The 55,752-nt window shown below is 63.9% G+C and carries 54 protein-coding genes (2 of these 54 running past the window's edge); 39 read left to right on the top strand and 15 right to left on the bottom strand.

Annotation, left to right across the window (positions count from 1 at the left end; translation table 11 throughout):
* On the top strand, positions 1-551 hold the end of the coding sequence (gene guaB, locus ACN6NG_RS24010; RefSeq protein WP_016501267.1) for an IMP dehydrogenase. Its footprint begins 919 nt before the window's first position; the window shows 551 of its 1,470 coding nt (coding positions 920-1,470); its start codon lies beyond the left edge, outside the window; the stop codon is at positions 549-551.
* Between the two features lie 78 nt (positions 552-629).
* Complete coding sequence (gene guaA, locus ACN6NG_RS24005; RefSeq protein ID WP_016501266.1) at positions 630-2,207, top strand: glutamine-hydrolyzing GMP synthase; 1,578 nt, start codon at positions 630-632, stop codon at positions 2,205-2,207.
* Positions 2,208-2,271: 64 nt separating this feature from the next.
* Here guaA and ACN6NG_RS24000 read toward each other — a convergent pair whose 3' ends face one another.
* Entirely contained in the window at positions 2,272-5,340 is a 3,069-nt protein-coding gene (locus ACN6NG_RS24000) for a membrane-targeted effector domain-containing toxin (protein WP_474316595.1), read from the bottom strand.
* 137 nt (positions 5,341-5,477) lie between these two features.
* Between ACN6NG_RS24000 and ACN6NG_RS23995 the strand changes: the two genes are divergently transcribed.
* Both ACN6NG_RS23995 and tadA read left to right on the top strand, forming a co-directional pair.
* The gene (locus ACN6NG_RS23995; RefSeq protein WP_474316593.1) at positions 5,478-6,860 is read left to right on the top strand and encodes a multicopper oxidase family protein; all 1,383 of its coding nucleotides are present in this window, start codon (positions 5,478-5,480) and stop codon (positions 6,858-6,860) included.
* Entirely contained in the window at positions 6,860-7,339 is a 480-nt protein-coding gene (gene tadA, locus ACN6NG_RS23990) for a tRNA adenosine(34) deaminase TadA (protein ID WP_353455772.1), read from the top strand. The genes ACN6NG_RS23995 and tadA overlap by 1 nt, the downstream gene beginning before the upstream one ends.
* A gap of 109 nt (positions 7,340-7,448) precedes the next feature.
* Here the strand turns inward: tadA and mltF are convergent, their stop codons facing one another.
* Positions 7,449-8,906, bottom strand: coding sequence for a membrane-bound lytic murein transglycosylase MltF (gene mltF / locus ACN6NG_RS23985; RefSeq protein ID WP_063426464.1), 1,458 nt, complete (start codon positions 8,904-8,906; stop codon positions 7,449-7,451).
* A gap of 525 nt (positions 8,907-9,431) precedes the next feature.
* On the opposite strand from mltF, the gene purL reads away from it, so the two are divergent.
* Together purL and ACN6NG_RS23975 are read left to right on the top strand one after the other, a co-directional pair.
* Positions 9,432-13,331, top strand: a complete 3,900-nt coding sequence (gene purL / locus ACN6NG_RS23980; protein WP_474316588.1) for a phosphoribosylformylglycinamidine synthase — start codon at positions 9,432-9,434, stop codon at positions 13,329-13,331.
* A gap of 3 nt (positions 13,332-13,334) precedes the next feature.
* On the top strand, positions 13,335-13,646 hold the full coding sequence (locus ACN6NG_RS23975) for a YqfO family protein (RefSeq protein ID WP_063426468.1): 312 nt from the start codon (positions 13,335-13,337) through the stop codon (positions 13,644-13,646).
* 6 nt (positions 13,647-13,652) lie between these two features.
* Here ACN6NG_RS23975 and tatC read toward each other — a convergent pair whose 3' ends face one another.
* Genes tatC through tatA form a run of 3 tightly spaced genes read right to left on the bottom strand, consistent with a single transcriptional unit; the run spans position 13,653 to position 14,898 of the window.
* Positions 13,653-14,378 carry a twin-arginine translocase subunit TatC gene (tatC, locus tag ACN6NG_RS23970; protein ID WP_474316586.1) on the bottom strand — a complete coding sequence of 242 codons (726 nt, stop codon included), beginning with the start codon at positions 14,376-14,378 and terminating at the stop codon, positions 13,653-13,655.
* A complete protein-coding gene (gene tatB, locus ACN6NG_RS23965) occupies positions 14,375-14,665 on the bottom strand; it encodes a Sec-independent protein translocase protein TatB (protein ID WP_049276340.1) in 291 nt (96 codons plus the stop codon). The genes tatC and tatB overlap by 4 nt, the downstream gene beginning before the upstream one ends.
* Entirely contained in the window at positions 14,665-14,898 is a 234-nt protein-coding gene (tatA, locus tag ACN6NG_RS23960; RefSeq protein WP_016501257.1) for a twin-arginine translocase TatA/TatE family subunit, read from the bottom strand. Before tatA ends, tatB begins: the two co-directional genes overlap by 1 nt.
* A gap of 145 nt (positions 14,899-15,043) precedes the next feature.
* Between tatA and gspK the strand changes: the two genes are divergently transcribed.
* Positions 15,044-16,009, top strand: a complete 966-nt coding sequence (gspK, locus tag ACN6NG_RS23955) for a type II secretion system minor pseudopilin GspK (RefSeq protein WP_474316583.1) — start codon at positions 15,044-15,046, stop codon at positions 16,007-16,009.
* 367 nt (positions 16,010-16,376) lie between these two features.
* Here the strand turns inward: gspK and ACN6NG_RS23950 are convergent, their stop codons facing one another.
* Positions 16,377-18,452, bottom strand: coding sequence for a PhoX family protein (locus ACN6NG_RS23950; RefSeq protein WP_474316580.1), 2,076 nt, complete (start codon positions 18,450-18,452; stop codon positions 16,377-16,379).
* A gap of 224 nt (positions 18,453-18,676) precedes the next feature.
* Between ACN6NG_RS23950 and ACN6NG_RS23945 the strand changes: the two genes are divergently transcribed.
* The 12 genes from ACN6NG_RS23945 (at position 18,677) to ACN6NG_RS23890 (ending at position 29,280) form a co-directional block, all read left to right on the top strand.
* A complete protein-coding gene (locus tag ACN6NG_RS23945; protein WP_474316578.1) occupies positions 18,677-20,317 on the top strand; it encodes a bifunctional UDP-sugar hydrolase/5'-nucleotidase in 1,641 nt (546 codons plus the stop codon).
* On the top strand, positions 20,314-20,739 hold the full coding sequence (locus tag ACN6NG_RS23940; protein WP_016501253.1) for a type II secretion system protein XcpP: 426 nt from the start codon (positions 20,314-20,316) through the stop codon (positions 20,737-20,739). Before ACN6NG_RS23945 ends, ACN6NG_RS23940 begins: the two co-directional genes overlap by 4 nt.
* Before the next feature lie 3 nt (positions 20,740-20,742).
* Positions 20,743-22,509: a type II secretion system secretin GspD gene (gene gspD, locus ACN6NG_RS23935; protein WP_474316574.1), complete on the top strand. Its 1,767-nt coding sequence runs from the start codon at positions 20,743-20,745 to the stop codon at positions 22,507-22,509.
* Complete coding sequence (locus ACN6NG_RS23930) at positions 22,509-23,957, top strand: GspE/PulE family protein (RefSeq protein WP_474316571.1); 1,449 nt, start codon at positions 22,509-22,511, stop codon at positions 23,955-23,957. The genes gspD and ACN6NG_RS23930 overlap by 1 nt, the downstream gene beginning before the upstream one ends.
* A 3-nt stretch (positions 23,958-23,960) precedes the next feature.
* Positions 23,961-25,163, top strand: coding sequence for a type II secretion system inner membrane protein GspF (gspF, locus tag ACN6NG_RS23925; protein ID WP_474316570.1), 1,203 nt, complete (start codon positions 23,961-23,963; stop codon positions 25,161-25,163).
* A gap of 17 nt (positions 25,164-25,180) precedes the next feature.
* Positions 25,181-25,615: a type II secretion system major pseudopilin GspG gene (gspG, locus tag ACN6NG_RS23920; protein WP_016501249.1), complete on the top strand. Its 435-nt coding sequence runs from the start codon at positions 25,181-25,183 to the stop codon at positions 25,613-25,615.
* Between the two features lie 2 nt (positions 25,616-25,617).
* Entirely contained in the window at positions 25,618-26,055 is a 438-nt protein-coding gene (gene gspH, locus ACN6NG_RS23915; protein ID WP_063426485.1) for a type II secretion system minor pseudopilin GspH, read from the top strand.
* Positions 26,052-26,420: a type II secretion system protein GspI gene (locus tag ACN6NG_RS23910; RefSeq protein WP_353455762.1), complete on the top strand. Its 369-nt coding sequence runs from the start codon at positions 26,052-26,054 to the stop codon at positions 26,418-26,420. Before gspH ends, ACN6NG_RS23910 begins: the two co-directional genes overlap by 4 nt.
* 157 nt (positions 26,421-26,577) lie before the next feature.
* Positions 26,578-27,168: a prepilin-type N-terminal cleavage/methylation domain-containing protein gene (locus ACN6NG_RS23905; RefSeq protein WP_049275605.1), complete on the top strand. Its 591-nt coding sequence runs from the start codon at positions 26,578-26,580 to the stop codon at positions 27,166-27,168.
* Positions 27,165-28,241, top strand: coding sequence for a type II secretion system protein GspL (gene gspL, locus ACN6NG_RS23900; protein ID WP_353455760.1), 1,077 nt, complete (start codon positions 27,165-27,167; stop codon positions 28,239-28,241). Before ACN6NG_RS23905 ends, gspL begins: the two co-directional genes overlap by 4 nt.
* Complete coding sequence (gspM, locus tag ACN6NG_RS23895) at positions 28,238-28,624, top strand: type II secretion system protein GspM (protein ID WP_016501244.1); 387 nt, start codon at positions 28,238-28,240, stop codon at positions 28,622-28,624. The genes gspL and gspM overlap by 4 nt, the downstream gene beginning before the upstream one ends.
* Entirely contained in the window at positions 28,621-29,280 is a 660-nt protein-coding gene (locus tag ACN6NG_RS23890) for a hypothetical protein (RefSeq protein WP_474316565.1), read from the top strand. Before gspM ends, ACN6NG_RS23890 begins: the two co-directional genes overlap by 4 nt.
* Before the next feature lie 42 nt (positions 29,281-29,322).
* Here the strand turns inward: ACN6NG_RS23890 and ACN6NG_RS23885 are convergent, their stop codons facing one another.
* Positions 29,323-29,877, bottom strand: a complete 555-nt coding sequence (locus ACN6NG_RS23885; RefSeq protein WP_016501242.1) for a L,D-transpeptidase family protein — start codon at positions 29,875-29,877, stop codon at positions 29,323-29,325.
* A 25-nt stretch (positions 29,878-29,902) separates the two neighbouring features.
* Positions 29,903-30,460, bottom strand: a complete 558-nt coding sequence (locus tag ACN6NG_RS23880) for an NUDIX hydrolase (RefSeq protein WP_016501241.1) — start codon at positions 30,458-30,460, stop codon at positions 29,903-29,905.
* Positions 30,461-30,584: 124 nt separating this feature from the next.
* Here ACN6NG_RS23880 and ACN6NG_RS23875 point away from each other — a divergent pair, with 124 nt between their 5' ends.
* From ACN6NG_RS23875 to purT, 5 genes are all read left to right on the top strand, one after another.
* Positions 30,585-31,184, top strand: coding sequence for a CoA pyrophosphatase (locus ACN6NG_RS23875; protein WP_019470343.1), 600 nt, complete (start codon positions 30,585-30,587; stop codon positions 31,182-31,184).
* Positions 31,185-31,228: 44 nt separating this feature from the next.
* Positions 31,229-31,753, top strand: coding sequence for a gamma carbonic anhydrase family protein (locus ACN6NG_RS23870; RefSeq protein WP_016501239.1), 525 nt, complete (start codon positions 31,229-31,231; stop codon positions 31,751-31,753).
* Positions 31,743-31,940 (top strand): DUF1289 domain-containing protein, encoded by a 198-nt coding sequence (locus ACN6NG_RS23865; RefSeq protein WP_016501238.1) that lies wholly within the window; start codon positions 31,743-31,745, stop codon positions 31,938-31,940. Before ACN6NG_RS23870 ends, ACN6NG_RS23865 begins: the two co-directional genes overlap by 11 nt.
* 64 nt (positions 31,941-32,004) lie before the next feature.
* Positions 32,005-32,472, top strand: a complete 468-nt coding sequence (locus tag ACN6NG_RS23860; protein WP_474316559.1) for a VUT family protein — start codon at positions 32,005-32,007, stop codon at positions 32,470-32,472.
* A gap of 76 nt (positions 32,473-32,548) precedes the next feature.
* A complete protein-coding gene (purT, locus tag ACN6NG_RS23855; RefSeq protein ID WP_474316557.1) occupies positions 32,549-33,730 on the top strand; it encodes a formate-dependent phosphoribosylglycinamide formyltransferase in 1,182 nt (393 codons plus the stop codon).
* A 38-nt stretch (positions 33,731-33,768) separates the two neighbouring features.
* Here the strand turns inward: purT and ACN6NG_RS23850 are convergent, their stop codons facing one another.
* The 3 genes from ACN6NG_RS23850 to ACN6NG_RS23840 all read right to left on the bottom strand — a co-directional run bounded on the left by ACN6NG_RS23850 (position 33,769) and on the right by ACN6NG_RS23840 (position 37,366).
* The gene (locus ACN6NG_RS23850) at positions 33,769-35,067 is read right to left on the bottom strand and encodes an MFS transporter (protein WP_016501236.1); all 1,299 of its coding nucleotides are present in this window, start codon (positions 35,065-35,067) and stop codon (positions 33,769-33,771) included.
* A gap of 274 nt (positions 35,068-35,341) precedes the next feature.
* Positions 35,342-36,547: a transporter associated domain-containing protein gene (locus ACN6NG_RS23845; RefSeq protein ID WP_063426495.1), complete on the bottom strand. Its 1,206-nt coding sequence runs from the start codon at positions 36,545-36,547 to the stop codon at positions 35,342-35,344.
* 9 nt (positions 36,548-36,556) lie between these two features.
* Positions 36,557-37,366 (bottom strand): cytochrome C assembly family protein, encoded by an 810-nt coding sequence (locus ACN6NG_RS23840; RefSeq protein WP_063426497.1) that lies wholly within the window; start codon positions 37,364-37,366, stop codon positions 36,557-36,559.
* A gap of 313 nt (positions 37,367-37,679) precedes the next feature.
* Between ACN6NG_RS23840 and ffh the strand changes: the two genes are divergently transcribed.
* From ffh to ACN6NG_RS23780, 12 genes are all read left to right on the top strand, one after another.
* On the top strand, positions 37,680-39,056 hold the full coding sequence (ffh, locus tag ACN6NG_RS23835; protein WP_016501233.1) for a signal recognition particle protein: 1,377 nt from the start codon (positions 37,680-37,682) through the stop codon (positions 39,054-39,056).
* Between the two features lie 235 nt (positions 39,057-39,291).
* Positions 39,292-39,543: a 30S ribosomal protein S16 gene (rpsP, locus tag ACN6NG_RS23830; RefSeq protein WP_016501232.1), complete on the top strand. Its 252-nt coding sequence runs from the start codon at positions 39,292-39,294 to the stop codon at positions 39,541-39,543.
* A gap of 5 nt (positions 39,544-39,548) precedes the next feature.
* Positions 39,549-40,085, top strand: coding sequence for a ribosome maturation factor RimM (rimM, locus tag ACN6NG_RS23825; protein WP_016501231.1), 537 nt, complete (start codon positions 39,549-39,551; stop codon positions 40,083-40,085).
* A gap of 3 nt (positions 40,086-40,088) precedes the next feature.
* Positions 40,089-40,841 (top strand): tRNA (guanosine(37)-N1)-methyltransferase TrmD, encoded by a 753-nt coding sequence (trmD, locus tag ACN6NG_RS23820; RefSeq protein ID WP_049275611.1) that lies wholly within the window; start codon positions 40,089-40,091, stop codon positions 40,839-40,841.
* Positions 40,842-40,884: 43 nt separating this feature from the next.
* Positions 40,885-41,235 carry a 50S ribosomal protein L19 gene (rplS, locus tag ACN6NG_RS23815; protein ID WP_003252148.1) on the top strand — a complete coding sequence of 117 codons (351 nt, stop codon included), beginning with the start codon at positions 40,885-40,887 and terminating at the stop codon, positions 41,233-41,235.
* Positions 41,236-41,329: 94 nt separating this feature from the next.
* On the top strand, positions 41,330-41,737 hold the full coding sequence (locus ACN6NG_RS23810; RefSeq protein ID WP_019470347.1) for an acyl-CoA thioesterase: 408 nt from the start codon (positions 41,330-41,332) through the stop codon (positions 41,735-41,737).
* A 171-nt stretch (positions 41,738-41,908) separates the two neighbouring features.
* A complete protein-coding gene (xerD, locus tag ACN6NG_RS23805; protein WP_016501227.1) occupies positions 41,909-42,805 on the top strand; it encodes a site-specific tyrosine recombinase XerD in 897 nt (298 codons plus the stop codon).
* A gap of 153 nt (positions 42,806-42,958) precedes the next feature.
* On the top strand, positions 42,959-43,702 hold the full coding sequence (locus ACN6NG_RS23800) for a thioredoxin fold domain-containing protein (RefSeq protein ID WP_016501226.1): 744 nt from the start codon (positions 42,959-42,961) through the stop codon (positions 43,700-43,702).
* 83 nt (positions 43,703-43,785) lie between these two features.
* The gene (locus ACN6NG_RS23795; RefSeq protein ID WP_016501225.1) at positions 43,786-45,090 is read left to right on the top strand and encodes a homoserine dehydrogenase; all 1,305 of its coding nucleotides are present in this window, start codon (positions 43,786-43,788) and stop codon (positions 45,088-45,090) included.
* Between the two features lie 61 nt (positions 45,091-45,151).
* A complete protein-coding gene (thrC, locus tag ACN6NG_RS23790; protein WP_016501224.1) occupies positions 45,152-46,561 on the top strand; it encodes a threonine synthase in 1,410 nt (469 codons plus the stop codon).
* A 129-nt stretch (positions 46,562-46,690) separates the two neighbouring features.
* Entirely contained in the window at positions 46,691-47,110 is a 420-nt protein-coding gene (locus tag ACN6NG_RS23785; protein ID WP_474316549.1) for an ANTAR domain-containing protein, read from the top strand.
* Between the two features lie 79 nt (positions 47,111-47,189).
* Complete coding sequence (locus ACN6NG_RS23780) at positions 47,190-47,471, top strand: DUF3509 domain-containing protein (RefSeq protein ID WP_474316547.1); 282 nt, start codon at positions 47,190-47,192, stop codon at positions 47,469-47,471.
* A gap of 265 nt (positions 47,472-47,736) precedes the next feature.
* On the opposite strand, the gene ACN6NG_RS23775 is transcribed toward ACN6NG_RS23780, so the two are convergent.
* Both ACN6NG_RS23775 and ACN6NG_RS23770 read right to left on the bottom strand, forming a co-directional pair.
* Positions 47,737-48,612 carry a TIGR02285 family protein gene (locus tag ACN6NG_RS23775; protein WP_474316544.1) on the bottom strand — a complete coding sequence of 292 codons (876 nt, stop codon included), beginning with the start codon at positions 48,610-48,612 and terminating at the stop codon, positions 47,737-47,739.
* Between the two features lie 21 nt (positions 48,613-48,633).
* The gene (locus ACN6NG_RS23770) at positions 48,634-49,833 is read right to left on the bottom strand and encodes a CaiB/BaiF CoA transferase family protein (protein ID WP_474316542.1); all 1,200 of its coding nucleotides are present in this window, start codon (positions 49,831-49,833) and stop codon (positions 48,634-48,636) included.
* A gap of 131 nt (positions 49,834-49,964) precedes the next feature.
* On the opposite strand from ACN6NG_RS23770, the gene ACN6NG_RS23765 reads away from it, so the two are divergent.
* From ACN6NG_RS23765 to ACN6NG_RS23755, 3 genes are all read left to right on the top strand, one after another.
* Entirely contained in the window at positions 49,965-50,507 is a 543-nt protein-coding gene (locus ACN6NG_RS23765) for a YaeQ family protein (RefSeq protein ID WP_016485154.1), read from the top strand.
* Between the two features lie 8 nt (positions 50,508-50,515).
* Positions 50,516-52,225, top strand: coding sequence for a single-stranded-DNA-specific exonuclease RecJ (gene recJ, locus ACN6NG_RS23760; protein WP_474316539.1), 1,710 nt, complete (start codon positions 50,516-50,518; stop codon positions 52,223-52,225).
* A 463-nt stretch (positions 52,226-52,688) separates the two neighbouring features.
* Entirely contained in the window at positions 52,689-53,795 is a 1,107-nt protein-coding gene (locus tag ACN6NG_RS23755; protein ID WP_063426512.1) for an NADH:flavin oxidoreductase/NADH oxidase, read from the top strand.
* 309 nt (positions 53,796-54,104) lie between these two features.
* Here ACN6NG_RS23755 and ACN6NG_RS23750 read toward each other — a convergent pair whose 3' ends face one another.
* Positions 54,105-55,529: a gamma-aminobutyraldehyde dehydrogenase gene (locus ACN6NG_RS23750; RefSeq protein ID WP_474316537.1), complete on the bottom strand. Its 1,425-nt coding sequence runs from the start codon at positions 55,527-55,529 to the stop codon at positions 54,105-54,107.
* A gap of 17 nt (positions 55,530-55,546) precedes the next feature.
* Positions 55,547-55,752, bottom strand: partial view of an ABC transporter permease gene (locus tag ACN6NG_RS23745; RefSeq protein ID WP_063426516.1) — the 3' end only. 601 nt of this gene lie beyond the right edge of the window; 206 of the gene's 807 nt are visible here — the last part of the coding sequence; its start codon lies off the right edge, out of view; the stop codon is at positions 55,547-55,549.

The following is a 55,752-nucleotide window of genomic DNA, read 5'->3' as shown; positions in this document are numbered from 1 at the left end:
GTATCGTTGCCGGTGTCGGCGTGCCGCAAATCAGCGCCATCGCCAACGTCGCCGCTGCACTGGAAGGCACTGGCGTGCCACTGATCGCCGACGGCGGTATCCGCTTCTCCGGTGACCTGTCCAAGGCCATCGTTGCCGGTGCGTCCTGCGTGATGATGGGTTCGATGTTCGCCGGTACCGAAGAGGCCCCGGGTGAAGTCGAACTGTTCCAGGGCCGTTCCTACAAGGCCTACCGCGGCATGGGCTCGCTGGGTGCCATGGCACAGGCGCAAGGCTCGTCCGACCGTTACTTCCAGGACTCCTCGGCCGGCGCCGAGAAGCTTGTTCCTGAGGGGATCGAAGGCCGCGTGCCTTACAAGGGCGCCCTGGCCGCGATCATCCACCAGCTGATGGGCGGCCTGCGTTCGTCCATGGGCTACACCGGCAGCGCAACCATCGAAGAGATGCGCACCAAGCCGGAATTTGTACGCATCACCGGTGCCGGCATGGCCGAGTCCCACGTGCATGATGTGCAAATCACCAAAGAAGCCCCTAACTACCGCGTAGGCTGAGGCTTCCAGCAATATAAGGATGCGGGGCTGTCACGACAGCCCCGCGTCGTTTCCGATTTCCACTGACGAGATTGAGTCATGGCCCTCGACATTCACGCTCACCGCATCCTGATCCTCGATTTCGGTTCCCAGTACACCCAGCTGATTGCCCGCCGCGTGCGCGAAATCGGCGTGTACTGCGAACTGCACCCGTTCGACATGGACGATGAAGCGATCCGCGAATTCAACCCGCGCGGCATCATCCTCGCTGGCGGCCCCGAGTCGGTCCACGAAGCCAACAGCCCGCGTGCCCCGCAGGCCGTGTTCGACCTGAACGTACCGGTGCTGGGCATCTGCTACGGCATGCAGACCATGGCCGAACAGATGGGCGGCAAGGTCGAAGGTTCCGAGCTGCGTGAATTCGGTTATGCCCGCGTAGACGTGGTCGGCAAGAGCCGCCTGCTCGACGGCATCGAAGACCACGTTGACGCCGACGGCGTGCTGGGCCTGGATGTGTGGATGAGCCACGGTGACAAGGTCACCCAGATGCCGGGCAACTTCCATGTACTGGCCAGCACCCCGAGCTGCCCGATCGCCGGCATGTTCGACGATACTCGCGGCTACTATGGCGTGCAGTTCCACCCTGAAGTGACCCACACCAAGCAGGGCGGTCGCATCCTGTCCCGTTTCGTGCAGGACATCTGCGGCTGTGAGGCCCTGTGGACCGCCTCCAACATCGTTGAAGACGCCATCGCCCAGGTGCGTGCGCAAGTCGGTTCGGCCAACGTCCTGCTGGGCCTGTCTGGCGGCGTAGACAGCTCGGTGGTTGCCGCACTGCTGCACCGCGCCATCGGCGACCAGCTGACCTGCGTCTTCGTCGACAACGGCCTGCTGCGCCTGCATGAAGGCGACCAGGTGATGGCCATGTTCAAAGAGAACATGGGCGTCAAGGTGATCCGCGCCGACGCTGAAAAGCAGTTCCTCGACAACCTGGAAGGCGAAGCCGACCCGGAGAAGAAGCGCAAGATCATCGGCCGGACCTTCATCGACATCTTCGACGCCGAAGCCAGCAAGCTGGATAACATCCAGTTCCTCGCCCAGGGCACCATCTACCCGGACGTGATCGAGTCGGCTGGCGCCAAGAGCGGCAAGGCCCACGTGATCAAGTCGCACCACAACGTGGGTGGCCTGCCGGAGGAAATGAACCTCAAGCTGGTCGAGCCGCTGCGTGAACTGTTCAAGGACGAAGTGCGCAAGATCGGCCTGGAACTGGGCCTGCCGTACGACATGGTCTATCGCCACCCGTTCCCGGGCCCGGGCCTGGGCGTGCGCATCCTGGGTGAAGTGAAGAAGGAATACGCCGACATCCTGCGTCGCGCCGACCACATCTTCATCGAAGAACTGCGCAAGGCTGACTGGTACCACAAGACCAGCCAGGCGTTCGTGGTGTTCCAGCCGGTCAAGTCGGTTGGCGTCGTTGGCGACGGCCGTCGCTACGCTTGGGTCGTTGCCCTGCGTGCCGTCGAGACCGTGGACTTCATGACCGCGCGTTGGGCACACCTGCCATACGAGCTGCTGGAAACCGTCAGCGGCCGTATCATCAACGAAATCGAAGGCATCTCGCGCGTTACCTACGACGTGTCGAGCAAGCCGCCGGCCACTATCGAGTGGGAATAAGTTGAGCCACAAGGGCGCCGCAAGGCGCCCTTGTCGTATCAGGCTAAAAGGGTAGGCTAGCTGTTCAAGGACGAACGTAGCGCAGGCCTTGGCGGGCCAGGGCAGCGCGTAGTTGCGCCAGGCCATCCACGTGGCGTCCGCTTATCCACGGCCAGTCGGGCTTTTCGATATGGACGTAGCGCCCGTCCTGGTGCACAGGGGTATATTTCAGTTGCCCGTCGTTGCTTCGATGGACAAGGGTCAGTTGGCCATCGAGGTCGCTGAAGGCAAACATGCCTTTGTCCACCAGTGCTGTTTCCAGGTTGCGGCCTGCAGTTGCACTCTGCTCCACCGCGACCTGTACCCGCAGGTCGCCCCGAAGGCGCTCCACGGTAAGGTCGTCGCTGACAACCGTGTGGCCCGGGTCGATGTCTACACCGCCCACTTTGCCTATCTCGATATCTTCAAAGCGCAGCCCGACAGCGCCTTGCAGTTCACTTAGCCCGGGAACCCCTTCGAAGGTATTCGAGTGCGTGCTCCCCACCAGTGCGACCCACTTGCCAGGGCCACGCACCGCCTGGTCGGCATTTATTGTCAAATGGGCGAAGTAGTTCATCATTTTTTGCCGGATATAGGGCAATGGCGCACCTTCCCAAGCCTGGCGGTAACTGGCCATGCAATCGATGGGCTGGATGCGGATGCCTTGTTTCTGGGCGGCGATCAGCACTTGCTTGAAGGTGTAGCGGCTTGAGCTGTCTGTCCCGTGCCCTTCGTCCAGTGCATCCACATACTCCTCCAGTTCTGCGGGCATCTGGCCTGTGCGGTTGAATACGTCCAGGTCCGCCTGCTGGAAGTCCGTCATGAAATGCTCCATGTACAAAACGCTGACTTTCTGTTTTTTCAGCAGCACCATGTTGTCGATCAAAAAACGTTTGCTGCCCAGTTGTGAGTGGCCTTCACCGATGACGAGGCCGGGACTGCGCTCATACAAGCTGCCGATGATCTGCTTCGGGCTTGACCCGCGGGGCAACTCGGGTAACTCGGGCCGAGGTGGCAACTGTACCGTTTCGAGGAACTGGCTGGCGTCGGTGGCCAGGGCAGTGCGAAGCCTTCTGAACTCGATATAGGATTCATTGGCAACCGGGCCCGTGTTCACAAAGATGCCGCTCAGTACACGCTTATCCTCCTTCCCCTGAGCGGCTTTTTTCAAACCACGGCGCATGGCCCGAGGAATTTCGTAGGGGCTGTCGGGCAGTTCAGCCAACGCAGGACCGGGAACCCTGCCCCAGCGAGCCAGCAGCTTGCGCGGCAACATGCCGCCGCGTAACCCCAGGCGCTCGAAAGGTTGCCATCGGCCATCAGCGTCCAGGCGTACAGGGACGTTACGGTGGAAAGAAAACGGGTTCTGAGGGTCCACCACTACCCAGCTGTTCAATTGCTCTACATAGCGGACCTGATAGGGCAGTTCGTTAATCAAGGCGTAGAAGTTGCCTTCTTGGGTATAAATACCCTCCAAGCGGCCGGTACCCGGTGTGCCGAGCAGTATTTCGTTGGTTTCAAAGGGTGCCAGCAGGGTGCCTTGATCCACAGGCCTGTGCGGCTCGGGGACCCAGGTGTCGATCTCGGCCGCCGTTGCCTGCTCCATATCCTCGGCGGGTTGGGACGTTTCAGCCGGTTCTACCGGCAGCGTCGCTTCGGTTTCGCCGATCTCGGCAAGGGCTTCGTCAGGCACACCTGCCAGCATGGTCGCGCTGAACAGGGTATTGATGGTGGCCAGCACTGCGCCGGTCACCCCTTGCTGGCGTTCGGCGGTGGTGTGGCCATTGATCGCCTGGTCGATGTTCAGGCCGGTCTCCGCCAGGCCCGCGCCTACTGCCGCCAAGGCAATGGGCCAAGACACGGCAGCCATCGGCCCTGCGATCTCGCCGAAGGCCCTGAGGTAGCCGATCCACAATTGCTTGCGCAAATCGGCATTGGAGCGCAGGGCAAACTTCGCATCGTTGGTCATGCGCGAATGTGCGCAATCACGCAAATGGCTGAATGCATCACCTGACACGGTCCGGTCGAGCTGATTGAGGCAGTGATGGTCGTTGCCACCCCAGTTGAAGAACAGAAGGTCGATCATGTGGTTGAGGCCGACGCTGCTGTCTTTCTGGTCGAGCGTTTCGAGCGAGAAGTGCCCCATGAAGCGCGCCCTGTTGTCGGCCTGGTTGGTGTTCATCAGGACCCACCAGTAAAGCTCGCTGCGATTGCGGAACAGGTGCAGGGCCTCAAGCTCTCCCGGTGTATAGAGCAGTTGGTAGCCATCGTCCATTTCGATCCGGAGGATGTCGGTGGCCAGGTGGCCACCGATATCGAAGGTACACACGCGGTAGCCAGCGGCGGGCGTGGCGTGTTGTTGCAGTTGCGCAAGGCTCGGTGGCCAGCTGTTTGTCCCAGTCAGGGCGGTGGCGACCCTGCGGGCGCGCCTGGCCAGCTCGCTCTGGCCGGCGTCCCTGCACACCTCCAGCACCTTGGCCAGGAAGTTGACCTTGGCCAGGGTGCGATAGTCGTCAGCATGCTGATGCCAGAAATCAGCCAGGCGTTTATGAAACGTGCTGCTGAAGTCGATATTCCAGAAGTCCTGCAGCACATCCCGTGGGGCAAGGGGAATTTCGTTGTGTTCGTTGAATACAAGCTTGTCCGCCCCGTCTTTGTAGAAACCGGTGAGGTAACTGAGCAGGTCGGCATTGTCCTGATCATGGACGTCGAACCGGTGCATGACCAATTGCGGGAGGGTCAGCGATTGAAACGGTGTCTCGTAGTGCTCCCAGCCGCTGAATGTCCGGGGGCTGCTCTCTGCGGTCCTGAACCGGTTGAGATGGACCTGGTCCGGATCCCGTTGTGCCTGGTGGTGCTTGATCAGGATAGAGAGACTCGTTTCGCGGGCCATCTGACGCATGTCCGGGCAGGCGGCAACCAAGGGCAAGGCCATATTCCGGAGCTGCTGTAGGGTTTCCTGTTGCTGGGGGGCGGTATCCATGGACATTACTCGACAAGGTAAAGGGCCGAGCCTGCATGGAATGAGGGGACGCATAGTGGTAGATATCGCTTTGCACCTGCCAGCGTCCCTTTTTGTGGGCCCATCGGCTGCAGGCGCCTTGGGGCCGGTCACCGTGCGGGCATTGCTGACGGCAGGTACTGTGACAACACTTCACTTAATCTTTCCCATTTGCAGGTGTATCGTATTCGCCCTTCATCGCCAGCCACTGCTGGCAGCTTGATTGCGCAGAACACGAGGTACCCGCACCGATGTCCTTCACCCGTCGACAAATGCTCAAGGGCCTGACCGGCCTGGTTGTGGTTGGCCTGGGCGCCGGTGGCGCGGCGCGTTACTGGCTGGGCAAGGTCGAAGACGACAACGCCGGGCATGACTACGAGCTGATCGCCGCGCCCTTGGACGTCGAGCTGGTGCCGGGCTTCAAGACCGAGGCCTGGGCTTTTGGCCCCTCGGCACCGGGCACCGAGTTGCGAGTGCGCCAGGGCACCTGGTTGCGGGTACGGTTCATCAACCACCTGCCGGTGGAAACCACCATCCACTGGCATGGCATTCGCCTGCCGCTGGAAATGGACGGCGTGCCCTATGTGTCGCAACTGCCGGTAAAACCGGGCGAGTACTTCGACTACAAGTTCCGCGTGCCGGACGCCGGCAGCTACTGGTACCACCCGCATGTCAGCAGTTCCGAAGAGTTGGGGCGCGGCCTGGTCGGCCCGCTGATCGTCGAGGAGCATGAGCCCACCGGGTTCCAGCATGAGCGCACGTTGAGCCTGAAAAACTGGCATGTGGACGAGCAGGGCGCCTGGCTGCCTTTCAGCATCCCTCGCGAGGCGGCGCGCAATGGCACCGCAGGGCGCTTGATCACCATCAATGGTCAGGCCGGCTCGGTCACCGAGCTGCCGGCTGGCCAAGTGGTGCGGGTGCGCCTGCTGAACCTCGACAACACCTGGACGTACCGCCTGAACCTCAAGGGCAACTGCGAGGCGAAAATCTATGCCCTCGACGGCAATCCGGTGACCCCGCGACCACTGGAGGACGAGTACTGGCTCGGCCCCGGCATGCGCATCTGCCTCGCCATCCGTATTCCCGAGGCAGGCGAGGAGATCTCCCTGCGCGATGGTTTCGTGCGCCTGGGTACCCTGCGTTCGGTGGCCAGCAATGACGCGCCGAGTGACTGGCCGCCAGCGCTGCCGCCCAACCCGATCGCCGAGCCGGACCTGGAGAATGCCGAAAAGCTCAACTTCAATTTCGAGTGGGCGGCCAGCGTCTCGGTCACCCCAGACCCGGACAAGCCGTCGAGTATGTGGCAGATCAACGGACAGGCCTGGGATATCACCGACAAGACCTGCGCCGACCGCCCCATCGCCACGTTGAAAAAGGGCAAGAGCTACATCTTCGAGCTGAAGAACATGACCCAGTACCAGCACCCGATCCACCTGCATGGCATGAGCTTCAAGGTGATCGGCTCCAACCGTCGCGACATCAAGGAGCCGTGGTTCACCGACACCTACCTGCTGGGCAAGAACGAGCGCGCACAGGTGGCACTGGTGGCGGATAACCCGGGCACCTGGATGTTCCATTGCCACGTCATCGACCACATGGAAACCGGCCTGATGGCCGCGATTGCGGTGGTCTGATGCGCCCGCAGATCATCGATCGCAGCCGCGATCAGGAATTCATGCGCCTGGCCCTGGCCCTGGCCGCCGAAGGTGCGGCGCTGGGCGAGGTGCCCGTGGGGGCGGTGCTGGTGCAGCATGGGCAGGTGATCGGCCAGGGCTTCAACCGGCCGATCATCGACAGCGACCCCAGTGCGCATGCCGAGATGGTGGCCATCCGTGCTGCGGCGAAATCGGCCAGCAATTACCGCCTGCCCGGCAGCACCCTGTACGTGACCCTGGAACCGTGCAGCATGTGCGCGGGGCTGATCGTGCATTCGCGGGTGATGCGCGTGGTATTTGGCGCACTGGAGCCCAAGGCAGGCATTGTGCAGAGCCAGGGGCAGTTCTTCGGCCAGGGGTTCCTCAACCACAGAGTGATGGTGGAGGGCGGGGTGTTGGCGCAGGAGTGCGGGCAGATCCTCAGCGACTTCTTCAAGGCCCGCCGGGCCAAGGCTTGACCTGAACCGGCCACTTCGCGGGCATGCCCGCTCCACAGGAATATCAACTCCCTTGGGGCTGTGCTGTACCTGTGGGAGCGGGCGCGCCCGCGAAGAGGCCGGTTCAGGCCTACATCGGCGGTGACTGTTCCGCCGGCTTGGTCTTGTTGACCCCGGGCACATGCAGGTTGCCCTCGGCCACCTGGCCCTCGAGCTGCGGCTGGGTCACCCAGGTGAGGATGTCGTAGTAACGACGGATGTTGGCCACGAAGTGCACCGGCTCGCCGCCACGGGCATAACCGTATTTGGTCTGGCGATACCACTGCTTCTGGGACAGGCGCGGCAGCATCTTCTTCACGTCCAGCCACTTGTTCGGGTTGAGCTTCTCGCGCTTGGCCAGGGTACGGGCGTCTTCCAGGTGGCCACTGCCGACGTTATAGGCAGCCAGGGCGAACCAGGTGCGGTCCGGCTCCTGGATACTGTCGTCCAGCTCGGCCTTGATCTTCATGAAATACTTGGCACCACCCTGGATGCTCTGTTTCGGGTCCAGCCGGTTGGACACACCCATGGCCTGGGCGGTGCGCTGGGTCAGCATCATCAGGCCGCGAACACCGGTCTTGGAGGTGACCTCCGGCTGCCACATCGATTCCTGATAGCCGATGGCGGCCAGCAGACGCCAGTCCACCTGCTCGACCTTGGCGTAGCTCTTGAAGTGCTTTTCGTACTTGGGCAGGCGCTGTTGCAGGTGCTGGGCGAAGGTGTAGGCACCCACATAACCCAATACGTCGACATGGCCGTAATAGCGGTCTTTCAGGCGTTGCAGGGTGCCGTTCTTCTGCGCCTTGTCGAGAAATTCGTTGATTTCGTTGAGCAGGCTGTTGTCTTCGCCCGCTGCCACTGCCCAGCGCTGGTCGCGGGTGTCGCCCACGTCGAAGGCCACGCGCACGTTGGGGAAGTACACCTGGTTCATCGCCAGCTCGTTGGAGTCGACCAGGGTCAGGTCGATCTGCCCTTCGTCGACCATGCGCAGCAGGTCGACCACCTCCACGGCATCCGACTCTTCATATTCCAGGCCGGGGTTCTGTTTTTTCAGCTCGGCCAGCAGGTCGGCATGGCTGCTGCCTTTGAGCACCATGATTTTCTTGCCGACCAGGCCCTTGGCATTGGTCGGGCGCGGGCGGCCGTTGCGGTAGATGACCTGCGGGGTCACTTCCAGGTACGGGTGCGAGAATTTCGCCTGGGCCGTGCGCCGCTCGCTGCTGACCAGGCCGGCGGCTGCCAGCACCGGGCCGGAGGGTTTGCCGAGGTCGTCGAACAGCTCATCGAGGTTGTCGGCAGTCTCGATCTCCAGCTTCACCCCGAGATCGTCGGCGAAATGCTTGACCAGCTCGTACTCGAAACCGGTTTCGCCGTTGCGATCCTGAAAGTAGGTGGCCGGGCTGTTGCGGGTGATCACGCGCAGCACGCCATCCTCCTTCACGCGCTCGAGGGTGCTGGGTTTTTCAACGCAGGCACCGAGCAGCAGAAAGAGTCCGGTTGCGAAAAGCCATTTGGCGCAACGCTGGCGCAAAGCAGTGTGGGCGAACATAGGTTGCAGTATACGCAAAGGACCGGTTCAACCATATCTCGACAACTGTTAGCTTGTCTGGTAGCGGGTTTTGTGGTTTGAGGGGCTTGACTGGCGATGTGTGGCGCCTGCGAGATCGAGCGCCGCCCGCGCGGCGCATCGCGACGCAAGGCCGCTCCCACATCTGTTTCGGGCCAATCTCTCCTGAGATACCGGCGCGCGCCCTTGTTTGCTCCCTTCGATATCGACGATATCGCTGCTGCCGCTCCACCTGCCTGCAGCCATGCGCCAAGGGTGCGCGCGTCAAAGGCACAGGAGTAACTGGCCCGAAACAGATGTGGGAGCGGCCTTGCGTCGCGATGCGCCGCGCGGGCGGCGCTCGATCTCCCAAGCGCTGCAGAACCCAAGGCGAACCCCTCGGAAATCTGACCCAAAAGTCCGGTTACGCCGCCCGGCAGCCGTGGCGTAGAGCGGGTGCCGAAAGCCATCGAATTAGGCTAGAATGCACGGCCTCTAAGCACACCCCTTCCTGAGGCTGTCCCGACGATGTTGATCCTGCGCGGCGCTCCTGCCCTTTCTGCCTTTCGCCACGGTAAATTACTCGAGCAACTGAGCCAGAAAGTACCCGCTGTTACTGGTTTGTATGCCGAATTCGCCCACTTCGCCGATGTCGACGGCGAGCTGACCGCCGACCAGCAGCAGGTGCTGGGCCGTCTGCTCAAGTACGGCCCGAGCGTGCCGGTACAGGAGCCGACCGGCCGCCTGTTCCTGGTCGTGCCGCGGTTGGGCACCATTTCGCCGTGGGCCAGCAAGGCCAGCGACATCGCCCACAACTGCGGCCTGCAGTCGATCCAGCGCCTGGAGCGCGGTATCGCCTACTACGTGGCCGGCACCCTGAGCGACGCTGATGCCGCACTGATTGCCGCCGAGCTGCACGACCGCATGACCCAGCGCGTGCTCGGCCAGCTGGAGCAGGCATCCGACCTGTTCAGCCACGCCCAGCCCAAGCCGATGACCTCGGTGGACATCCTGGGCGGTGGCCGTGAAGCCCTGGCCCAGGCCAACATCGACCTGGGCCTGGCCCTGGCCGAAGACGAGATCGACTACCTGGTCGCGGCCTTCCAGAACCTTGCGCGCAACCCGAACGACATCGAACTGATGATGTTCGCCCAGGCCAACTCCGAGCACTGCCGCCACAAGATCTTCAACGCCAGTTGGGACATCGACGGCCAGGACCAGGAAAAAAGCCTGTTCGGCATGATCAAGAACACCTACCAGATGCACAGCGAAGGCGTGCTGTCTGCGTACAAGGACAACGCCTCGGTGATCGTCGGCAATGTTGCCGGCCGCTTCTTCCCGAACCCTGAAACCCGCCAGTACGGCGCGGTGCAGGAGCCGGTGCACATCCTGATGAAGGTCGAAACGCACAACCACCCGACCGCCATCGCCCCGTTCTCGGGCGCTTCCACCGGCTCTGGTGGCGAAATCCGTGACGAAGGTGCTACCGGCCGTGGCGCCAAGCCCAAGGCTGGCCTGACCGGCTTTACCGTTTCCAACCTGCGTATCCCGGGCTTCGAACAGCCGTGGGAACAGGCTTACGGCAAGCCAGAGCGTATCGTTGACGCCCTCGATATCATGATCGAAGGCCCGCTGGGCGGTGCTGCGTTCAACAACGAATTCGGTCGCCCGGCCCTGACCGGTTACTTCCGTACCTTTGAGCAGTCGATCAACACCCCGCACGGCGAAGAAGTGCGCGGCTACCACAAGCCGATCATGCTGGCCGGTGGCATGGGCAACATCCGTGAAGACCACGTGCAAAAGGGCGAGATCACCGTCGGCGCCAAGCTGATCGTGCTCGGCGGCCCTGCCATGCTGATCGGCCTGGGCGGCGGCGCCGCTTCGTCGGTGGCGACCGGTGCCAGCTCGGCTGACCTGGACTTCGCTTCGGTACAGCGCGAAAACCCTGAAATGGAGCGCCGTTGCCAGGAGGTCATCGACCGCTGCTGGCAGCTGGGCGACAACAACCCGATCGCCTTCATCCACGACGTCGGCGCGGGCGGTATCTCCAATGCCTTCCCGGAACTGGTCAACGACGGTGGCCGTGGTGGCCGCTTCGAGCTGCGTAACGTGCCCAATGACGAGCCGGGCATGGCCCCGCACGAAATCTGGAGCAACGAATCGCAAGAGCGTTATGTGCTGGCTGTCAGCGCGGTCGACTTCGAGCGTTTCCAGGCCATCTGCGAGCGTGAGCGTTGCCCGTTTGCCGTGGTCGGCGAAGCGACTGAAGAGCCGCACCTGACCGTAAGCGACAGCCACTTCGGCAACACGCCTGTGGACATGCCGCTGGACGTGCTGCTGGGCAAACCGCCGCGCATGCACCGTTCGGTTACCCGCGAAGCCGAGCTGGGCGATGACTTCGACCCGAGCGAGCTGGACCTGGACAACGCCGTCCAGCGCGTACTGAACCACCCGGCCGTGGCCAGCAAGAGCTTCCTGATCACCATCGGCGACCGCACCATCACCGGCCTGGTTGCCCGCGACCAGATGGTCGGCCCTTGGCAGGTACCGGTCGCCGACTGCGCCGTCACCGCCACCAGCTTCGACGTCTACACCGGTGAAGCCATGGCCATGGGCGAGCGCACCCCGCTGGCGCTGCTGGATGCCCCGGCGTCCGGGCGCATGGCGATTGGCGAAACCCTGACCAACCTGGCGGCTTCGCGCATCGAGAAGCTGTCCGACATCAAACTGTCGGCCAACTGGATGTCCGCTGCCGGCCACCCGGGTGAAGACGCCCGCCTGTACGACACCGTCAAGGCTGTCGGCATGGAGCTGTGCCCGGAGCTGGGCATTACCATTCCGGTCGGCAAAGACTCGATGTCGATGAAGACCAAGTGGAGCGATGAGGGTGGCGAGAAGAGCGTCACCTCGCCAATGTCGCTGATCATCACCGGCTTTGCCCCGGTCACCGACATCCGCAAGACCCTGACCCCTGAACTGCGCATGGACAAGGGCGAGACCGACCTGATCCTGATCGACCTGGGCCGTGGCAAAAACCGCATGGGCGCCTCGATCCTGGCGCAGACCTACGGCAAGATCGCTGCCCAGGCACCGGACGTCGACGACGCCGAAGACCTCAAGGCCTTCTTCGCCGTGATCCAGGGCCTGAACGCCGACGGCCACCTGCTGGCCTACCACGACCGTTCCGACGGCGGCCTGGTCACCACCGTGCTGGAAATGGCCTTCGCCGGCCACTGCGGCCTCGACCTGCAACTCGACCCACTGACCGACAACCGCAAAGACGTCCCGGCCATCCTCTTCAACGAAGAGCTGGGTGCGGTCATCCAGGTTCGCCAGGATGCCACCCCGGACGTACTGGCACAGTTCAGCGCCGCTGGCCTGGGCGAAGAGTGCGTCGCGGTGATCGGCAAGCCGGTCAACAACGCCGAAGTGTCCATCAGCCTGAACGGCGAAGTGCTGTTCGACGACGACCGTCGCATGCTGCAGCGCCAGTGGGCCGAGACCAGCTACCAGATCCAGCGCCTGCGCGACAACGCTGACTGCGCCGACCAGGAATTCGACCTGCTGCTCGAGGAAGACAACCCGGGCCTGTCGGTCAAGCTGGGCTTCGACGTCAACGACGACATCGCCGCGCCGTACATCAAGAAGGGCGTGCGCCCGCAAGTGGCCATCCTGCGTGAGCAGGGCGTCAACGGCCAGGTCGAGATGGCAGCCGCCTTCGACCGCGCCGGTTTTGCCGCCATCGACGTGCACATGAGCGACATCCTGGCGGGCCGTGTCGACTTCGAGGCCTTCAAGGGCCTGGTCGCCTGCGGTGGCTTCTCTTACGGTGACGTGCTGGGTGCCGGTGAAGGCTGGGCCAAGTCGGCGCTGTTCAACGCTCGTGCCCGGGACGCCTTCCAGGCCTTCTTCGAGCGTACCGACAGCTTCGCCCTGGGCGTGTGCAACGGTTGCCAGATGATGTCCAACCTGCACGAGCTGATCCCGGGCACCGAGTACTGGCCGCACTTCGTGCGTAACCGCTCGGAGCAGTTCGAGGCACGCGTGGCCATGGTCGAGGTGCAGAAGTCCAACTCGATCTTCCTGCAGGGCATGGCCGGTTCGCGCATGCCAATCGCCATCGCCCACGGTGAAGGCCATGCCGAGTTCGCCAACGAAGCGGCACTGCTGGAAGCCGACGTTTCCGGTTGCGTGGCCCTGCGCTACGTCGACAACCACGGCAAGGTCACCGAAGCCTACCCGGCCAACCCGAACGGCTCGCCGCGTGGTATCACCGGCCTGACCAGCCGCGACGGCCGTGTGACCATCATGATGCCGCACCCGGAGCGTGTGTTCCGCGCCGTGCAGAACTCCTGGCGCCCGGATGAGTGGCAGGAAGATGCCGCGCTGATGCGTATGTTCCGCAACGCGCGGGTGTGGGTGAACTAAGGCGTGTACAAGCTCGCCTTCTTCGTCCCCGCCAGCCACGTCGAAGTGGTCAAGGTCGCTGTGTTCGCTGCGGGTGGCGGGCGCATCGGTGACTATGACCACTGTGCCTGGCAAACCCTGGGCCAGGGCCAGTTCCGCCCGTTGGACGGCAGCCAGCCGTACCTCGGGCAAACCGGCCAGGTCGAGGTGGTGGAGGAGTGGAAGGTAGAGCTGGTGGTGGCTGACGACCTGATTGCCCAGGCCGTCGCTGCGCTCAAGCAAAGCCACCCGTACGAGACGCCAGCCTATGAGGTCTGGCGGCTCGCCGAGTTCTAGACCGCATCAAGGCCATCGCCGGCAAGCCAGCAACCCCAACTCGAACAGCACCCACATCGGCACCGCCAACATCGTCTGCGAAAACACATCCGGCGGCGTCAGGATCATCCCCACCACAAAGCACCCGACGATCACGTAGGGCCTGCTGCGCCTCAGTGTGGCTACATCTGCCAACCCCACCCAGACCACGATGAACGTCGCCACCGGGATCTCGAACGCCAGCCCGAACGCCAGGAACAGCGCCAGGATGAAGTCCAGGTACTGGCTGATATCGGTCATCATCGCCACGCCGTCCGGCGTTACGCTGGCAAAAAAGCCGAACATCATCGGGAACACCAGAAAGAACGCGAACGCCATGCCGGCATAGAACAACACGATGCTCGACACCAGCAGCGGCAAGGCAATGCGCCGCTCTCGGCGGTACAGCCCCGGTGCCAGAAAACCCCAGGCCTGGTGCAGCAGTAGCGGCATGGCCACGAACAGTGCGCACATTGCGGTCAGCTTGAAGGGTGTCAAGAACGGCGAGGTGACGCTGGTGGCGATCATGCTCGTGCCTTCCGGCAAAAAGCGCCGTAGCGGCTCGGATATGAGCGTGTACAGCGTCTGGGCGAAAGGGAACAGGCCGGCGAACACCACTGCTACCAGCGCCAGGCAACGCACCAGGCGTTTGCGCAGGTCGCGCAGGTGTTCGGTCAGCGGCATGCTGGCCGCCGGGTCCATGGCAATACTCATGAGGCGTTTTCCTTGGGCAGCGTGACGGTGGCCGCGTCATTGGCCGGCTCCGTGTTCAGGCTGATGCCTTGGCGGATCTCCTGTTCCAGGCGCTGCAAGGGTGCGCTGTCGAGGTTGGGCAACTCGATCTCGCGCTCTACCTGCGTGCGCAAGGCATGCATGGCCCGGCGCGCCTGGCCCAGGCCGCGGCCAAGGGTGCGCGCTGCCACCGGCAGGCGCTCCGGGCCCAACACCAGCAGCGCGACGACGCCAACCAGCAGCAGCTCGCTGAAGCCTACCTCGAACATCAGGCCTGACGGTCCGCTTGAGGCTGCTGCGTGGCCTGGCCGGTCAGTGGGGCCTGTTGCTGAACCTGCGCCTGGCCAGGTGCGTTGGCGTCAGCGTCGCCGCCCATGGACTTGCGAAAACCCTGGATCGCCTCGCCCACATCGCTGCCCAGGCCCTTGAGGCGCTTGGTACCAAACAGCAGAAATACGATCAGCAGTACGATCACCAGTTGCCAGATTCCAATGCCACCCATTGCGACCACTCCTATAAGGTCATGAAAAGGAACGGCAATCCTGCCTCGTGTAGATGACGTGCACATGACGAACGGGCATTGCCATCTACCTGCAACACGCCGCGTGTTGACTGGCGTCTTTATTCCACGAGCGAGGCACGCACGGATGGGTGGCAGGCAACAGCAGGGTGCGGCCCTGCTGATGGTGATGGTGGTGCTGGCAATGCTGGCGGCGGGCATGGCCTGGCTGGTGGAAGATGGCCGGCGCCAGGTGGATGAAGTGCGCCTGCTGCGCCAGCGGGTGCAGGCACGGGCCATGGAGCAGGCTGGCCTGGCCTATGCCGGGCAGGCCCTGCGCGACCCAGCCTGGCGGCTTAGCCCGCTGTTTTGGCAGGCCTTGCGTGGGCAGCCGCTGAACTACGATTTTGGCGCCGGTCACGCGCAACTGCGGGTGCGCGACCAGCACACCTGCTTCAACGTCAACGCGCTGCTGGGCGCCGATGGCGAGCGTGCCGAACGCCAGTTGCGCTACCTGCTGGGCGACGACATGGCTGCCGAGCGCCTGGTCGATGCGCTGGCCGACTGGCTCGACGCCGACAGCGACACCCGCCTGCAGGGCGCCGAAAGCGCCCAGTACCTGCGCCAACAACCGCCGCGCCTGGCGGCCAACCAGCCGATGCTCGACACCAGCGAGCTGAACCTGCTGCTGGAGCCGGACGCCGCTCGCCAGGCTCGTTATCCGATGCTCTGCGCCTTGCCCCAGGTCACCGGCTGGCGCCTGAACGCCAATGCGCTTGGGCTGGAGCACCTTCCGTTACTGGAGGCGCTGTACGAAGGGCGTTATTCGCGGTCGTTGCTCAGCCGCATCATCAGCGGGCGGCCGGCGTCGGGGCACGTGGATGCGGCCGCGTTGCGCCAGGCGCTGGGGGCGGTGGATGACGAAACGTTTGAACGGCTGAGTGAGGGTTTGCTGCTCAACAGCGGGTACTTCCTGCTGCAGCTGTCGTTCGAGGAAGAGGGGCGGGCGATACGCAGCGAATTCCAGGTGGAGGCGCTAGGGGTGGTGCAATGGCATGCCCGGGTGCCGGCGCAGCAAGTGCGGGTACGTAGCCGGGAGCCGATGGCCTGGTAGGGCTTGAGATTGCCGGGGCTGCTGTGCAGCCCTTTCGCCGGCAAGCCAGCTCCCACAGGAAACCATGGTATTCAGAGGCTGTGTATCCCCTGGCTCCCGCAGGAAACCTCGATATTCAGAGGCTGTGTATCCCCTGGCTCCCACAGGAAACCACGATATTCAGAGGCTGTGTATCCCCTGGCTCCCACAGGAAACCACGATATTCAGAGGCTGTGTATCCCCTGGCTCCCACAGGAAACCATGGTATTCAGAGGCTGTGTATCCCCTGGCTCCCACAGGAAACCAAGGCATTCATGGCCTGTGATATCCCTGTGGGAGCTGGCTTGCCGGCGAAAGGGCCGCAAAGCGGCCCCTGTACGCTGGACGATCAGGCAGTCCCGATCTCCCCGCCATCATTGCGCTGAATCACTACCGTCGAAGCCCGCGGGCGAACGGTGGCACCAGCCGGGGTCGCATCGGTAGCCTTGTCGGTATACGGCCAGTTCCCCGGGTGCTGAATGTTGACGAACAGCGTCTTGTTGTCCGGGGTAAAGGCAATCCCGGTCACTTCGCACTCATTCGGCCCAACAAAGAAGCGGCGCAGGTCCACCTGGTTCTGTGCGTTCACCGGCACTTGCTTGCCGGTGGCATCCACCAGGTCGGTGGGGATCACCGCCAGCAACTGGTCGTTGGTGTAATCGGCGAGGGTACTCTCGCCGTTGTCGGTCTCGAACCACAGCACGCCACGGCTATCGAAGCTCATGCCGTCGGGGCTTGCGAACTGGTTCAGTTCGGTCAGGCCGGAACGGTTGATGTCGGCAGTACCGGCGGCGTTTGCGCCGAACACAAAGATGTCCCAGTTGAAGCTCAACTGGTCGTCGCTGTCGTGCCAGCGAATGATGTGGCCGTGGCGGTTCGGGCCGCGCGGGTTGGCCGCGTCGACCTTTTCCGGGGTGCGCGCGCTGTTGTTGGTCAGGGTCAGGTACACGTCGCCGTTCAGCGGGTTGACCGTCGTCCATTCCGGGCGGTCCATCGGCGTTGCGCCCACGGCATCGCCAGCCCCACGGGTGTTGAGGATGATGCCTGGCAGGTCACCATACAGCGCACCCAGGGTGCTGCCACCCGTGGTTGCAGTGGCCACGTCCAGCAGCAGCCATACGCCGGTGCCATCGGCATTGAAGCGCGCCACATAGAGCTTGCCCTGGTCCAGGTACTTGGCGCCGGTGGCCAGGCGGTCGGCCGGGTTGGCATCGGCGGCATCCCACACAGCGGTGGACACCCACTTGTACAGGTACTCGTTGTTCGAGTCGTCACCCATGTACCACACCAGCGGCTTGCCCGCGACTGGCAGGCCTGGGGCACAGCCCTCGTGGCGGAAGCGGCCCAGCGCGGTGCGCTTGGTGGCCAGGGTGCTGCTGTTGTACGGGTCGATCTCGACGATGTAACCGTAGGTGCTGGCTTCGTTGCGGTAGTCGTCGGTGGCGCTGGCGCCCTTGACGGTCACGTCGAAACGGGTGAACTCGTCGGCCACTTCGGTGCTGTCACCGGCAGCGCTTTCCCACTTGTACTGGCCGCTGGAGGTGCCCACGCCAATACGGCGCTGGTCTTCGGGGCGGGTGCCCTTGTTGACGAAGATGCCCGGCCAGTTCTCTTCACAGGTCAGGTAGGTGCCCCACGGGGTGTAACCGTTGCCGCAGTTGTTGTTGGTGCCGCGGCAGTGGGTACCGGCGGTGGAGTACTTGGTCTTGACGTGGTCGGTGCCGCGCAGCGGGCCGGTGATTTCCATGCGCGAGGCAGTGGTGAAGCGGCGGTTCAGCGGGTCGTTGTCGACTACCTGCCAGCGGCCGCTGACTTTCTTCAGGCGCACCACGCCAGCCCCATGGGCGTTGATTTCCTTGCGCACCTCCTCGACCGGGCGCTTGCCGTTGACATCGGTGGTCGGGCCGGCCGGGTGCAGGGCGGCGGCGTCGATGTACTCGAAGTTGATCGCCAGCAGGCCGTCTTCCGAACTGCCGTTGATGGGGAAGAAGTGCATGCCGTCATGGTGCATGCCCATGGCGTTGGCCTGGTCGGTCGAGGTGTTGCTGCCGTCGGGCTTCCACGGGTTGGCGTTGCTGTTCAGCGGCGTGCCCCACGGCGCCAGCACGTAGGCGCTGTAACCGGCGGCAACGACACAGGCGTCGGTGCGCGAGCCCGGGATGGACTGGAAGCCCAGTGCCAGTTGTGGCACCTCCGGCTCGGTCACAGGCGGCTCGGTCACCGGTGGCTCGGTGACCGGATCATCGTGATCGGAACCACCACCGTCGAAGCAGCCTGTCAGGCCGGTACCGGCAATCATGGCGATGGCGGCGCCCAGGCTGCCGCGCATCACGCTGCGGCGGCTGAGGTAGGCGTCCATGACGTTGGCCATCGGCATGTTGGCGCTGTGGTTCCGGTCCAGGTTGTCGCCGGTATCTCGACTCATCAGGGTGTCCTTGTAATGGCTGAGTTAGAGGAACCCGCGACTTTAGTGAGGAAATATGATGATTGATTGGCAGAAATGTTAAGGGGTTTTTAAAACGACTCGCTCTTAGAAGGTCTTCTGACAGATCAATTTGGAATGTCTGTCGGATTTCTGCCATCAAACTGTAATGCCAACGCCGCAACATCCGGGGCCCTGAATGAATGTGGAAAAGGACGGCGGGTGCGATGGCGAGCAGTGTGCACAGGCGCGAAGTGATCGGCTGGATGGGTGTCGGGGCATTGGCACCGCTGCTCGGCGCCTGTTCTGCCTTCCCAAGGCAGCAGGGCGGCAACGCCCGGCTCGACCTGTTGTACGTGGCCGATACGCTCGATGCCCGCCAACCCGGCCAGGCCGTGGTGCCAGCGACCCGCCTGGGGCCGGTCAGCCACTTGGGCCGCGCGCCGTGGATGACCGGCAGCAGCGCCAGCCTTGCCTACCCGCAACTGGCACCGCTGCTCGATGCCAGCCAGGCAGCCGCCGCGCAGCTGGGCGGCTATGCGGTGCTGGCGGCACTGCTGGAGCAACTGCGCGGCGAGGCCGGCGCAGGCAACAGCCTGACCCTGGAGAATGGCCAAGGCTGGAACGGCAGTGGCCTGGCCTACCTGACCCAAGGCGAAAGCGGGGTGCAGGGCAGTCAACTGCTGGGCACCGAAGCGCGGGTCAGCAGTGACGAGCGTGTGCTGTGGCCACAACGCAGTACCGGGCTGTATCGCCAGGCTGGCGCCGTTACCCTCGGCGCAGGCCTGGCGGACGCGCAACGCAAAGCCCTGGGCCTTGAAGCCTTGCACGTCTTCGAGCGCGGCGGTGCACGGATTGCCGTGGTCGGTGTTACCGACCCCTATGCCCAGGACCAGAAAGCCTCCCTCAAACTGTGGTACCAGTCGCTGCAGCCGGTGTTCGAGCAGGCCCGGCGCGAGGCCGACCTGGTGGTGGCCATGGCCGATGTCGGCACCGGCCCCGGGCTGTGGCTGGCCGAGCGGGTGCCGCAAATCGATGTGCTGTTGTGCGCCCGTGGCCAGGACCTGTGGCCGGCGCCCGTCGAGGTAACCCAGGCCAGTGGTCGGCGTGTGCCGGTGCTGTTTGCCGGTTGCCGGGGCAGCGGTGCCTTCCGCCTGCGCTGCCAGCGCGTGGCCGGGCTGTGGCAGTTCGACGGGCGTTTCTTCCCGGCCTTTGCACAGCAACTGGCGCCAGCCGCGCAGCTACGTGTCGGGGCATTGCAGGCACAGCTGCACCAGCAACGTGGCAGCCACGCGGCATGGCTCGACCAGCCGCTGGCCCGCGCGCCACAGGCCTTGTGGCGCCGTGATACCCGTGGCGGCAGCTGGGACCGCCTGCTGCATCAGGCCTTGGCCGATGACAACGGCATGCCCGTGCTGTTGCCGGGCCTGCGTTACGACTACCCGCTGCCCACAGGTGCTTCGATCACACGTGAACACCTGATCAGCCTCACCGGTGGCTACCCGGCACCGGTGGTCGAAGCGCCGGCCCGGCAGGTGGAACAAGTGCTGGAGAACGCTGCAGAGCAGCTGTTCGGCGATCCGCTGCTGCTCGACAACAGCCAGGACCTGCCGCGCTGGCAGGGCCAGGCCTGGGGTGTCAGCTACAGTCCGCAAGGCAAGCGCATCACTGGGCTGGAGCCGATGCAGGGCCTGTGCCGCACCTTCGGCCTGCAGTTTGAAAGCCAGGCTGGCGAACCCCTGTGGCAACGGGTCGAAGCCTGGCTCGCCCGCCAACCTGGCGACTGGCAACTGGCGCCGCTGCAACTGCCCGAAGTGCGTTACGTGCAGGGGCACCCGGGGTGGCACCCACGGCAGTTGGCCTCGTGACACTCGCCTCGCGCTTGTTCACCGGCGCTGGCCTGACGCTGGCCGGCTGGCTGGCCGCCCAGTGCGTGCTGCAACTGAGCCGCCAGCCGCAACCGGCCATGGTGCCGGCGACGGTCGCCAACCCGCTGCCGGGGCTGATGGTCGGCCACTGGCAAGCGCCCATCGACGACGGTGCCATCGCCATTACCCGCCTGCCATTGCACTACCTCGGCGGCCTCAGGGCGCAGCCGCTGTCTTCCAGTGTGGTGGTGCTGCGCTACGGCGAGCAGGTGCGCACCCTGGCCCGCGGTCAGCGCCTGGCGCCGGGGATCGTGCTGCAGGACATCGACACCGATGGCCTGATTTTCAACAACCAGGGGCGGCGTGAACGCCTGCCCTGGCCGCCACGCCCCGCCGTGACCGGCTTCAAGCGGCAAGGATGAACGATGCCTGTTAGATACTGCGTGGCCGCCGTGCTGAGCCTGGCCCTGGCCGTAGGCCTACCTGAGGCCCGCGCCGAAGAGCCGGTGTTCGATGAAAATGGTACGCCGATGTACGAGGTGAACTTCGTCGACACCGAACTGGGCGAGTTCATCGACAGCGTGTCGCGCATCACCGGCACCACCTTCATCGTCGACCCCCGGGTCAAGGGCAAGGTCACCGTGCGCACCGTCGACCTGCACGACGCCGATGCCATCTACGACATCTTCCTGGCGCAGTTGCGCGCCCAAGGCTACGCCACCGTCGACCTGCCCAACGGCAGCGTGAAGATCGTCCCCGACCAGGCTGCGCGCCTGGAGCCGGTGCCGGTGGAGGCGGGTGGGCAGCAGGGCGAAGGCAGTGACAGCGTGGCGACGCGGGTATTCAACGTGCGCAACGCCGCCAGCGAGCAGGTACTGGGCATCCTCAAACCGCTGATCGACCCACGGGTCGGGGTGATCACACCGTACCCGGCGGCGCACCAGTTGGTGGTGACCGACTGGCGCAGCAACCTGGACCGAATCGCCAGCCTGCTGCGCCAGCTTGACCGCCCCCAGGAAGCACCTGGCAACGGCAGTACCCAGGTCATCTACCTGCGGCACGCCAATGCAGGTGAAGTGGTCAAGGTGCTGCGCGGGCTGAGCCAGGAAGGCATGGCGCCGGCTGAAGGCACGGGCGAAGGCGAGGGCAAGGACAGGCCGGTAATGGCCGCCGCCGGTGGCCCCGGCATTCGCCTGGAGTACGAAGAAGGCACCAACGCCGTAGTCATGGTCGGCCCCGACAGCGAGCTGGCCGCCTACCGCACCATCGTCGAACAGCTGGACATCCGGCGTGCCCAGGTGGTGGTGGAAGCCATCATCGCCGAGGTGTCCGACAGCAGCGCCCAGGAGCTGGGTGTGCAATGGCTGTTTGCCGACGAAAAATTCGGCGCCGGCATCGTCAACTTTGGCAGCAACGGGGTGAACATCGCCAATATCGCCGGGGCTGCTGCCAGTGGTGACAACGAGGCGCTTGGCGACCTGTTGTCCGCGACCACCGGCGCCACGGCGGGCATCGGCCATTTCGGCGGCGGGTTCAACTTTGCCATGCTGGTCAATGCACTGAAGGGCAAGAGCGGCTTCAACCTGCTGTCCACGCCCACCCTGTTGACCCTGGACAACGCCGAAGCGTCGATCCTGGTCGGCCAGGAAGTGCCCTTCGTTACCGGCTCGGTCACGCAAAACAACGCCAACCCGTACCAGACCATCGAGCGCAAAGAGGTCGGGGTGAAGCTGCGTATCAAGCCGCAGATCAACATCGACAACAGCGTGCGCCTGGACATTGTCCAGGAGGTGTCGTCGATTGCCGAGTCCAGCGCGGCCAGCGACGTGATCACCAACAAGCGCGAGATCAAGACCAAGGTCATGGTCGAAGACAATGGCCTGGTCATTCTCGGCGGCCTGATCAGCGACGAGTTGAGCACCAGCAACCAGCGCGTGCCGCTGCTCGGTGATATCCCTTACCTGGGCCGGCTGTTCCGCTCCGATGCCACCAGAAACACCAAGCAGAACCTGATGGTGTTCATCCGCCCGCGCATCCTGCGGGACGGGCCGAGCCTGGCCGGGCTCAGCGAAGACAAATACCGCACCCTGCAGCAGACCACACCGCTGCAACTGCCGGACCTTGCAGAGGGCACGCCGTTGTTGCAGGTGTTCCCCTCCAGCCGCGCACGCCTCGAAGGCGGTGCCTGGTGATGTTGCCGTATCGCCAGGCACGCCAGAGCGGGGTAGCCATGACCACGACGGAACAGGGCTGGCAGCTGTGGCTGCGGCCCGACGCCGACAGTGCCCAGTTGCAGGAACTGCTGCGGGTACATGGCCAGCCCTGCATGCTGGAATACCTGGAACCTGCCGTGTTCGACGAGCGCCTCGGCCAGCTGTACCAGGCTGGCGATGGCGCCACTGAAGCGCTGATCGAAGGCATTGGCGACCAGGTCGACCTGGACAGCCTGATGAGCGAGATGCCGCAGGTCGAAGACCTGCTGGAAAGCGATGACGAAGCCCCGGTAATTCGCCTGATCAACGGCCTGTTCGGCCAGGCGCTGCGCCTGCGCGCCTCGGACATCCATATCGAAACCTTCGAGCAAAGCCTGGTGGTCCGCCTGCGCGTCGATGGCCACCTGCGCGAAGTGCTGCGCCCGCCGCGTGCGCTGTCGGCCATGCTGGTGTCGCGGATCAAGGTCATGGCACGGCTGGATATTGCCGAGAAGCGCCAGCCCCAGGACGGCCGTATTACCCTGCGCGCGGCAGGGCGCGAGGTGGATGTGCGGGTTTCGACCCTGCCCGGCATCCATGGCGAGCGCGTGGTCATGCGTGTGCTCGACAAGCAGGCCAGCTTGCTCGCGCTGGGCAACCTGGGCATGCCGCCCGCGGTGTTGCAGGGCCTGCGCAGTTGCCTGGCGCGGCCCAACGGTATCGTGCTGTCCACCGGCCCGACCGGTTCGGGCAAAACCACCACCCTGTACGCCAGCCTCAACAGCCTCAACGATGGCAGCCGCAACATTCTCACCGTCGAGGACCCGGTGGAATACGCCATCGCCGGCATCGGCCAGACCGCCATCAACCCGCGTGCGGGGCTGACCTTCGCCAGTGGCCTGCGCGCCATCCTGCGCCAGGACCCGGACGTGATCATGCTCGGCGAAATCCGTGACCAGGAAACCGCGCAGATAGCCGTGCAGGCCAGCCTGACCGGGCACCTGGTGCTGTCCACCCTGCACACCAACAGTGCCGTGGGGGCGGTGACCCGCCTGCGCGACATGGGTATCGAGCCGTTCCTGATTGCCTCGTGCCTGCGCGGTGTGCTGGCCCAGCGGCTGGTGCGGCGTTTGTGCAGTTGCGCCGTGGCGCACCCGCTGCAAGCTGCCGAGCGTGACCTGTGGCCAGAACTGACGGCGCTGGGCAGCAGCTACCACGCGGTGGGTTGCGAGCAGTGCCAGGGCAGTGGGTATGTCGGGCGCCTGGGCCTGTACGAATTCATCGAACTGGATGCCGGGCTGATCGGCCTGCTGTATGACGGCGCCAGTGAACAGGCCATGCAGGAGTACCTGGCCGGGCGCCGACAGAGCCTGGTCGCAATGGCCAGCGACTGCCTGGCCCGTGGCGAGACCAGCCTGGCCGAAGTACTGCGTGTGGTGCAGGGCTAAACCATGCCGACCTATCGCTACGTGGCCGTCGACCTCGCCGGCAAGACCCGCAAGGCCAGCGTGCAGGCTGACAGTGAACGCCATGCGCGTCAGTTGCTGCGCGATCAGGGGCTTTTTGCCCGCCAGTTGCAGCGCCAGGACAGCAGTAATCGGCAACCCCGGCGACAGCGTTTGAGCCGTGCCCAACTGTGTGAACTGACCCGTCAGCTGGCCACATTGACCGGTGCCGGCATCCCCTTGGTCGATGCCTTGGGCACCCTTGAGCGTCAGTTGCGTCAACCTGCCCTGCACAGTGTGCTGGTGGCCCTGCGTGGCTCCCTTGCCGAAGGCCTGGGCCTGGCCCGCAGCCTGGCGCGCCAGGGGGCGCCATTCACTGGCTTGTACTGCGCGCTGGTCGAGGCCGGCGAACGCTCCGGGCGCCTGGCACAGGTGCTGACCCGGCTGGCCGATCACCTTGAACAGGTGCAACGGCAACAGCACAAGGCGCGTACTGCGCTGATCTATCCCACCGTACTGATGGGCGTATCGCTTGCCGTGGTCGTAGGCCTGATGACTTTTGTCGTGCCCAAGCTCACCGAACAGTTTGCCCACGCCGAGCAAAGACTGCCGCTGATCACCGCGTTGCTGATCGGCCTGAGCGAGGGGCTGGTGCAGGCCGGGCCCTGGTTGCTGGGCCTGGCGCTATTGATGGGCGTGCTCGGCACCTTGCTGTTGCGCAAGCCGCACTGGTGCCTGCGCCGCGACCAGATGCTGCTGCGCCTGCCTCGTATCGGCAGCCTGTTGCAGGTGCTGGAAAGCGCACGCCTGGCACGCAGCCTGGCGATTCTCAGCGGCAGTGGCGTAGCCCTGCTCGAAGCCTTGCAAGTAGCTACCGAAACGGTCGGCAACCGGCGCATCCGCCTGGCCATGGAGCAGGTCCGCCAGCAAGTGCAGGGCGGCACCAGCCTGCACCGTGCGCTGGATGCCAGCCAGCAATTCCCACCGCTGCTGGTGAACATGGTCGGCAGCGGCGAGGCCAGCGGCACCCTGGCCGACATGCTTGAGCGCGTGGCCGACGACCAGGAGCGTGGCTTTGCCCGCCAGGTGGATACCGCCATGGCGCTGTTCGAACCCCTGATGATCCTGGTGATGGGCGCCGTGGTGCTGTTCATCGTGCTGGCGGTGCTGCTGCCGATCATGCAACTCAACCAGGGCCTGCAACTGTGAATACAAGGAGTACTGCCATGCAGCATCAACGTAACCGCCAGCGCGGTTTCACCCTCATGGAAATCATGGTGGTGATCTTCATCATCGGCCTGCTGATCGCCGTGGTCGCGCCCAGCGTGCTGGGCAACCAGGACAAGGCCATGAAGCAGAAGGTGATGGCCGACCTGGCCACCCTGGAGCAGGCGCTGGACATGTACCGCCTGGACAACCTGCGCTTTCCCAGCACTGAACAGGGCCTGGCCGCGCTGGTGAAAAAGCCGAGCCAGGAACCGCTGCCGCGGGCCTGGCGCAGTGACGGCTATGTGCGCCGCCTGCCGGAAGACCCATGGGGCACCCCGTACCAGTACCGCATGCCCGGTGAGCATGGCCGGGTGGATGTGTATTCGCTGGGTGCCGATGGCCAGCCGGGCGGTGAAGGCCAGGATGCCGACCTGGGTAACTGGGCGCTGTAAGGGTGAGCCGTCAGCGGGGCTTCAGCCTGGTCGAGTTGCTGGTGGTGCTGGCCATCGCCGGCCTGATGACGGGGCTGGCAGTGGCCGGGCTCGGCAGCGGCCAGGCGCGTGTCGATCAGGCCCTGCAACGCCTGGCCAGCGAAACCCGGGCCCAGGCGGCGCTGGCCCGGCATGTGGGGCAACTGCGTGGGCTGCGCTGGAATGGGCAGCGCCCGGAGTTCGTGCGGCGTGAGGGGAATGCCTGGGTGGTCGAGGCGGCCGGGCTTGGCGACTGGCCCAAGGGCCTGCACCCGGACTGGCCCGCCAGCCCGCAGCCCCACTTGCTGTTCACCCCGCACGGCTGGGCACAGCCGGGCAGCGTGCGCTGGCGCTGGGCCGATGGCAGCCAGCAATGGGCGTGGGGCCGCGATGGGCGCTTGCAGGTGGCGGTCGCGCCATGAAGCAACGTCAGCGTGGCTTCACCTTGCTGGAGGTCACTGTGGCCTTGGCGATTGCCGCCGTGCTGGCGGTGATCACCAGCCAGGTCCTGCGTCAGCGCCTGGCCGTGCAGGACAACCTGCAACAACACCGCCTTGGCCTGTTGTGTGCCCGTGAACTGCAAACACGTTTCGCCGTCGAGCAATTCTGGCCTTCTGCCAATCAGGTGAAGGGTGAACTGAGCCAGGGTGGCCAGCCGTGTCATTGGCAACTGCAATTGCGCCGCACTGGCGTGCGCGACCTGCGCCGTGGCGAACTGCAATTGTACGCCGACCACGACCAGCGCCTGCCGCTGGGCCAGTACACCGTGTTTCTGGAGCGCCCATGAAAAGCTCGCCACAACTCCGCGGACCCGGTAGGAGCAGCCTCGTGCTGCGAAGAGGCCAGTGTGGCCACAGCAAATCTGCCAGTCATTCCGGCCTCTTCGCAGCACAAGGCTGCTCCTACAAAGGTTCTGTGCAGGCATTGAACCCGAGCATCAATACATGAAGCGCCGCCAGGCAGGCCTGACCTTGATCGAACTGATGGTGGCCCTGGCCCTGACTGTCCTGCTCGGCATCATGCTCGCTGCGTTGGTCAATGGCTGGATGAAGGTGCGCGAGCGCCTGCAGGTGACCACCCAGGAAACCTCGGTGCTGGACTTCTGCCTGGCCCTTGAGCGGCGTTTCGATAGCCCGGTGCTGCGCCGCGTCTACGACCAGCGCCTGCCCCTGGCCAGCCGCTGGCTGGACTGGCAACCGGCAAGCAACCAATTACAGTGGGTCGCCACCACCGGCCTGCCGGAAGCCGAAGGTGGCTCGCGGCTGCAACGCCAGCGGCTGCGCTTCGAGGCCCGTGAGCAGCGCCTGCTGCTGGAAAGCTCGGTCGACCTGTACGCCGCCGCCACGCCCCGCTGGGTCCAGCGCGAGCGGCTCGACCGGGTTGGCGCCATGAACGTCCTTTATTACCAGGGCGGCCAGTGGCTGGCCTGGCCTTCTGACCAACCTGCGCACCCCGGCCGTGGCGTGCGTCTGGAACTGCAGCGTGATGGAGCACCCTATGTCTGCACCTTCGCCCTCCCGTGGGGGCGCTCATGAAATTTGAATGGCGACGGGGCGCACCTGCTCAACCGTGGTTGTTGCTGCGCCCGGGTGTTGTCTGGCACTGGGCGCTGGCCGAGGGCGGCATCGTGCAAAGCCAGGGGCAGGGTGAGCCACCGGCAAACCTGCAAGCCCGGGTTGCCCTTGTTCTGCCTGCCGAGGCCTGTAGCGTCTTCCACGTGCCTGCCCCACCCGGGCTCAAGCGTGAGGAGTGGCCGTTGTTGCTCGAAGACCGCTTGCTGCAACCGCCGGACGAGGTGACCTGCGCCTGCCTGGCCCGTCAGCCCGGCCACCTTCGCTTGCTGGTGGTGGCGCGTCAGCAACTGGACGACTGGCGCGCGCAGTGTGGCGTATGGGGCTTGCAGGTAGAACGTTGCTGGGCAGAGTTGCAGTTGCTGCCCAGGCCTGAGGCAGGCAGTGCCTGGCATTGGCAGCGAACGCCCGGCATGTCCTTGTACAAAGGGCTGGCCGAGGACGAGCAGGAGCATTGGCTGGCATGGCCGCAAGCACTGGGTGAAGCGCCGCAGCAACCCTGGGCACACATGCAGAGCGTGCCACTGAGTGGCGACTGGCCAAGCACGCTGGCACCGCTCGACGCGATGCCCGGCCTGTTCGAGCGCGCTCGCAAGGTACCTTCGTTGCCCATCGTTTCACGCCCGCAGCAACGCCTGTTGGCCGCCTGCCTGGTACTGGCGGCAGTCTGGGGTGGGCTGTGGTTGAACCAGCAGTGGCGTCAGGCACAACTCTGGCGCGCCCAGGTGTTTGCCGTGACGGGTGAGCAGGCCAGCCCACGGCACGCCGCGCAGGCCCTAAAACGCCTGCGGGAAAGCGAGCTTCAGCAGCAAGTACGCACCCGCCAGCTCGAAGACCTGCAGGCAGCCTTGCAGGCCTGGCTGCGCGATCACCCCGGCTGGCGCCTGCAGGCGGTGCGCTTCGATGGCCAGCGCTGGCACCTGCGGCTAGAGGGCGACGGCGCCACGCCACCCTGGCAAGACATGGCCAACGCTGCCGGTGCTGCCGTACAGGTACAAGGTGGCGAAGTGGTGTTCGACTTGGGAGCCGCCGCATGAACCAGGACTGGATGCAGCGTCATCGGCTGAAGTTCGCCTGGTTGCTGATTGCGTTGCTGCTGGCTGTTCTGGCCCTGCGCGAGGGCTTGGCACAATGGCGCGAGGTCAGCCAGTGGCGGGGGCTGGCAGAACAAGCCGCAAGCCTGCATGGCGGCCCGGGCTTGAGCCTGGAGCGCCTGAAGCAGTCGGCCGAGGCGCGACGGGTCGTACTGGCCGAGGTCGATGTGCAAGGCAAGGCCTGGCAACTGCGTGGCCAGGTGGCCGATGAACGGGTGCTGCAAGGCTGGTTGCAGTCCCTGCATGAAGAGGGCGTAACGCCGCTGCAATGGGGGCTGGAACAGGATGGCAAGGCGTTGCGCTTCGACCTGGTGGTGCAGCCATGAGCCGTAAAGGTGTGGCGTGGGTGCTGCTGGTTTTCGGCCTGACCCTGCTCGTTGAGTTACCCGCCGCCTGGGTGGCTCGCGGGGCAGGTGTGCCGCTGCGGGATGCCAGTGGCAGCCTGTGGCAGGGCCAGGCGCAACAGTTGGGGCCGGTGGGGCCTCTGCGCTGGTCGGTGCAGCCTTGGCGCTTGCAGGCAACTGCACAGTTGGGGTTTCAGGGGCAGGCCTGGCAATTGCGCGCCGAAGGCTGGCCGTGGCGCTGGCGGGTGGAGGCAACGGCGATGGGCGCCCAGGCGACGGTGGCCACGGATTACCGCTTGGCCGGGCTGTGGCAGGGCGCAGTCCGCATGCAGGGGGCAGGGCGCCAATGCCTGGGCAGCGAGGGCCGTGTAACGGTGACCGACCTGGCGCTCAGCGAACCGTGGTCACTGGGCCTGGGGCAGGGCTGGCTGGAAATGGACTGCCGCAGTGGCTGGCGCCTGCGGGGGCAACTGGCGCAACAGGGGCAACATGAGCTGTTCGTGGATGCTGACCTGCCAGCGCGGCGGGCCCAGGTGGTGTTCGAGCTGCAACCAGAGGCGGCGTTGGTGCCCTTGTTACGAGGTGCGCAGTGGCTGGGGCCGCAGGCGTTGGCAGGGCAACGCGAGCTGCGCTGGTAAGCTGTGGGAGCAACTGTCTTTCACCATCACTCCGGCTTCTCTTCAGGGCCGGATTTCGATCAACGTGCCATCGCGCACCAGTTCCCAGACTTCCTGCATGTCACGGTTACGCATGGCAATGCAGCCATCGGTCCAGTCCAGGGTGTGGAAATACCACTCCGGGTACTCGTCGTTGATCGGCGTGCCGTGAATCATGATCATGCTGCCGGCACTCACCCCTTCGCGGGTGGCGCGGGCGGCATCGCTCACGTTCGGATAGTTGATGTGCATGGCCAGGTTGAAGCGGTCGCTCTGCTTGCGCCAGTCCAGCCAGTACAGGCCTTCAGGGGTTTTCTTGTCGCCTTCGCGTTCCTTGGCGCCCTTTGGTTGCTTGCCCAGGGAAATACGGTAGGTTTTCAGCGGCTCGCCGCGGCTGATCAGTTGCAGGCGACGCTCGGACTTGATCACCAGCACCTTGTCGATCAGCGGTTGCATCGCCTGCTGTGAAGGCGATGGCGTTTGCGCTGCCGGCACGGGCTTGCGAATGATGGTCTCGGTGAAAGCCGCCTGGGACACCGAGGTAACGCAAAGGCAGAAAAGGGCAAGCAACCAGCGCATGTAACGGTATCCCTGAAGGCTTCTTCTAAGTAGAGGTCGAGGTCGAGACGTTCATCGGCGGCAGGTACTCATGGCCTATGGGGTAGTGCTGCCCGATGCGGTCGCGATAGTAGCATTCTAGTGTGCGTGTGACGGTGCGGAAAGCTAGCTCGCCCCACGGTATCTCATGTTGCTCGAACAACCGCACTTCCAGGCTTTCGACACCCACATCAAACGCCAGGTCTGCCAGCTCAGCGCGGAAGAACACATGCACCTGGTCGATGTGCGGCAAATCGAACAGCTGGTACAGGCTCATCGGCCCGACCCGGGCGCAGGCTTCCTCGACGGTTTCGCGACGGGCGGCCTGGTCGAGGGTTTCGCCGTTCTCCATGAAGCCGGCGGGCAGGGTCCAGAAGCCGCGACGTGGTTCGATGGCACGCCGGCACAGCAGCACCTGGCTGCCCCAGGTCGGTAGCACGCCGGCGACGATGTTGGGGTTCTGGTAATGGATGGTCTGGCAAGACTCGCAGACATACCGCAGGCGGCTATCGCCCTCGGGAATCCGCTGAGTGACCGGCTGGCCGCACGCGCTGCAGAATTTCATGTGGGGTTCCCTTTTGTTCAAGGCTATCTTGGCGCGCCGGCAGGGCCGCCGCAAGCGCGGGGGCTTGGGTGCTTCGCGGCTTTGGTGCATCATGCAAGGCAGGCCTTGGATACGAGCGTGCGCAATGCTGGACGAGCTACTTCGCCGAATGAGCAATCACCAACCCGCATCACTGGAAACCGACCGGCGGTTCCCCGAAGCGGCGGTCCTTTTGCCCATCACCCGCAGCGAAGCGCCCGAACTGGTCCTGACCCTGCGCGCCAAGGGCCTGTCCACCCATGGTGGCGAAGTGGCCTTTCCCGGTGGCCGACGCGACCCGGAAGACCCGGACCTGGTGTTTACCGCCCTGCGTGAAGCCGAAGAAGAAATCGGCCTGCCCCCCGGGCTGGTGGAAGTGGTAGGCCCGCTGAGCCCGCTGATTTCGCTGCATGGCCTTAAAGTGACGCCATTCGTCGGGCTTATTCCCGACTTCGTCGAATACCGCGCCAACGATGCCGAAATCGCGGCAGTATTCACTGTGCCGCTGGAATTCTTCCGCCAGGACCCGCGTGATCATACCCACCGTATCGATTATCAGGGGCGCAGCTGGTACGTGCCCAGCTACCGCTATGGCGAATACAAGATCTGGGGGTTGTCGGCGATCATGATCGTCGAGCTGGTCAACGTGCTGTTCGATGCCGGCATCAGCCTGCACCAGCCCCCTGAGCGTTATATCGAAAACTGAGCGGGGCCTACCCCGCCGTCTGCGTTCCAGCCTGAGGAGCATGCATGAAATACCGCCTGGGCGACTTGCGGGTCGAAAGCCACCCCACCAGTTGGGCCGCACCCAACGCCACGCTGATCGGCAACGTGCGCCTGCAGGCCAATGCCAGTGTGTGGTTTGGCGCGGTGCTGCGCGGGGATAACGAGCTGATCGATATCGGCGAAGGCAGCAACGTGCAGGATGGCACGGTGATGCACACCGACATGGGCTCGCCGCTGACCCTGGGCAAGGGCGTCACCGTTGGTCACAACGCCATGCTGCATGGCTGCACGGTGGGCGACTACAGCCTGGTCGGTATCAATGCCGTGATCCTCAACGGCGCGCGCATTGGCAAGCACTGCATCATCGGCGCCAATGCACTGATCGCCGAGGGCAAGGAAATCCCCGACGGTTCGCTGGTGGTCGGCTCGCCCGGCAAGGTCGTACGTGAGCTCACCGAGCAGCAGAAGCGCATGCTTGAAGCAAGTGCCGCACATTACGTGCACAATGCCCAGCGTTATGCCCAGGAGCTGGTGGTTGATGATGAGTAATGTGGTAGAGCGGCCGGTAGCCTCGCCGTGCGTAAGCATTTGTGCGCTGGACGAGCAGGATATCTGCACCGGCTGCCAGCGTACCGTGGCGGAGATTGGCCGCTGGGGGCGGATGGACAACGATGAGCGGCGGGCGGTGCTGAAGCTGTGCCATGAACGGGCAGTAGAGGCCGGCCTCATCCTGTAGGAGCGGCGTTGCCTGTCGAGGGCGCCAGCGGTAATCTGTACGGCTTGCCCACAGACTACCCGCCATGTTCTATCTGATTGCCTACATCAGCAGCGTAGTGCTGATCAACTACGCCTTTTCCAGCGCTCCGCACCTGGACATCATCTGGTCTGCCTGGGGCGGCCTGGTGTTCATCCTGCGCGACATGGTGCAGACCCGCTTCGGCCATGGCGCCCTGGTTGCCATGCTGGTGGCCCTGGTGCTGTCCTATGTCACCTCGGAACCGGCCATCGCCCTGGCCAGCGCCACCGCGTTCTTCATTTCCGAGCTGATCGACTGGCTGGTGTTCAGCATCACCCGCCGGCCGCTGCGCGACCGCCTGTGGCTGAGCTCGGCGCTGAGCATCCCGGTGGACACCTTCATCTTTTTCGGCATGATCGGCGCCCTGACCCCGGCAGTGATCGGCACCGCCATGGTGTCGAAGTTCGCCGGTGTCACTGCCGTGTGGCTGGCCATGGCATTTCGCGCCCGACGGGCTGCCGTCGCCGGTTGATGGTGTAGAATAGTGGTCCTTTTTCAGCGGGCGGCGCTCAGCCTGGCGCGGCCCCGGACGCCTTCGAGGACCTGAAATGACCCGTATCGGAACCCCCTTGTCGCCCACCGCGACCCGTGTACTGCTGTGCGGCTGTGGCGAGTTGGGCAAGGAAGTGGTGATCGAGCTGCAGCGCCTGGGCGTCGAAGTAATCGCCGTCGACCGCTACGCCAATGCCCCGGCCATGCAAGTGGCGCACCGCAGCCACGTGGTCAACATGCTCGATGGCGTTGCCCTGCGCGCGGTGATCGAGGCCGAGAAGCCGCATTATATCGTCCCGGAAATCGAAGCCATCGCCACCGCCACCCTGGTCGAGCTGGAAAACGAAGGTTTCAACGTGGTGCCGACAGCCCGCGCCACGCAGCTGACCATGAACCGTGAAGGCATCCGCCGTCTGGCCGCCGAAGAGCTGGACCTGCCGACCTCGCCGTATCACTTCGCCGACACCTATGAAGACTACGCCAAGGCCGTGGCCGATGTCGGTTACCCATGCGTGGTCAAGCCGGTGATGAGTTCGTCGGGCAAAGGCCAGAGCCTGCTGCGCAGCGACGCCGACCTGCAGAAGTCGTGGGACTACGCCCAGGAAGGCGGCCGCGCCGGCAAGGGCCGAGTGATCGTCGAGGGCTTTATCGACTTTGAATACGAAATTACCCTGCTGACCGTGCGCCACGTCGGCGGTACCACCTTCCTGGAGCCGGTTGGCCACCGCCAGGAAAAGGGCGACTATCAGGAGTCGTGGCAGCCGCAGGCCATGAGCCCGAAAGCGCTGGCCGAGTCGCAGCGCGTGGCCAAGGCTGTTACCGATGCCCTTGGCGGTCGTGGCCTGTTTGGCGTGGAACTGTTCGTGAAGGGCGACCAGGTGTGGTTCAGCGAAGTGTCGCCGCGCCCGCATGACACCGGCCTGGTCACCCTGATTTCCCAGGACCTGTCGCAGTTCGCCCTGCATGCCCGTGCGATTCTCGGCCTGCCGATCCCAGTGGTGCGCCAGTTTGGCCCGTCGGCGTCGGCGGTGATCCTGCCAGAAGGGCAGTCGCAGCAGACAAGCTTCGCCAACCTGGGCGTAGCGCTGAGCGAGCCGGATACCTCCATTCGCCTGTTCGGCAAGCCGGAAATCAACGGCACCCGCCGCATGGGCGTGTGCCTGGCGCGTGATGAGTCGGTCGAGCTGGCGCGGGCCAAGGCGACCCGCGCTTCGCAGGCGGTCAAGGTAGAGTTCTGATTCGAAACCGCAGGGGGCCGCAACGCGGCCCCCATTGCTTACAGCTCGGTATTACGGGTCTCTTTCAGGCACAGCACCGCAATCAGGCTGATCACCGCCGCAGCCGACACATAGCCCCCCACCCAGCTCAACCCGCCCATGCTCACCAGCTTCTGGGCAAAGAACGGTGCCGCAGAGGCCCCGACAATCCCGCCCAGGTTATACGCCGCCGAAGCCCCGGTATAACGCACGTGAGTCGGGAACAACTCGGGCAGCAGTGCCCCCATCGGCGCAAAGGTCACACCCATCAGGAACAGCTCGATGGCCAGGAACAGCGCCACACCTGTCGTCGATCCCGAAGTCAGCAGTGGCTCCATGGCAAAGCCCGAAGCTACGGCCAGCAGGCCGCCGACGATCAGCACCGGCTTGCGCCCGTAACGGTCGCTGAGCCAGGCCGACAGCGGCGTCGCCAGGGCCATGAACACCACCGCGAAGCACAGCAGGCCCAGGAACGTCTCGCGGCTGTAGCCCAACGTGGTCACGCCGTAGCTCAGCGAGAACACTGTGGAGATATAGAACAGCGCGTAGCACACAACCATCGCCGCAGCGCCCAGCAGGGTGGGCAGCCAGTAGCTGGAAAACAGCTCGACCACTGGCATTTTCACCCGCTCGTGGCGGGCGACAGCCTTGGCGAAGACCGGGCTTTCTTCAAGTTTCAGGCGCACATACAGGCCCACCAGCACCAGCGCCGCACTGAGCAGGAACGGAATACGCCAGCCCCATTCACGGAACTGCTCGTCGCTGAGCGTCAGGGCCAGGGTCAGGAACAGGCCGTTGGCGGCCAAAAAGCCGATCGAAGGGCCCAACTGGGGGAACATACCGAACCAGGCGCGCTTGCCTTCGGGGGCGTTCTCGGTGGCCAGCAGCGCCGCGCCACCCCATTCACCGCCCAGGCCCAGGCCTTGGCCAAAGCGCAGCAGGCACAGGATGATCGGTGCCCACACGCCAATGCTGTCATAGCCCGGCAATACGCCGATGGCTGTGGTGGAGACACCCATCAGCAGCAGCGAGGCAACCAGGGTCGATTTGCGGCCGATACGGTCGCCAAAGTGACCGAACAACGCAGAACCCAGCGGGCGGGCGAGGAAGGCGATGCCGAAGGTGAGGAAGGCCGCCAGCATTTGCGCGGTGCCCGACCCGGATGGGAAGAATACCGGGCCGATCACCAAGGCAGCAGCAGTGGCGTACACGTAGAAGTCGTAGAACTCGATGGCGGTGCCGATGAAGCTGGCAGTGGCTACCCGCGCGGGCGAGTTGACCGGCGCGGCAGGCGCTTCGGCGTAGGTGCTGCTTGTCATTAAGTAGGTCCCTGACAGTCTGGTCCGGCTCCATGGGCATGGCCCGCGCGGTGTGCTGAGCAAAAGGGCAGGCACGGTTGCGCGGGCGCCGGAGCGTTTTGTTGTTGTGTGCGCTCGACTGACGATAGCCCAGGGGGGATAGGGGCGGGGCGGGCACTGTTCGGGGTGTTGAAGCAGGACCGCGGGGCGTGTCAGTGGAGCGGACTGGCCGTGGAACGCCGGGTGCGGGTAGCAGGCGTGACGGCGGGGCTGGGTAAGCGTGACCCGAGTATAGCTATCGGGTCACGGTCCACACCAGTACCTTACTGGCACAATTGTCCTCTGTTTCGAGGATTTCCAGGCGATAGCGGCCGATCTTCAGGCAAACGGCACTTTCCGGGATGCTTTCCAGTGCTTCGGTAACCAGCCCGTTGAGGGTTTTCGGCCCGCCGTCGCAGGGCAGGTGCCAGCCCAGGGTGCGGTTGATTTCGCGCAGCGAAGCGTTGCCGTCGATGACGAAGGTGCCATCGGGCTGCGGGTGTACGTGGGGGTTTTCCAGGCTCTGTTCGTCCTCGAACTCGCCAACGATCTCTTCGAGGATGTCTTCCAGGGTGACGATGCCCTGTACCTCGCCGTACTCGTCCACTACCACACCCAGCCGGCGCTGCTGCTTGTGGAAGTTCAGCAACTGCATTTGCAGGGGCGTGCTTTCTGGCACGAAATAGGGTTCGTAGCAGGCGCTGTGCAGCGCCTCCAGGGTCAGGTCGGCCTTGGGCAGCAGGTGGCTGATCAGCTTGGTGTTGAGGATTGCTTCAACCTGGTTGATGTCGTTGTGGTAGACCGGCAGGCGGGTGTGGCGGCTGATGATCAACTGCTCGATGATGCGCCCGATCGGCTCGTCGAGGTTGATGCCGTCCACTTCGTTGCGTGGTACCAGGATGTCGTTGACGGTGACCTTGTCCAGCGACTGCAGGCCGTCGAGCAGGCCGTGGCGGGGTGTTTCGTGCTCCTCGTCTTCGTCAAAGTCGTCGGCTTCCTGAGGGTGCAGGGCCACGGCCGTAGGTTGCACGCGGAACGGGCGCAGGAGCAGCTTGGCGAAACCGTCCAGCAGGCAGGCCACTGGCTGCAGCAGGGCGAGGGGCACTTTCAGCAGGCTGGTACCCAGGTTGACGCATGCCTGCGGGTTGCGCCGGGCCAGGCGCCGCGGCAGGTATTCGGCAAACACCAGCAGGGTGAGGGTGGCGGCCAGCCCTGCCAGCCAAAAGCCGTGCTCGCCGCTATGGCGCTGGCCGACCAGGCAGGCCAGGCCCAACACCAGCAGCTTGCCCAGGCTGGCGCACAGCACCAAGGCCTGGGCCGGGAGCACGGGCTGGCCGTCCTCGTGGGGGCGCAGCGTGCCATTGAGCTGTAGGCGGGCGGCATCCACCGTGGTGAACAGCGCCGACCACAACAGCGCCAGTGCCAGGGTGCCGAATAGCGGTGCGTACGGCAGTGTGTCCATGAGCGGCCGTCAGATATGCAGGATGAATTCGCGAACCAGCTTGCTGCCGAAATAGGCCAGCATCAGCAGGCAGAAACCGGCCAGCGTCCAGCGGATGGCCTTGTGGCCACGCCAGCCCAGGCGGGTGCGGCCCCACAGCAGTACGCTGAACACCACCCAGGCGACACAGGCCAGCAAGGTCTTGTGTACCAGGTGCTGGGCGAACAGGTTGTCGAGGAACAGCCAGCCGGAGATCAGCGACAGCGACAGCAGGCACCAGCCGGCCCAGAGGAAGCCGAACAGCAGGCTTTCCATGGTTTGCAAGGGCGGGAAGTTGCGGATCAGCCCGGAGGGGTGCTTGTTCTTCAGCTGGTGGTCCTGCAGCAGCAGCAGCAGCGACTGGAACACCGCGATGGTGAACAGCCCGTACGCCAGGATCGACAGCAGGATATGCGCGAGGATGCCCGGCTCTTCGTTGATCAGCGGCACAGTGCCAGGCGGCGCGAACTGCGCCAGCAGCGCCGTCACCGCGCCCAGCGGGAACAGCAGCACCAGCAGGTTTTCGACCGGTATGCGCAGGCAGGCCAGCAGGGTCAGGCCGATGACGGCCACGGCGATCAGGCTGGCGGCGCTGAAGAAGTCCAGGCTCAGGCCCAGCGGGGTGATCAGCTGGAAGTACAGCGCACCGGCCTGGGCGAGCACCGCGAAGGTACCCAGCAGGGCGAGCAGGCGCTTGTCGGACTTGCGGCCCTGGGCCAGGTGCGAGCCCTGGTAGATGGCCGCCGCTATATATAGGCCGGCAGCGATCAGGTTGGGGATGAGGCTGGGAGAGGAGACCATAAGTCCTGGTTGGCGAGCCTTAAAGAGACGGAGTTTGGCATAGATTCCGCTGATCAAGGAAGACTGAAGGCTTGCGTCAGGGCATTCGCGGGCTCGCCCGCTCCCACAGGTAATGCGCAGGTCCGCAACAGGGTTGAAATCCTGTGGGAGCGAGCGTGCCCGCGAAGGGGGCAGTGCAGCCACCGAATATCTCCCAAGGTGTGCGCCGCCGCCGCACTTCGCTATAATCGCCGCCTTGCTGTGCCCGGCGGGTGTGTATTTCCCCCAGGGTGCCTGACAAACCTCGGCTTTTACTGGGCCTGAAAGGATCACCATGTTCGAAAACCTGACCGACCGCCTGTCACAGACGCTGCGCCATGTCACCGGCAAGGCCAAGCTGACCGAAGACAACATCAAGGACACGCTGCGCGAAGTGCGCATGGCCCTGCTCGAGGCCGACGTTGCCCTGCCGGTGGTCAAGGATTTCGTCAATAGCGTCAAGGAACGTGCGGTCGGCACCGAAGTGTCGCGCAGCCTGACCCCGGGCCAGGCGTTCGTGAAGATCGTCCAGGCCGAGCTGGAAAGCCTGATGGGCGCGGCCAACGAAGACCTCGCGCTAAATGCCGCACCGCCTGCCGTGGTACTGATGGCCGGCCTGCAGGGTGCGGGTAAGACCACCACCGCCGGCAAGCTGGCGCGCTTCCTTAAAGAGCGCAAGAAAAAGACCGTGATGGTGGTATCCGCCGACGTCTACCGCCCGGCGGCGATCAAGCAGCTGGAAACCCTGGCCAACGACATCGGCGTCACGTTCTTCCCGTCCGACATCAGCCAGAAACCGGTGGCCATTGCCGAAGCGGCCATCCGCGAAGCCAAGCTGAAGTTCATCGATGTGGTCATCGTCGACACCGCCGGCCGTTTGCACATCGACGCCGACATGATGGACGAGATCAAGGCGCTGCACGCTGCGGTCAAGCCGATCGAGACCCTGTTCGTGGTCGACGCCATGACCGGCCAGGACGCCGCCAACACTGCCAAGGCCTTTGGCGAGGCCCTGCCGCTGACCGGCGTGGTGCTCACCAAGGTTGACGGTGACGCCCGTGGCGGTGCTGCACTGTCGGTACGTGCCATCACCGGCAAGCCGATCAAGTTCATCGGTATGGGTGAGAAGACCGAGGCCCTCGAGCCGTTCCACCCCGACCGCGTCGCTTCGCGCATCCTCGGCATGGGCGACGTGCTCAGCCTGATCGAGCAGGCCGAGCAGACCATCGACAAGGCCAAGGCCGACAAGCTGGCCAAGAAGCTGAAGAAGGGCAAGGGCTTCGACCTCGAAGACTTCCGCGACCAGCTGCAACAGATGAAGAACATGGGCGGCCTGGGCGGCCTGATGGACAAGCTGCCGAGCATCGGCGGGGTCAACCTGTCGCAGATGGGCAATGCCCAGGGCGCGGCCGAGAAGCAGTTCAAGCAGATGGAAGCGATCATCAACTCCATGACCCCGGCGGAGCGCCGCGACCCTGACCTGATCAGCGGTTCGCGCAAGCGCCGTATCGCCCTTGGCTCCGGCACCCAGGTGCAGGACATCGGCCGGCTGATCAAGCAGCACAAGCAAATGCAGAAGATGATGAAGAAATTTTCTGCCAAAGGCGGCATGGCCAAGATGATGCGCGGCCTTGGCGGCATGATGCCCGGCGGCGGCATGCCCAAGCTGTAAACAGATTCAGGTCAGTGGCGGCAACCCCGCCGCTGACCGGAACCCGCTTCGGCGGGAACACCGCCGCCCCTATGATGAGGCGGCTTAATAGCAGATCAGCAGGCTGGCCGTTTTATTTGAAGTAAAAAGGCATTTGCAAATGTCCGTATATTCCTTGAGAATGTGCGGCCTTTCGGGCACCCGTGTGCCCGCTGTGCATCATGATTTGCAGCACCGACTACAGGAACGATGTTCAATGCTTACCATTCGTCTTGCCCGTGGCGGCTCCAAAAAGCGCCCGTTTTACCAACTGACCGTAACCGACTCGCGTAACCCGCGTGACGGCTCCCACATCGAACAGGTTGGCTTCTTCAACCCTATCGCTCGTGGTCAGGAAGTTCGTCTGTCCGTTAAACAAGACCGCGTTGCTCACTGGCTGAGCATCGGCGCACAGCCGTCTGAGCGTGTTGCTCAGCTGCTGAAGGAAGCGGCCAAGGCTGCTGCCTGAACCGTATGAACGCGACGCCAGAAAAGGCTGACGACCTCATCGTCGTTGGCAAGATTTTTTCGGTTCACGGCGTTCGCGGCGAGGTGAAGGTGTATTCCTTTACCGATCCGATTGAAAACCTGTTGGATTACCGTAACTGGACGCTTCGGCGCGAAGGGTCGGTCAAGCAGGTTGAGCTGGTCAGTGGCCGTTCCAATAAAAAGGAGCTGGTCGCCAAGCTCAAAGGGCTCGACGATCGTGACGAAGCGCGTCTTCTGAGCGGTTACGAGATTTGCATCTCGCGCAGCCTTTTGCCCAACCTGACGGACGACGAGTACTACTGGTACCAGTTGGTCGGTCTGAAAGTCATCAACCAGGACGAACAGCTGTTCGGCACGGTTGATCACCTGTTGGAGACCGGCGCGAACGATGTAATGGTGGTCAAGCCTTGCGCAGGCAGCCTGGATGACCGTGAGCGCTTGTTGCCCTATACGGCGCAATGTGTGCTGGCAGTCGACCTTGAAGCCGGTGTGATGCGGGTCGAATGGGACGCGGATTTCTAACTGATGGGTAACCTTCGCGTAGAAGTCATCACGTTGTTCCCCGAGATGTTCTCGGCCATTACGGAGTACGGCATTACCAGCCGCGCGGTGAAGCAGGGCTTGTTGCAAGTCACTTGCTGGAATCCGCGGGACTACACCAGTGATCGCCACCACACGGTGGATGATCGGCCTTTTGGCGGTGGTCCGGGGATGGTGATGAAGATCAAGCCTCTGGAAGATGCGCTGGCCAGTGCCAGGCAAGCGACCGGAGCAACGGCAAAGGTAATCTACCTTTCGCCACAAGGCCGCAAGCTGGATCAGCAAGCGGTCAAAGGCTTGGCCGAACAGGAATCTTTGATCCTGATCGCCGGCCGTTATGAAGGCATTGACGAGCGTTTTATTGATGCTTATGTCGATGAAGAGTGGTCGATTGGCGACTATGTGCTTTCCGGTGGTGAGCTACCGGCCATGGTACTGATCGATGCGGTTACGCGGCTGCTGCCCGGAGCTTTAGGGCATGTAGGCTCGGCGGAGGAAGATTCCTTCACCGATGGCTTGCTGGATTGCCCGCACTACACCCGACCTGAGGTGTATGCGGATCAGCGTGTTCCCGACGTGTTGCTAAGTGGCAACCATGCACATATCCGGCGATGGCGGATGAAGCAGTCCCTTGGTAGGACCTTCGAACGACGCGCCGATCTTCTGGAAAGTCGCTCACTTTCTGGAGAAGAGAAAAAGCTGCTCGAGGAATACCTCCGCGAGCGGAACGATAGTTAACGTATCGATGGTGGATCACGTTTGTCCACCTTAGGAGCACAGCATGACTAACAAAATCATCCAGCAGCTCGAAGCAGAGCAGATGAGCAAGGAAATCCCGACCTTCGCACCAGGCGACACCGTTGTCGTTCAGGTTAAAGTGAAGGAAGGTGAGCGTTCCCGTCTGCAGGCTTTCGAAGGCGTTGTTATCGCCAAGCGTAACCGTGGTCTGAACAGCGCCTTCACCGTGCGCAAGATCTCGAGCGGCGTTGGTGTTGAGCGTACCTTCCAGACCTACAGCCCGCAAATCGACAGCCTGGCCGTGAAACGTCGTGGTGACGTGCGTAAAGCCAAGCTGTACTACCTGCGCGACCTGTCCGGCAAAGCCGCTCGCATCAAGGAAAAACTGTCCTGAGGACAGTTTGCCCGGTGGCCAAGGCCGCCTAGCGAGAAAAAAGCAGCCTTCGGGCTGCTTTTTTGCGTTTTGAACCCCCGAAGATGTGATTGCCATGACTACCCGAGACCAGGAAATCCAGCGCCGCACCGAGTTGTCGGTGACCCGCGTGACCAAGGCGGTGTTCCCCAACACCACCAACCACCACAACACCCTGTTCGGCGGCACCGCCCTGGCCTGGATGGACGAAGTGTCGTTCATTGCCGCCACGCGCTTCTGTCGCCTGCCGCTGGTGACCGTGTCCACTGACCGCATCGACTTCAAGCACCCGATCCCGGCGGGCTCGATCGTCGAATTGGTGGGCTCGGTAATCAAGGTCGGCAATACCAGCCTGCAGGTGCAGGTGGACGTATTTGTCGAGAACATGTACCTGGACGGCCGCGAGCGGGCGATTCACGGGGTGTTCAGCTTTGTCGCCATCGACGAGGACAAGCGCCCGGTCCCCGTTTTGCCCCAGGCCTGAGCTTTTCCTGCGGCGGCCCTTTCGCGGCTAAAGCCGCTCCCACAGGGGTAAACAATTCCTGATCCTGTGGGGAACCCTGTGGGAGCGGCTTTAGCCGCGAAGAGGCCAGTACAGACAACCTGTCAGCTGCTGTGAAACACTAGGCCAACGTCCAACATCCAGCAGCCCCGAATGCCCGCCCTAGACCACCCCCTGATCGACCAGTTTCTCGACGCCCTGTGGCTTGAAAAAGGCCTGTCCGACAACACCCGCGTGTCCTACCGCAGCGATCTGGCATTGTTCAACGGCTGGTTGCAGGAACATTCGGTTTCCCTGCCCGACGCTGGCCGTGACCTGATCCTCGACCACCTGGCCTGGCGCCTCGATCAGGGCTACAAGCCACGCTCCACGGCGCGCTTCCTGTCCGGCCTGCGCGGTTTCTTCCGCTATCTGCTGCGGGAAAAGCTGGTGGCGGTAGACCCGACCCTGCAGGTCGACATGCCGCAACTGGGCAAGCCGCTGCCCAAGTCGTTGTCCGAAGCCGACGTTGAAGCCTTGCTGCAGGCCCCGGACCTGGGCGAAGCCATCGGCCAGCGCGACCGCGCCATGCTCGAAGTGCTCTATGCGTGCGGCCTGCGCGTCACCGAGCTGGTCAGCCTGACCCTCGACCAGGTCAACCTGCGCCAGGGTGTGCTGCGGGTGATGGGCAAGGGCAGCAAGGAGCGCCTGGTGCCCATGGGCGAGGAGGCAGTGGTGTGGCTGGAACGCTACCAGCGCAATGGCCGTGCCGAGTTGCTCAATGGCCGCCCCAGCGATGTGCTGTTCCCCAGCCAGCGCGGCGAGCAGATGACCCGCCAGACCTTCTGGCACCGCATCAAGCACCATGCCCGGGTGGCAGGTATCGACAAATCGCTGTCGCCGCACACGCTGCGCCACGCGTTCGCCACCCACCTGCTCAACCATGGCGCCGACCTGCGCGTGGTGCAGATGCTGCTTGGTCACAGCGACCTTTCGACCACCCAGATCTACACCCACGTTGCCAAGGCCCGCCTGCAGCAGTTGCACGCGCAGCACCACCCGCGTGGATGAATGTTTTTCATGTTCCGCCGACTGGTCCTTGCAAGGCCCTTCACCGGTGGTGTGATGTGGTAGGCTTGGGCGGTTTGCACCAAGGGCCGCACGGCCACCGCGTCTTTTCCGCAGGTGGCGCCCTCCGGTCCCTGTCCGCCTTCAGGAGTTCCCATGCGCGTGACCCAGTTTTTCGCCGCCGCCGCGTTGGCGCTGGCCAGTACCTTCGCTGTTGCCGCGGCAACCGATAGCAACGCCGTCGCCGAGCAGGCCATCCGCAAATCGCTGCAGAACCTCGAGCTGGAAGTGCCCGTCGAAAGCGTGGCCAGCAGCCCGCTGAACGGCCTGTATGAAGTCAAGCTGCAGGGCGGCCGCGTGCTGTACGCCAGCGCCGACGGCCAGTTCGTGATGCAGGGCTACCTGTTCCAGATCCAGGACGGCAAGCCGGTCAACCTCACCGAGAAAACCGAGCGTATGGGCGTCGCCAAGCTCATCAACGGCATTCCAGCGGCCGAGATGGTGGTTTATCCTGCCAAGGGCGAGACCAAGTCGCACATCACCGTGTTCACCGACACCACCTGCCCGTATTGCCACAAGCTGCACGCCGAAGTGCCCGAGCTGAACCGTCGCGGTATCGAAGTGCGCTATGTCGCCTTCCCGCGCCAGGGGCTGGGCTCGCCGGGTGACCAGCAGTTGCAGGCTGTGTGGTGCTCCAGCGATCGCCGTGGGGCGATGGACAAGATGGTCGAAGGTGAAGAGATCAAGGCCGCCAAGTGCGCCAACCCGGTCGGCAAGCAGTTCCAGTTGGGGCAGTCGATCGGCGTCAATGGCACGCCGGCCATCGTCCTTGAAAGCGGCCAGGTCATTCCGGGCTACCAGCCGGCACCGCAAGTCGCCAAGCTGGCACTTGCCAAGTAATCCAATTCAGTACGCCGTCGTCATGGGGTGACGGCATGTTTCACGGTCGGCGAAGGTGTCGGCCGTTCAATGGGGAGTTCACAGTGAAACCGGTCAAAGTAGGCATCTGTGGGTTGGGGACCGTCGGTGGCGGAACCTTCAATGTACTTCAGCGCAACGCCGAGGAGATTGCCCGCCGTGCCGGGCGCGGTATTGAAGTGGCACAGATCGCCATGCGCTCGCAGAACCCGAACTGCCAGATTACCGGTACCCCCATTACCGCTGACGTGTTCGAAGTTGCGAGCAACCCGGAGATCGACATTGTCATCGAGCTGATCGGTGGCTACACCATCGCCCGCGACCTGGTGCTCAAGGCCATCGAAAACGGCAAGCACGTGGTCACCGCCAACAAGGCGCTGATTGCCGTGCACGGTAACGAAATCTTTGCCAAGGCCCGCGAGAAGGGCGTGATCGTCGCCTTCGAAGCGGCCGTGGCGGGCGGCATCCCGGTGATCAAGGCCATCCGCGAAGGCCTGTCGGCCAACCGCATCAACTGGCTGGCCGGCATCATCAACGGCACCGGCAACTTCATCCTCACCGAAATGCGTGAGAAGGGCCGTGCCTTCCCGGACGTGCTGGCCGAAGCCCAGGCGCTGGGTTACGCCGAAGCCGACCCGACCTTCGACGTCGAGGGTATCGACGCCGCGCACAAGCTGACCATCCTGGCGTCGATCGCTTTTGGCATTCCGCTGCAGTTCGACAAGGCCTACACCGAAGGCATTACCCAGCTGACCACTGCTGACGTGAACTATGCCGAGGCCCTGGGCTACCGCATCAAGCACCTGGGCGTGGCGCGTCGCACCGCCGAAGGCATCGAGCTGCGCGTGCACCCGACGCTGATCCCGGCCGACCGCCTGATCGCCAACGTCAACGGCGTGATGAACGCTGTCATGGTCAACGGTGACGCCGCCGGTTCCACCCTGTACTACGGTGCGGGCGCCGGCATGGAGCCTACTGCTTCGTCGGTGGTGGGCGACCTGGTCGACGTGGTCCGTGCCATGACCTCCGACCCGGAAAACCGCGTACCGCACCTGGCCTTCCAGCCAGACTCGCTGTCGGCCCACCCGATCCTGCCGATCGAAGCCTGCGAAAGCGCCTACTACCTGCGCATCCAGGCCAAGGATCACCCGGGCGTACTGGCCCAGGTGGCCAGCATCCTGTCGGAGCGTGGCATCAACATCGAGTCGATCATGCAGAAGGAAGCCGAGGAGCAGGACGGCCTGGTGCCGATGATCCTCCTGACCCATGGAGTGGTCGAACAGAGCATCAACGACGCCATCGTCGCCCTGGAAGCCCTGCAGGACGTGATCGGCAAGGTCGTGCGTATCCGCGTCGAACAGCTCAACTGACAAAATTATTGCCGTTGGGCCGCCAGCGCGGCCCCGGCCCCAGCATCGAAGGTTTGCACCCATGCGCTATATCAGTACCCGCGGCCAGGCACCGGCCCTGAATTTCGAAGACGTGCTGCTGGCTGGCCTGGCCAGTGACGGCGGCCTGTACGTGCCAGAAAACCTGCCACGCTTCACCCAGGAAGAAATCGCTTCCTGGGCTGGCCTGCCATACCACGAGCTGGCTTTCCGCGTGATGCGCCCGTTCGTTGAAGGCAGCATCGCCGACGCCGATTTCAAGAAGATCCTCGAAGAAACCTACGGCGAGTTCGCCCACGCTGCGGTCGCCCCGCTGCGTCAGCTGAACAGCAACGAGTGGGTGCTGGAGCTGTTCCACGGCCCGACCTTGGCGTTCAAGGACTTCGCCCTGCAACTGCTCGGCCGCCTGCTCGACCACGTGCTGGCCAAGCGCAACGAGCGCGTGGTGATCATTGGTGCCACCAGCGGTGACACCGGTTCCGCCGCCATCGAAGGATGCCGCCGTTGCGACAACGTCGACATCTTCATCCTGCACCCGCACCAGCGCGTGTCGGAAGTGCAGCGCCGCCAGATGACCACCATCTTCGGGGACAACATCCACAACATCGCCATCGAAGGCAACTTCGACGACTGCCAGGAAATGGTCAAGGCCAGCTTCGCCGACCAGTCGTTCCTCAAGGGCACCCGCCTGGTGGCAGTCAACTCGATCAACTGGGCGCGCATCATGGCCCAGATCGTCTACTACTTCCACGCAGCCCTGCAGCTGGGCGGCCCGGCACGTTCGGTGGCGTTCTCGGTACCAACCGGCAACTTCGGCGACATCTTCGCCGGTTACCTGGCGCGCAACATGGGCCTGCCGATCAGCCAGCTGATCGTCGCCACCAACCGCAACGACATCCTGCACCGCTTCATGAGCGGCAACCAGTACGTCAAGGACACCCTGCACGCGACCCTGTCGCCGTCGATGGACATCATGGTCTCGTCCAACTTCGAGCGCCTGCTGTTCGACCTGCACGGCCGCAACGGCGCCTCCATTGCCGAGCTGATGGACAACTTCAAGCAAGGTGGCGGCTTCAGCGTCGAGCAAGGCCGCTGGACCGAAGCCCGCAAACTGTTCGACTCGCTGGCCGTCAGCGACGAGCAGACCTGCGAGACCATTGCCGAAGTCTTCGCTGCCACCGGTGAAGTGCTGGACCCGCACACCGCGATTGGCGTCAAGGCTGCCCGCGAGTGCCGTCGTAGCCTGGACACGCCAATGGTGGTGCTGGGTACCGCGCACCCGGTCAAGTTCCCGGAAGCGGTGGAAAAGGCGGGTGTAGGCAAGGCGCTGGAGCTGCCGGCGCACCTCAGTGACCTGTTCAGCCGTGAAGAGCGTTGCACGGTGCTGGCCAATGACCTGAAAGCAGTGCAGGGCTTTGTCAGCCAGCACGGTAACCGCGGCAAACCGTTGTAAGCGCGTTGCCATGTGGGGCCGCAAAGCGGCCCCACATGTAAGCCTTTTCCTTTGATCCTTCAGAAATTTCCTATTCGACCCGTCCAGCCCCAAGCCTAAATTAGCCGGTCCTCCCACCAGGAGCGGCATATGTACCAGCCCTACGTGTTGATCCACCAGGCTCGCCCGTCCCACCAGATCCTCCTGCACCAGGCCCTTAACGCCCAAGGCATGTTCAACGTGCGCATCAGCGCAAACGTCAGCGACCTGGACGCTTGCCTGGCCGCTGAACGTCGCCCTGACCTGCTGATTCTCGACCACGCCATGCCAACCCGGGCCGGCCTTTCTTTGCTCGCTCGGCAGCATCGATCACGAGCGTTGCTGTTCGTCGGCCAGGCTACCCCCAAGCACCACAACCTTGCCCAGGAGGCAAGAAAGCGGGGGCTTTGGGTACTCGCCGAACTCCCCTGGCCGCTTTCGATGACACGCCTGCAATGTGCCCTGCAAGCGCTGCAGGTGCGCCCGTGGCGGCGTATTCAAACTGTCATGTCTGCCCCGCATGCTCAATGAAACAGCCGCGGCAAGACGAACTTTGCGCTGCGCCTGTTGGTCAGTTCCTTTATATCCCACCACGCAGCGAGTGAACCGGATGGAAAGAATCTGCAAACTGCTCAACGAAGCCCTGACTCCCTATCAGGCCCAGCTTGGCATCGCCGATGCCAGCGGTGATCGCCAATTGACCCTTCAGGACCCCGTTGCCGGCATTACCCTGCGGCGCAAAGTGAGCGAGCGTCAGTTGCAGGAGCAACGCCTGTTGATCGATCTGGTGGATGGCCTGCACCGTGACTTGCAGATTGCCGAAGGGCGGTTGCAGCCTTGTGTGATCGCGGCGCTGCAGCAGCGTCAGCAACCCCAGGGAACCTTTGCCTGAGTGGTGTATCAGACAGTGTAAGGGTAGCCAGCCAGTGCTTTGCTCCGGTGCTGGCAAGGCTGCCTCGGGAAGTCCCCAAGGACTTTCGCTTGGCCCCGGGCGTCCTCCCCAGCGTCCGGGGTTTCTTTTTTCTGCGCAGGCTCATTTCCCTGTAGGAGCAGCCTTGTGCTGCGAAAGGGCCAGTGCAGCTTGAGAATGTCGTTTGTCATGAGGGCCTCTTCGCAGCACAAGGCTGCTCCTACAGCGACCGTGTATGTCGGTTGGCTTATTGGCCTTCAAAGAAGCGTTTGCTGTCTTCCAGATAGTCTTCCTGTAACGCCGGATCCAGCCAACGCGCATACAACGCCGGCAAAACATCCCGGCGCAGTGCAGGTAACAGCCGATCGATATGCGTGATCGCTTCGCGCCCCAGAGGGCTGTCCGTGCAACCCACATGCAGAAACTGGTAGCGCTCTACCCCCTGCACCGGATGAAACTGGTAATCCGCCAGTGCCCCCCCTTGCTGCTGAATCAGATAGCGCACTTCCGGCCAGTAGCCGAGCACCATGCGCAGGCGCCCCAGCTGTTGCATCTGTAGCAGGTTGGCGGTGGCATCGTTGCCGTAGTGGCGGCTGAGCACGCTGTCGGGCAACTGGCGCAGGATGGCGTCGATCTGGGTGCCGTAGCTGCGTTCTGCAACAATCCCCAGCTTCAGCGAGTCGTTGCTCAGCAGGCCATGCAGGTCTACCTGCTGACCGTCGAGGTAGGGCACCGCCAGCGCCTGGTTTTCCTTGCGCAGTACCAGGCCACCGCTGAGCACGCCCAGCGATGGCATGGAAAAGCGCACATATTCGGCCCGTTCCGGGGTCCATAGCAGGGTAGGGTCGCAGGTGAAGCTGTTGCGGTCTTGCAGCATCTGGATGCCACGGGCGCGGTTGACCCGCACAATGCTGTGGTCGTATTCGGGCATCTGCCCGATCAGCAGCGGCAACAACTGGTCGATCACCCCTTGGCCTTTTTCCGGGCCTGCAAAAATGGTGAACGGCGGCAGGTCACGCACCAGCCAGAAGATGCGTTCCTTGGCACTGACAGGCTGTAGCAGCAATGCGGGCAGTAGCCCGCACAGCAGGATCAGGTGGCGTAGCCCGCGGGTAGCGCGCATGGGCGAGGGCGGCGCCAGGCGTCAGACCGCGCCGGCTTCGCGCAGGCCGGCAATGGCCGCTGCGTCGTAGCCCAGGCGGGTGAGCAATGCCTCGGTGTGTTCGCCCAGCGCCGGGCCGACCCATTCGGCGGAGCCAGGCGTATCCGACAGCTTCGGCACGATGCCCGGCATGCGGAACGGCTTGCCGTCCGGCAGCTTGGCCTGCAGGAACATTTCCCGCGCCAGGTACTGCGGGTCATTGAACATGTCCTCGGCCGAATAGATACGGCTGGCCGGTACTTCGGCCGTGGTCAGCACCTGCATCAGTTGCTCAAGAGGCAGGCTGTTGGCCCAGCGGTCGATCACCCCGTACAGCTCGTCACGGCGCAGGTCGCGGCCATCGTTGCTGGCCAGGGTCGGGTCATTTGCGAGGTCGGCACGGCCGATGGCCTGCATGAAGCGCTTGAAGATCGCATCGCCGTTGGCGCCGATCTGCACGTGCTTGCCGTCGGCGCTGGTATGGATGGAGGAGGGGGTGATACCCGGCATGATGTTGCCGGTGCGCTCGCGGATAAAACCGAACACATCGAACTCCGGGACCATGCTTTCCATCATGGCGAAGATCGCCTCGTACAGCGCCACGTCCACCACCTGGCCCTGGCCGCCATTGACCTCGCGGTGGCGCAGCGCCATCAACGCACCGATCACCCCCCACAGCGCGGCGATCGAGTCGCCGATGGAAATGCCCGTGCGTACCGGCGGGCGGTCGTCGAAGCCGGTGATGTAGCGCAAACCGCCCATCGACTCGCCCACCGCGCCGAAGCCCGGTTGGTCTTTCATCGGCCCGGTCTGGCCAAAGCCCGAGAGGCGCACCATCACCAGGCGCGGGTTAAGGGCATGCAGCACATCCCAACCCAGGCCGAGTTTTTCCAGCACGCCCGGGCGGAAGTTCTCGATCAGGATGTCGGCGTCGGCCAGCAGGCGCTTCAGAATCTCGAGGCCTTCGGGGTGCTTGAGGTTGAGGGTGAGCGATTGCTTGTTGCGCGCCTGCACGAACCACCACAGCGAAGTGCCCTCGTACAGCTTGCGCCACTTGCGCAACGGGTCGCCGCCATCGGGGGATTCGACCTTGATCACCTCGGCGCCGAATTCGGCGCAGATGCGCGAGGCGAACGGCCCGGCAATCAGGGTGCCGAGTTCGACAACTTTGAGGCCGGCGAGGGGTTTGCTGGGCATCGACATGGGGCATCCGTGGCAGCTGGGCAGAGCCGTGGTTTTATCACACGTCGGTTTCGCCGGGTACTGCTGCGGCGCATGGAGGGAGCGGATGGGTTAGACTGTGCCACTTTTCTTTTGCACGAAGCCCGTCGACCATGGCCCAGCCGTCCACCACCTACAAGTTCGAATTGAATCTGACCGACCTTGATCGCAATGTCTACGAAAGCGTCAAGCAGACCATTGCTCGCCATCCTTCGGAAACCGAAGAGCGTATGGCGGTTCGTCTGTTGGCGTATGCGCTCTGGTACAACGAGAACTTGTCGTTTGGCCGCGGTCTGTCAGATGTCGATGAGCCGGCACTGTGGGAAAAGAGCCTGGACGATCGCGTGTTGCACTGGATCGAAGTGGGCCAGCCAGACGCCGACCGCCTGACCTGGTGCTCGCGCCGTACCGAACGTACCAGCCTGCTGGCCTATGGCAGCCTGCGCGTGTGGGAAGGCAAGGTGGTGGGCGCGGTCAAGAACCTGAAAAACCTGAACATCGCTGCCGTGCCTCAGGAGGTGCTGGAGACGCTGGCTACCGACATGCCCCGTAGCATCAAGTGGGACGTGATGATCAGTGAAGGCACGGTGTTCGTGACCGATGACCGTGGCCAGCACGAAGTGCAACTGCAGTGGCTGCTCGGTGAGCGTGGCTGAAGCGACCCATGCGCATCGAACCTCGCCCCCTGCCGCCGACCCTGCCATTTCTGGGTAACCTGCCACCCTTGCTGACCCGTCTGTACGCCGCGCGCGGTGTGCAGTCCGAGGCCGAACTGGACAAAAGCCTGGCGCGCCTGCTGCCCTACCAGCAACTCAAGGGCATCGAGGCCGGTGTCGACCTGCTGGTCGAGGCGCTGGACCAGCGCCAGCGCATTCTTATCGTTGGCGACTTCGATGCCGATGGCGCCACCGCCAGCACCGTCGGGGTGCTGGGCCTGCGCCTGATGGGTGCAGCCCACGTCGATTACCTGGTGCCCAACCGCTTCGAATACGGCTATGGCCTGACCCCGGAAATCGTCGAGGTGGCGCTGCAGCGTCAGCCGCAACTGCTGATCACCGTGGACAACGGCATTTCCAGCGTCGAGGGTGTGGCGGCAGCCAAGGCCGCCGGCCTCAAGGTACTGGTCACCGACCACCATCTGCCGGGCCAGCAATTGCCCGATGCCGACGCCATCATCAACCCTAACCAGCCGGGCTGTACGTTCCCGAGCAAGGCGCTGGCCGGTGTAGGGGTGATCTTCTATGTGCTGATGGCCCTGCGCGCGCGCCTGCGCAGCCTGGGGCGCTACGAGACGCAACCACAGCCGAACATCGGCGAACTGCTCGACCTGGTCGCGCTAGGCAGCGTCGCCGACGTGGTGCCGCTGGATGCCAACAACCGCATCCTGGTGCACCAGGGCCTCGAGCGCATCCGCGCCGGCCGCGCCCGGCCAGGGCTGAAGGCGATTCTCGAAGTGGCCCGCCGCGATCACCGGCGCATCACCTCGACTGACCTGGGTTTCATCCTCGGCCCACGGCTGAACGCCGCCGGTCGCCTGGACGACATGAGCCTGGGCATTGAATGCCTGCTGTGCGAAGACGCGGCACTGGCCCAGGACATGGCCCAGCAGCTGGACGACCTGAACCAGGACCGCAAGTCCATCGAGCAGGGCATGCAGCGCGAGGCCCTGGCCCAGCTCAAGGACCTGCCGGTCGAGTCGATGCCGTATGGACTGTGCCTGTTCGATGCCGACTGGCACCAGGGTGTGATCGGTATTCTGGCTTCGCGCCTTAAGGAGCGTTATCACCGGCCAACCATCGCGTTCGCTGATGCCGGCGAGGGCATGCTCAAAGGTTCGGCGCGCTCGGTACCAGGCTTCCACATCCGCGATGCACTGGATGCCGTGGCGGCGCGTCACCCGCAACTGATCAGCAAGTTCGGCGGCCACGCCATGGCTGCGGGCTTATCGTTGCCTGAGGGTAATTTCCCGGCCTTTGCCGAGGCGTTCGACGAAGAAGTGCGGCGCCAGCTGCGTGAGGAAGACCTGACAGGCCGGCTGTTGTCCGATGGCAGCCTGGCCGTGGAGGAATTCCACCTCGACCTGGCCAAGGCCCTGCGCCATGCCGGGCCTTGGGGCCAGCATTTCCCCGAGCCGCTGTTCCACGGCGTGTTCCAGCTGGTGGAGCAGCGCGTGGTGGGCGAGCGGCACCTGAAGGTGGTGCTCAAGAGCGAGTGTGGTTCGGTGCGACTGGATGGCATTGCCTTTGGCGTCGACCGCGAAGTGTGGCCGAACCCGACCGTGCGCTGGGTCGAACTGGCGTACAAGCTGGATGTGAACGAGTTTCGTGGCAACGAAAGTGTGCAGTTGATGATTGCCCACATGGAGCCGCGCTGACGGGCTCGCTGGGCTCGCCTTGATTTGTTTGGTGTGGCTGAAATCCAGCGCCGCCCGCGCGGCGCATCGCGACGCAAGGCCGCTCCCACATTTGTTGCAACGTGCCAAACCTGCAAGGCCATGGTTGCGCGCCTTGTTGGTCTGACGATGCCTGTGCGCTGACGCTGTTATCGCTCCACCAGCCTTGCGTCATGCGCCAAGGCTGACAACCATGGCCTCACAGACATGGCCACGTTGCAACAAATGTGGGAGCGGCCTTGCGTCGCGATGCGCCGCGCGGGCGGCGCTCGATCTCACCGGCGACATCACTTTCGAGCCTGACACCCGCATCCCACCCAAAATCCCGTGGAACCTCCCCCCCACCCATTCTGGTCTAGTCTGAAGTTATGACCGGACCTGGGCCAGGGACGTGCAATTGAGTGTCCGGGCCGGATCACCATTGGAGTCCTTGGGAGGTGCCCTCATGAGCCTGCTGCTCGAGCCTTACACCCTGCGTCAGCTGACCTTGCCCAACCGCATCGCGGTATCGCCGATGTGCCAGTATTCCGCCATCGATGGCCTGGCCAACGACTGGCACCTTGTCCATTTGGGCAGCCGTGCTGTGGGTGGCGCCGGTCTGGTGATCACGGAAGCCGTGGCAGTTACCGCCGATGGCCGCATCACCGCCGAAGACCTGGGGCTGTGGGACGACGCCCAGATCGCGCCGCTGCAACGCATCACCCGTTTCATCACCGCCCAGGGTGCCGTGCCGGGCATACAGTTGGCGCACGCCGGGCGCAAGGCCAGTACCTATCGCCCATGGCTGGGCAAACAGGGCAGTGTGAAGCTTGAAGAGGGAGGCTGGCAGCCAGTAGGCCCATCGAAGATCGCGTTCGACCCGCAACACACACCGCCACATGAGCTGACCCCGGACGAGATCCAGGATGTGATCGCGGCGTTCGTCGCCTCGACCGAGCGCGCCTTGAAGGCCGGTTTCAAGGTGGTGGAAATCCATGCTGCCCATGGCTACCTGTTGCACCAGTTCCTGTCACCGTTAAGCAACCAGCGCCGCGACGAGTACGGCAGTTGTTTCGAAAACCGCATCCGCCTGACCCTGCAGGTGGTCGAGGCCGTGCGCAAGTTGTGGCCTGCCGAGTTGCCACTGTTGGTGCGGGTATCGGCAACCGATTGGGTGGAGGACGGCTGGAACCCGGATGAAACCGTCGAACTGGCTCGTCGCCTGCGAGGGTTGGGCGTGGACCTGATCGATGTATCCTCTGGGGGCACCTCGGTAAACGCCGAGATCCCCACCGGCCCCGGCTACCAGACCCGCTTCGCTGAACGCGTGCGCAAGGAATCGGAAATTGCCACCGGCACCGTGGGCATGATCACCGAACCGGCCCAGGCCGAGCACATCCTGCGCACTGGCCAGGCCGACCTTATCTTCCTCGCCCGCGAACTGCTGCGCGACCCGTACTGGCCACTGCACGCCGACGACGACCTGGGCGGCAACAAGGCCACCTGGCCTGCGCAGTACCAGCGCGCGACCAGCCGCGCCAACCCGATTCACGAGTCCGATCTGCGCGACTAGCGTACCGGCCTGTGGGTGATTGGCAAAAATTTTGTGCAGGGCTGAAATCGAGCGCCGCCCACGCGGCGCATCGCGAGCTGCGCTCGCTCCTACATTTGTTTCGGGCCAATTATTCCTGAGGGATTTGCGCACGGCCCTATTGGTGTTCACCTCGATCTCGCGTCGGGCCAAAGAGGCTGTCGCGTGCACTGGCACTAGCCTCAATGGCCCGAAACAAACGTAGGAGCGAGCGCCGCTCGCGATGCGCCGCGCGGGCGGCGCTCGATCTCGTAGGCGCCACAACTCTAACGACAGACTCCAACGCTTTGCTCAATGCTTGATCATCACATGCCGCACACAGGTGTAGTCCTCCAGCCCATACATCGACATATCCTTCCCATACCCCGAATGCTTCTGCCCGCCATGGGGCATTTCGCTGACCAGCATGAAGTGGGTATTCACCCAGGTGCAGCCATACTGCAAGCGCGCCGCCAGGCGATGGGCGCGGCCGGTGTCGCGGGTCCAGACCGATGAGGCCAGACCGTAGTTGGAGTCGTTGGCCCATGCCAGCGCCTGGGCTTCGTCATTGAAGCGGGTGACCGATACCACCGGGCCGAACACTTCGTTGCGTACGATCTCGTCGTCCTGCAGCGCGTCGGCCAGCACGGTCGGCTCGAAGTAGAAACCATCGCCATCAATTGCCTTGCCCCCCGTCACCAGGCGGATGTGCGGTTGAGCGATGGCCCGCTCCACGAGCCCGGCGACCTTGTCGCGATGCTGGGCACTGATCAGCGGCCCCAGCTCGGTGTCCTCAGCCTCCTGCAACCCAGGCTTGAGGCTGGCTACGGCTTCACCCAGGCGCTCGACAAAGCGCTCGTAGATGCCGTCCTGCACGTACAGGCGGCAGGCTGCGGTGCAGTCCTGGCCTGCGTTGTAGAAGCCGAAAGTGCGGATGCCGTCGATGGCAGCGTCGATGTCGGCGTCGTCGAACACCAGCACCGGGGCCTTGCCACCCAGCTCCATGTGCATGCGTTTAACGCTGTCGGCGGTGGCGCTGATGATGTGCGCGCCAGTGGGTATGGAGCCTGTCAGCGACACCATGCGCACCTTGGGATGGTTGACCAGCGGGTTGCCGACGGTCTGGCCGCGGCCAAAGAGAATGTTGAGGACGCCCGGTGGCAGCAGATCCTGGGCCAGTTCACCCAGGCGCAAGGCGGTCAGCGGGGTCAGTTCGGAGGGTTTGATCACCACCGTGTTGCCGGCTGCCAGGGCCGGGGCGATCTTCCACGCCAACATCATCAGCGGATAGTTCCACGGTGCGATGGAAGCAACTACGCCCAATGGGTCGCGGCGGATCATCGAGGTGTGGCCGGGCAGGTACTCGCCCGCCGCTAAACCGCCCAGGCAGCGTGCCGCGCCGGCAAAATAGCGGAACACGTCGGCAATCGCCGGGATTTCATCGTTCAGCGCGGCGCTCAGGGGCTTGCCGCAGTTCTGCGATTCCAGCCGGGCCAGTTCATCGCCATGGACTTCGATGGCATCCGCCAGCGCCAGCAAGGTTTGCGAGCGGTCCTTGGGGCTGGTTTGCGACCAGCTGTCGAAGGCCTGGTCGGCGGCGCGCACGGCGCTGTCCACCTGGGCCTCGGTGGCTTCGTTGATCTGTGCCAGGGCGGTTCCCAGCGCCGGGTTGAGCACGGTCCAGGCCGGGCCTTGGCCAGCGACCAGTTGGCCATTGATCAGCATCTGCGTTTGCATCGGGGACTCCTCCAGGGTCATTTGCCACTGCCCGCGACGCTTTCGCCGCCACGGGTCAGGTAGTAGGCGCCAAGGATTGGCAGCATGGTCACCAACATCACCAGCATGGCGACCACGTTGGTCACCGGCACGTCGCGCGGGCGGCTGAGCTGGTTCAACAGCCAGATCGGCAGGGTGCGTTCGTGGCCGGCGGTGAAGGTGGTGACGATGATTTCATCGAACG

The organism is Pseudomonas sp. TSO6, assembly GCF_056098905.1.
This window is presented reverse-complemented; position numbering and strand designations above follow the sequence as displayed.

Bases quoted from the DNA above. Each gene is read 5' to 3' on its own strand.
- guaA (WP_016501266.1), top strand. From the start codon at position 630: ATGGCCCTCGACATTCACGCTCACCGCATCCTGATCCTCGATTTCGGT.
- ACN6NG_RS23995 (WP_474316593.1), top strand. From the start codon at position 5,478: ATGTCCTTCACCCGTCGACAAATGCTCAAGGGCCTGACCGGCCTGGTT.
- tadA (WP_353455772.1), top strand. From the start codon at position 6,860: ATGCGCCCGCAGATCATCGATCGCAGCCGCGATCAGGAATTCATGCGC.
- mltF (WP_063426464.1), bottom strand. From the start codon at position 8,906: ATGTTCGCCCACACTGCTTTGCGCCAGCGTTGCGCCAAATGGCTTTTC.
- purL (WP_474316588.1), top strand. From the start codon at position 9,432: ATGTTGATCCTGCGCGGCGCTCCTGCCCTTTCTGCCTTTCGCCACGGT.
- tatC (WP_474316586.1), bottom strand. From the start codon at position 14,378: ATGAGTATTGCCATGGACCCGGCGGCCAGCATGCCGCTGACCGAACAC.
- tatB (WP_049276340.1), bottom strand. From the start codon at position 14,665: ATGTTCGAGGTAGGCTTCAGCGAGCTGCTGCTGGTTGGCGTCGTCGCG.
- tatA (WP_016501257.1), bottom strand. From the start codon at position 14,898: ATGGGTGGCATTGGAATCTGGCAACTGGTGATCGTACTGCTGATCGTA.
- gspK (WP_474316583.1), top strand. From the start codon at position 15,044: ATGGGTGGCAGGCAACAGCAGGGTGCGGCCCTGCTGATGGTGATGGTG.
- ACN6NG_RS23950 (WP_474316580.1), bottom strand. From the start codon at position 18,452: ATGAGTCGAGATACCGGCGACAACCTGGACCGGAACCACAGCGCCAAC.
- ACN6NG_RS23945 (WP_474316578.1), top strand. From the start codon at position 18,677: ATGGCGAGCAGTGTGCACAGGCGCGAAGTGATCGGCTGGATGGGTGTC.
- gspD (WP_474316574.1), top strand. From the start codon at position 20,743: ATGCCTGTTAGATACTGCGTGGCCGCCGTGCTGAGCCTGGCCCTGGCC.
- ACN6NG_RS23930 (WP_474316571.1), top strand. From the start codon at position 22,509: ATGTTGCCGTATCGCCAGGCACGCCAGAGCGGGGTAGCCATGACCACG.
- gspF (WP_474316570.1), top strand. From the start codon at position 23,961: ATGCCGACCTATCGCTACGTGGCCGTCGACCTCGCCGGCAAGACCCGC.
- gspG (WP_016501249.1), top strand. From the start codon at position 25,181: ATGCAGCATCAACGTAACCGCCAGCGCGGTTTCACCCTCATGGAAATC.
- ACN6NG_RS23910 (WP_353455762.1), top strand. From the start codon at position 26,052: ATGAAGCAACGTCAGCGTGGCTTCACCTTGCTGGAGGTCACTGTGGCC.
- ACN6NG_RS23905 (WP_049275605.1), top strand. From the start codon at position 26,578: ATGAAGCGCCGCCAGGCAGGCCTGACCTTGATCGAACTGATGGTGGCC.
- gspL (WP_353455760.1), top strand. From the start codon at position 27,165: ATGAAATTTGAATGGCGACGGGGCGCACCTGCTCAACCGTGGTTGTTG.
- gspM (WP_016501244.1), top strand. From the start codon at position 28,238: ATGAACCAGGACTGGATGCAGCGTCATCGGCTGAAGTTCGCCTGGTTG.
- ACN6NG_RS23890 (WP_474316565.1), top strand. From the start codon at position 28,621: ATGAGCCGTAAAGGTGTGGCGTGGGTGCTGCTGGTTTTCGGCCTGACC.
- ACN6NG_RS23885 (WP_016501242.1), bottom strand. From the start codon at position 29,877: ATGCGCTGGTTGCTTGCCCTTTTCTGCCTTTGCGTTACCTCGGTGTCC.
- ACN6NG_RS23880 (WP_016501241.1), bottom strand. From the start codon at position 30,460: ATGAAATTCTGCAGCGCGTGCGGCCAGCCGGTCACTCAGCGGATTCCC.
- ACN6NG_RS23875 (WP_019470343.1), top strand. From the start codon at position 30,585: ATGCTGGACGAGCTACTTCGCCGAATGAGCAATCACCAACCCGCATCA.
- ACN6NG_RS23870 (WP_016501239.1), top strand. From the start codon at position 31,229: ATGAAATACCGCCTGGGCGACTTGCGGGTCGAAAGCCACCCCACCAGT.
- ACN6NG_RS23865 (WP_016501238.1), top strand. From the start codon at position 31,743: ATGATGAGTAATGTGGTAGAGCGGCCGGTAGCCTCGCCGTGCGTAAGC.
- ACN6NG_RS23860 (WP_474316559.1), top strand. From the start codon at position 32,005: ATGTTCTATCTGATTGCCTACATCAGCAGCGTAGTGCTGATCAACTAC.
- purT (WP_474316557.1), top strand. From the start codon at position 32,549: ATGACCCGTATCGGAACCCCCTTGTCGCCCACCGCGACCCGTGTACTG.
- ACN6NG_RS23850 (WP_016501236.1), bottom strand. From the start codon at position 35,067: ATGACAAGCAGCACCTACGCCGAAGCGCCTGCCGCGCCGGTCAACTCG.
- ACN6NG_RS23845 (WP_063426495.1), bottom strand. From the start codon at position 36,547: ATGGACACACTGCCGTACGCACCGCTATTCGGCACCCTGGCACTGGCG.
- ACN6NG_RS23840 (WP_063426497.1), bottom strand. From the start codon at position 37,366: ATGGTCTCCTCTCCCAGCCTCATCCCCAACCTGATCGCTGCCGGCCTA.
- ffh (WP_016501233.1), top strand. From the start codon at position 37,680: ATGTTCGAAAACCTGACCGACCGCCTGTCACAGACGCTGCGCCATGTC.
- rpsP (WP_016501232.1), top strand. From the start codon at position 39,292: ATGCTTACCATTCGTCTTGCCCGTGGCGGCTCCAAAAAGCGCCCGTTT.
- rimM (WP_016501231.1), top strand. From the start codon at position 39,549: ATGAACGCGACGCCAGAAAAGGCTGACGACCTCATCGTCGTTGGCAAG.
- trmD (WP_049275611.1), top strand. From the start codon at position 40,089: ATGGGTAACCTTCGCGTAGAAGTCATCACGTTGTTCCCCGAGATGTTC.
- rplS (WP_003252148.1), top strand. From the start codon at position 40,885: ATGACTAACAAAATCATCCAGCAGCTCGAAGCAGAGCAGATGAGCAAG.
- ACN6NG_RS23810 (WP_019470347.1), top strand. From the start codon at position 41,330: ATGACTACCCGAGACCAGGAAATCCAGCGCCGCACCGAGTTGTCGGTG.
- xerD (WP_016501227.1), top strand. From the start codon at position 41,909: ATGCCCGCCCTAGACCACCCCCTGATCGACCAGTTTCTCGACGCCCTG.
- ACN6NG_RS23800 (WP_016501226.1), top strand. From the start codon at position 42,959: ATGCGCGTGACCCAGTTTTTCGCCGCCGCCGCGTTGGCGCTGGCCAGT.
- thrC (WP_016501224.1), top strand. From the start codon at position 45,152: ATGCGCTATATCAGTACCCGCGGCCAGGCACCGGCCCTGAATTTCGAA.
- ACN6NG_RS23785 (WP_474316549.1), top strand. From the start codon at position 46,691: ATGTACCAGCCCTACGTGTTGATCCACCAGGCTCGCCCGTCCCACCAG.
- ACN6NG_RS23780 (WP_474316547.1), top strand. From the start codon at position 47,190: ATGGAAAGAATCTGCAAACTGCTCAACGAAGCCCTGACTCCCTATCAG.
- ACN6NG_RS23775 (WP_474316544.1), bottom strand. From the start codon at position 48,612: ATGCGCGCTACCCGCGGGCTACGCCACCTGATCCTGCTGTGCGGGCTA.
- ACN6NG_RS23770 (WP_474316542.1), bottom strand. From the start codon at position 49,833: ATGTCGATGCCCAGCAAACCCCTCGCCGGCCTCAAAGTTGTCGAACTC.
- ACN6NG_RS23765 (WP_016485154.1), top strand. From the start codon at position 49,965: ATGGCCCAGCCGTCCACCACCTACAAGTTCGAATTGAATCTGACCGAC.
- recJ (WP_474316539.1), top strand. From the start codon at position 50,516: ATGCGCATCGAACCTCGCCCCCTGCCGCCGACCCTGCCATTTCTGGGT.
- ACN6NG_RS23755 (WP_063426512.1), top strand. From the start codon at position 52,689: ATGAGCCTGCTGCTCGAGCCTTACACCCTGCGTCAGCTGACCTTGCCC.
- ACN6NG_RS23750 (WP_474316537.1), bottom strand. From the start codon at position 55,529: ATGCAAACGCAGATGCTGATCAATGGCCAACTGGTCGCTGGCCAAGGC.